Annotated in this window: 54 protein-coding genes and 1 riboswitch (1 of these 55 only partly in view); of the genes, 25 read left to right on the top strand and 29 right to left on the bottom strand. The window is 68.8% G+C overall.

Translation table 11 applies throughout. From position 1 onward, the window contains the following. Positions 1-237: the 3' end of a TRAP transporter large permease gene (locus tag DMO17_RS18485; protein WP_110683950.1), read on the top strand. Its footprint begins 1089 nt before the window's first position; only the last 237 of its 1326 coding nucleotides appear in the window; its start codon lies off the left edge, out of view; the stop codon is at positions 235-237. A gap of 112 nt (positions 238-349) precedes the next feature. Then, a complete protein-coding gene (locus tag DMO17_RS18480; RefSeq protein ID WP_110683949.1) occupies positions 350-1393 on the top strand; it encodes a TRAP transporter substrate-binding protein in 1044 nt (347 codons plus the stop codon). A 7-nt stretch (positions 1394-1400) separates the two neighbouring features. Here DMO17_RS18480 and DMO17_RS18475 read toward each other — a convergent pair whose 3' ends face one another. The 6 genes from DMO17_RS18475 to DMO17_RS18450 form a co-directional block, all read right to left on the bottom strand. Next, the gene (locus DMO17_RS18475; RefSeq protein ID WP_110683948.1) at positions 1401-1874 is read right to left on the bottom strand and encodes a YbaK/EbsC family protein; all 474 of its coding nucleotides are present in this window, start codon (positions 1872-1874) and stop codon (positions 1401-1403) included. A gap of 55 nt (positions 1875-1929) precedes the next feature. Then, a complete protein-coding gene (locus DMO17_RS18470) occupies positions 1930-4542 on the bottom strand; it encodes an EAL domain-containing protein (RefSeq protein WP_220034087.1) in 2613 nt (870 codons plus the stop codon). Between the two features lie 58 nt (positions 4543-4600). Continuing rightward, positions 4601-5212, bottom strand: coding sequence for a class I SAM-dependent methyltransferase (locus tag DMO17_RS18465; protein WP_110683946.1), 612 nt, complete (start codon positions 5210-5212; stop codon positions 4601-4603). Beyond that, entirely contained in the window at positions 5212-5853 is a 642-nt protein-coding gene (locus tag DMO17_RS18460) for an oxidoreductase (RefSeq protein ID WP_110683945.1), read from the bottom strand. The genes DMO17_RS18465 and DMO17_RS18460 overlap by 1 nt, the downstream gene beginning before the upstream one ends. A gap of 69 nt (positions 5854-5922) precedes the next feature. Then, a complete protein-coding gene (locus DMO17_RS18455; RefSeq protein WP_110683944.1) occupies positions 5923-7626 on the bottom strand; it encodes a C13 family peptidase in 1704 nt (567 codons plus the stop codon). Positions 7627-7731: 105 nt separating this feature from the next. Next, positions 7732-8187 (bottom strand): MaoC family dehydratase, encoded by a 456-nt coding sequence (locus DMO17_RS18450; protein WP_110683943.1) that lies wholly within the window; start codon positions 8185-8187, stop codon positions 7732-7734. 165 nt (positions 8188-8352) lie between these two features. On the opposite strand from DMO17_RS18450, the gene DMO17_RS18445 reads away from it, so the two are divergent. The 3 genes from DMO17_RS18445 to DMO17_RS18435 are packed head-to-tail and all read left to right on the top strand — an operon-like array spanning position 8353 to position 10030. Continuing rightward, positions 8353-8715 carry a CidA/LrgA family protein gene (locus DMO17_RS18445; RefSeq protein WP_110683942.1) on the top strand — a complete coding sequence of 121 codons (363 nt, stop codon included), beginning with the start codon at positions 8353-8355 and terminating at the stop codon, positions 8713-8715. Beyond that, positions 8712-9428: an LrgB family protein gene (locus DMO17_RS18440; RefSeq protein WP_110683941.1), complete on the top strand. Its 717-nt coding sequence runs from the start codon at positions 8712-8714 to the stop codon at positions 9426-9428. The genes DMO17_RS18445 and DMO17_RS18440 overlap by 4 nt, the downstream gene beginning before the upstream one ends. A gap of 11 nt (positions 9429-9439) precedes the next feature. Further along, positions 9440-10030 (top strand): LON peptidase substrate-binding domain-containing protein, encoded by a 591-nt coding sequence (locus DMO17_RS18435; protein ID WP_110683940.1) that lies wholly within the window; start codon positions 9440-9442, stop codon positions 10028-10030. 6 nt (positions 10031-10036) lie between these two features. Here the strand turns inward: DMO17_RS18435 and DMO17_RS18430 are convergent, their stop codons facing one another. Both DMO17_RS18430 and DMO17_RS18425 read right to left on the bottom strand, forming a co-directional pair. Beyond that, positions 10037-11353 carry a bifunctional DedA family/phosphatase PAP2 family protein gene (locus tag DMO17_RS18430; protein WP_110683939.1) on the bottom strand — a complete coding sequence of 439 codons (1317 nt, stop codon included), beginning with the start codon at positions 11351-11353 and terminating at the stop codon, positions 10037-10039. Beyond that, complete coding sequence (locus DMO17_RS18425) at positions 11350-12057, bottom strand: DNA-3-methyladenine glycosylase (protein WP_110683938.1); 708 nt, start codon at positions 12055-12057, stop codon at positions 11350-11352. The genes DMO17_RS18430 and DMO17_RS18425 overlap by 4 nt, the downstream gene beginning before the upstream one ends. Positions 12058-12217: 160 nt before the next feature. Between DMO17_RS18425 and DMO17_RS18420 the strand changes: the two genes are divergently transcribed. The 11 genes from DMO17_RS18420 to lipB all read left to right on the top strand — a co-directional run bounded on the left by DMO17_RS18420 (position 12218) and on the right by lipB (position 22403). Then, entirely contained in the window at positions 12218-13483 is a 1266-nt protein-coding gene (locus tag DMO17_RS18420) for a glutamate-5-semialdehyde dehydrogenase (protein ID WP_110683937.1), read from the top strand. Then, positions 13483-14148, top strand: coding sequence for a nicotinate-nucleotide adenylyltransferase (gene nadD, locus DMO17_RS18415; protein ID WP_110683936.1), 666 nt, complete (start codon positions 13483-13485; stop codon positions 14146-14148). The genes DMO17_RS18420 and nadD overlap by 1 nt, the downstream gene beginning before the upstream one ends. 7 nt (positions 14149-14155) lie before the next feature. Continuing rightward, a complete protein-coding gene (gene rsfS, locus DMO17_RS18410; RefSeq protein ID WP_110683935.1) occupies positions 14156-14515 on the top strand; it encodes a ribosome silencing factor in 360 nt (119 codons plus the stop codon). 9 nt (positions 14516-14524) lie between these two features. Beyond that, on the top strand, positions 14525-14992 hold the full coding sequence (rlmH, locus tag DMO17_RS18405; protein ID WP_110683934.1) for a 23S rRNA (pseudouridine(1915)-N(3))-methyltransferase RlmH: 468 nt from the start codon (positions 14525-14527) through the stop codon (positions 14990-14992). 10 nt (positions 14993-15002) lie between these two features. Continuing rightward, complete coding sequence (gene mrdA, locus DMO17_RS18400; RefSeq protein WP_110683933.1) at positions 15003-16928, top strand: penicillin-binding protein 2; 1926 nt, start codon at positions 15003-15005, stop codon at positions 16926-16928. Further along, on the top strand, positions 16925-18073 hold the full coding sequence (gene rodA, locus DMO17_RS18395; protein ID WP_110683932.1) for a rod shape-determining protein RodA: 1149 nt from the start codon (positions 16925-16927) through the stop codon (positions 18071-18073). Before mrdA ends, rodA begins: the two co-directional genes overlap by 4 nt. Then, positions 18070-19086, top strand: coding sequence for a lytic murein transglycosylase B (mltB, locus tag DMO17_RS18390; RefSeq protein ID WP_375538033.1), 1017 nt, complete (start codon positions 18070-18072; stop codon positions 19084-19086). Before rodA ends, mltB begins: the two co-directional genes overlap by 4 nt. 5 nt (positions 19087-19091) lie before the next feature. Further along, entirely contained in the window at positions 19092-20093 is a 1002-nt protein-coding gene (locus DMO17_RS18385; RefSeq protein WP_110683930.1) for a septal ring lytic transglycosylase RlpA family protein, read from the top strand. Positions 20094-20185: 92 nt separating this feature from the next. After that, positions 20186-21361: a D-alanyl-D-alanine carboxypeptidase family protein gene (locus tag DMO17_RS18380; protein WP_110683929.1), complete on the top strand. Its 1176-nt coding sequence runs from the start codon at positions 20186-20188 to the stop codon at positions 21359-21361. A 146-nt stretch (positions 21362-21507) separates the two neighbouring features. After that, positions 21508-21786 carry a DUF493 domain-containing protein gene (locus DMO17_RS18375; protein ID WP_110683928.1) on the top strand — a complete coding sequence of 93 codons (279 nt, stop codon included), beginning with the start codon at positions 21508-21510 and terminating at the stop codon, positions 21784-21786. Next, entirely contained in the window at positions 21786-22403 is a 618-nt protein-coding gene (gene lipB, locus DMO17_RS18370) for a lipoyl(octanoyl) transferase LipB (RefSeq protein WP_110683927.1), read from the top strand. The genes DMO17_RS18375 and lipB overlap by 1 nt, the downstream gene beginning before the upstream one ends. Positions 22404-22472: 69 nt before the next feature. On the opposite strand, the gene lipA is transcribed toward lipB, so the two are convergent. Both lipA and DMO17_RS20255 read right to left on the bottom strand, forming a co-directional pair. Further along, positions 22473-23525 carry a lipoyl synthase gene (lipA, locus tag DMO17_RS18365; RefSeq protein WP_110683926.1) on the bottom strand — a complete coding sequence of 351 codons (1053 nt, stop codon included), beginning with the start codon at positions 23523-23525 and terminating at the stop codon, positions 22473-22475. A 122-nt stretch (positions 23526-23647) separates the two neighbouring features. Beyond that, positions 23648-24964 (bottom strand): methyl-accepting chemotaxis protein, encoded by a 1317-nt coding sequence (locus tag DMO17_RS20255; protein WP_110683925.1) that lies wholly within the window; start codon positions 24962-24964, stop codon positions 23648-23650. A 136-nt stretch (positions 24965-25100) separates the two neighbouring features. Here DMO17_RS20255 and DMO17_RS18355 point away from each other — a divergent pair, with 136 nt between their 5' ends. Next, a complete protein-coding gene (locus DMO17_RS18355; RefSeq protein WP_110683924.1) occupies positions 25101-25982 on the top strand; it encodes a DNA-3-methyladenine glycosylase family protein in 882 nt (293 codons plus the stop codon). 107 nt (positions 25983-26089) lie between these two features. Here DMO17_RS18355 and DMO17_RS18350 read toward each other — a convergent pair whose 3' ends face one another. The 5 genes from DMO17_RS18350 to leuS all read right to left on the bottom strand — a co-directional run bounded on the left by DMO17_RS18350 (position 26090) and on the right by leuS (position 32046). Continuing rightward, positions 26090-27385 carry a lytic murein transglycosylase gene (locus DMO17_RS18350; protein ID WP_110683923.1) on the bottom strand — a complete coding sequence of 432 codons (1296 nt, stop codon included), beginning with the start codon at positions 27383-27385 and terminating at the stop codon, positions 26090-26092. A gap of 76 nt (positions 27386-27461) precedes the next feature. Further along, a complete protein-coding gene (arfA, locus tag DMO17_RS18345) occupies positions 27462-27629 on the bottom strand; it encodes an alternative ribosome rescue factor ArfA (protein ID WP_110683922.1) in 168 nt (55 codons plus the stop codon). Positions 27630-27706: 77 nt separating this feature from the next. Next, positions 27707-28741 (bottom strand): DNA polymerase III subunit delta, encoded by a 1035-nt coding sequence (gene holA, locus DMO17_RS18340; protein ID WP_110683921.1) that lies wholly within the window; start codon positions 28739-28741, stop codon positions 27707-27709. A gap of 34 nt (positions 28742-28775) precedes the next feature. After that, positions 28776-29387 (bottom strand): LPS-assembly lipoprotein LptE, encoded by a 612-nt coding sequence (locus DMO17_RS18335; RefSeq protein WP_110683920.1) that lies wholly within the window; start codon positions 29385-29387, stop codon positions 28776-28778. A 46-nt stretch (positions 29388-29433) separates the two neighbouring features. After that, positions 29434-32046 (bottom strand): leucine--tRNA ligase, encoded by a 2613-nt coding sequence (leuS, locus tag DMO17_RS18330; protein ID WP_110683919.1) that lies wholly within the window; start codon positions 32044-32046, stop codon positions 29434-29436. 180 nt (positions 32047-32226) lie between these two features. Here leuS and DMO17_RS18325 point away from each other — a divergent pair, with 180 nt between their 5' ends. Both DMO17_RS18325 and DMO17_RS18320 read left to right on the top strand, forming a co-directional pair. After that, positions 32227-32676, top strand: coding sequence for a hypothetical protein (locus DMO17_RS18325; protein ID WP_110683918.1), 450 nt, complete (start codon positions 32227-32229; stop codon positions 32674-32676). Positions 32677-32740: 64 nt separating this feature from the next. Next, positions 32741-33508 (top strand): YdcF family protein, encoded by a 768-nt coding sequence (locus DMO17_RS18320; protein ID WP_110683917.1) that lies wholly within the window; start codon positions 32741-32743, stop codon positions 33506-33508. 24 nt (positions 33509-33532) lie between these two features. Here DMO17_RS18320 and lnt read toward each other — a convergent pair whose 3' ends face one another. The 5 genes from lnt to miaB form a co-directional block, all read right to left on the bottom strand. Further along, positions 33533-35071 (bottom strand): apolipoprotein N-acyltransferase, encoded by a 1539-nt coding sequence (gene lnt / locus DMO17_RS18315; protein ID WP_110683916.1) that lies wholly within the window; start codon positions 35069-35071, stop codon positions 33533-33535. Positions 35072-35190: 119 nt separating this feature from the next. Continuing rightward, positions 35191-36027, bottom strand: a complete 837-nt coding sequence (locus tag DMO17_RS18310) for an HlyC/CorC family transporter (RefSeq protein WP_110683915.1) — start codon at positions 36025-36027, stop codon at positions 35191-35193. A gap of 19 nt (positions 36028-36046) precedes the next feature. Beyond that, positions 36047-36502 (bottom strand): rRNA maturation RNase YbeY, encoded by a 456-nt coding sequence (ybeY, locus tag DMO17_RS18305; protein ID WP_110683914.1) that lies wholly within the window; start codon positions 36500-36502, stop codon positions 36047-36049. After that, positions 36495-37487, bottom strand: coding sequence for a PhoH family protein (locus DMO17_RS18300; protein ID WP_110683913.1), 993 nt, complete (start codon positions 37485-37487; stop codon positions 36495-36497). The genes ybeY and DMO17_RS18300 overlap by 8 nt, the downstream gene beginning before the upstream one ends. A 97-nt stretch (positions 37488-37584) precedes the next feature. After that, positions 37585-38913: a tRNA (N6-isopentenyl adenosine(37)-C2)-methylthiotransferase MiaB gene (miaB, locus tag DMO17_RS18295; RefSeq protein ID WP_110683912.1), complete on the bottom strand. Its 1329-nt coding sequence runs from the start codon at positions 38911-38913 to the stop codon at positions 37585-37587. Between the two features lie 131 nt (positions 38914-39044). Between miaB and DMO17_RS18290 the strand changes: the two genes are divergently transcribed. Further along, positions 39045-39368: a DUF1820 family protein gene (locus DMO17_RS18290; RefSeq protein ID WP_110683911.1), complete on the top strand. Its 324-nt coding sequence runs from the start codon at positions 39045-39047 to the stop codon at positions 39366-39368. Positions 39369-39371: 3 nt separating this feature from the next. Here DMO17_RS18290 and DMO17_RS18285 read toward each other — a convergent pair whose 3' ends face one another. The 4 genes from DMO17_RS18285 to DMO17_RS18270 all read right to left on the bottom strand — a co-directional run bounded on the left by DMO17_RS18285 (position 39372) and on the right by DMO17_RS18270 (position 42856). Next, positions 39372-39980, bottom strand: coding sequence for a tetratricopeptide repeat protein (locus DMO17_RS18285; protein ID WP_110683910.1), 609 nt, complete (start codon positions 39978-39980; stop codon positions 39372-39374). Between the two features lie 134 nt (positions 39981-40114). Next, positions 40115-41398, bottom strand: a complete 1284-nt coding sequence (gene hemL, locus DMO17_RS18280; RefSeq protein ID WP_110683909.1) for a glutamate-1-semialdehyde 2,1-aminomutase — start codon at positions 41396-41398, stop codon at positions 40115-40117. A gap of 28 nt (positions 41399-41426) precedes the next feature. Then, entirely contained in the window at positions 41427-42050 is a 624-nt protein-coding gene (gene thiE / locus DMO17_RS18275; RefSeq protein ID WP_110683908.1) for a thiamine phosphate synthase, read from the bottom strand. An 8-nt stretch (positions 42051-42058) separates the two neighbouring features. Then, positions 42059-42856 carry a hydroxymethylpyrimidine/phosphomethylpyrimidine kinase gene (locus DMO17_RS18270; RefSeq protein ID WP_110683907.1) on the bottom strand — a complete coding sequence of 266 codons (798 nt, stop codon included), beginning with the start codon at positions 42854-42856 and terminating at the stop codon, positions 42059-42061. 192 nt (positions 42857-43048) lie between these two features. Between DMO17_RS18270 and DMO17_RS18265 the strand changes: the two genes are divergently transcribed. The 3 genes from DMO17_RS18265 to DMO17_RS18255 all read left to right on the top strand — a co-directional run bounded on the left by DMO17_RS18265 (position 43049) and on the right by DMO17_RS18255 (position 47837). Then, a complete protein-coding gene (locus DMO17_RS18265; RefSeq protein ID WP_110683906.1) occupies positions 43049-45436 on the top strand; it encodes a hybrid sensor histidine kinase/response regulator in 2388 nt (795 codons plus the stop codon). A 114-nt stretch (positions 45437-45550) separates the two neighbouring features. Further along, positions 45551-46186, top strand: a complete 636-nt coding sequence (locus DMO17_RS18260; RefSeq protein ID WP_110683905.1) for a TetR/AcrR family transcriptional regulator — start codon at positions 45551-45553, stop codon at positions 46184-46186. Between the two features lies 1 nt (position 46187). Next, positions 46188-47837 (top strand): acyl-CoA dehydrogenase family protein, encoded by a 1650-nt coding sequence (locus DMO17_RS18255; protein ID WP_110683904.1) that lies wholly within the window; start codon positions 46188-46190, stop codon positions 47835-47837. Here the strand turns inward: DMO17_RS18255 and DMO17_RS18250 are convergent. Both DMO17_RS18250 and DMO17_RS19745 read right to left on the bottom strand, forming a co-directional pair. Next, positions 47830-48993 carry an MFS transporter gene (locus DMO17_RS18250; protein ID WP_110683903.1) on the bottom strand — a complete coding sequence of 388 codons (1164 nt, stop codon included), beginning with the start codon at positions 48991-48993 and terminating at the stop codon, positions 47830-47832. The genes DMO17_RS18255 and DMO17_RS18250 overlap by 8 nt on opposite strands. Positions 48994-49103: 110 nt before the next feature. Next, on the bottom strand, positions 49104-49241 hold the full coding sequence (locus DMO17_RS19745; RefSeq protein WP_181418818.1) for a hypothetical protein: 138 nt from the start codon (positions 49239-49241) through the stop codon (positions 49104-49106). Positions 49242-49341: 100 nt separating this feature from the next. Then, positions 49342-49539, top strand: a riboswitch (cobalamin riboswitch). Positions 49540-49593: 54 nt separating this feature from the next. Between DMO17_RS19745 and DMO17_RS18245 the strand changes: the two genes are divergently transcribed. Further along, positions 49594-50274: an energy-coupling factor ABC transporter permease gene (locus DMO17_RS18245; RefSeq protein WP_110683902.1), complete on the top strand. Its 681-nt coding sequence runs from the start codon at positions 49594-49596 to the stop codon at positions 50272-50274. A 6-nt stretch (positions 50275-50280) separates the two neighbouring features. Here DMO17_RS18245 and DMO17_RS18240 read toward each other — a convergent pair whose 3' ends face one another. Continuing rightward, a complete protein-coding gene (locus DMO17_RS18240; RefSeq protein WP_110683901.1) occupies positions 50281-50979 on the bottom strand; it encodes a hypothetical protein in 699 nt (232 codons plus the stop codon). Positions 50980-51091: 112 nt separating this feature from the next. On the opposite strand from DMO17_RS18240, the gene amn reads away from it, so the two are divergent. Continuing rightward, entirely contained in the window at positions 51092-52558 is a 1467-nt protein-coding gene (gene amn, locus DMO17_RS18235; protein WP_375538032.1) for an AMP nucleosidase, read from the top strand. Between the two features lie 69 nt (positions 52559-52627). Here the strand turns inward: amn and DMO17_RS18230 are convergent, their stop codons facing one another. Then, on the bottom strand, positions 52628-53104 hold the full coding sequence (locus DMO17_RS18230; protein ID WP_110683899.1) for a GNAT family N-acetyltransferase: 477 nt from the start codon (positions 53102-53104) through the stop codon (positions 52628-52630). Next, entirely contained in the window at positions 53101-54126 is a 1026-nt protein-coding gene (gene ahr, locus DMO17_RS18225; protein WP_110683898.1) for an NADPH-dependent aldehyde reductase Ahr, read from the bottom strand. The genes DMO17_RS18230 and ahr overlap by 4 nt, the downstream gene beginning before the upstream one ends. Between the last annotated feature and the right edge of the window lie 147 nt (positions 54127-54273).

The raw sequence follows: 54273 nt of genomic DNA, 5'->3' as shown, positions 1-54273 counted from the left end.
TTCGACCTGGTGTGGTACGGCGTGCTCTACACCATCACCTGCCAGATGGCCTACATGACCCCGCCGTTCGGCTACAACCTGTTCCTGATGCGCGCCATGGCCCCGCCCGAGGTGAGCCTGGGCGACATCTACCGCTCGGTCACGCCCTTCGTGGCGATCATGGCGCTGACCCTGGCCCTGGTGATGATCTATCCGCAGATCGCCCTGTGGCTGCCGCAGTGGCACTACGGCGGCTGAGGCAAATTGGATTTCAGGGCGGCGTCCCGGGAGTGTCTGTTGTGCGAGCGCCGGTCTGGGAGAGAGGGGAGACGCAATGGTGCGGCTCCATTCAACGCTTGGAGACGACAGCATGAGTACGAGACGCAAGTTCCTGCAGGGCGCGGCGCTGGCCGGCGGCACTGCAGCCCTGGGCTCGGCGCACATCTATGCCGCGGAGCCGAAGAAGATCACCTGGCGCCTGCAGACCTACGCCGGCCCGGCGCTGGCCGAGCACGTGATCAAGCCTTCGATCGAGGCCTTCAACAAGGTGGCCGAGGGGCAGATGGAGATCCAGCTGTATTTCGCCGACCAGCTGGTGCCCACCGGCGAGCTGTTCCGCGCCATGCAGAAGGGCACCATCGACGCGGTACAGAGCGACGACGACTCGATCGCTGCGCCGGTCGACGTGGCCGTGTTCGGCGGCTACTTTCCCTTCGCCACCCGCTACAGCCTGGATGTGCCGGTGCTGTTCGAGCAGTTCGGCCTGCGGCAGATCTGGGAGGAGGCCTACGCCGAGGTCAAGGGCGTGACCTGGCTCGGCGCCGGTGCCTGGGACCCCTGCCACTTCGCTACGGTCGAGCCGATCAACTCGCTGGCCGACCTCAAGGGCAAGCGGGTGTTCACCTTCCCCACCGCCGGCAAGTTCCTCGCCCGCTTCGGGGTGATCCCGGTGACCCTGCCCTGGGAAGACGTCGAGGTGGCGATCCAGACCGGCGAGCTGGACGGCATCGCCTGGTCCGGCATCACCGAGGACTACACGGTGGGCTGGGCCAACGTCACCAAGTACTTCCTCACCAACAACATCTCCGGCGCCTGGATCGGCTCCTACTTCGCCAACTCGGAGAAGTGGGCGGAAGTGCCGGACAAGCTCAAGGACCTGTTCCGCCTGTGCATGGACAGCTCGCACTACTACCGCCAGCACTGGTACTGGGGCGGCGAGGCCAAGCTGCGGGTCGAAGGCGACAAGCTCAAGCTGACCACCATTCCTGCGGCGGAGTGGAAGACGGTGGAAGACGAGGCGCGCAAGTTCTGGGAGGAGATCGCCAAGACCAGCCCACGCTGTGCCAAGGTGGTGGAGATCTTCAAGCAGTACAACGCGCTGATGGACAAGGCGGGGCCGCCCTACCGCTACTGAGCCGGCGTCAGGCCGGCACCGGCGCCTGGCAGACGTCCACCCACTCGGCGCCGACCAGCTCGGCCATGCGCCGCGGGCAGATGCGCACGGCGCTATGGATGGCGCCGGCCGCCGGCAGCACCACGGCATAGTCCAGCAGCGAGCGGTCGCAGTACACCGGCAGCGGCGTGGCCAGGCCGAAGGGGCAGACGCCGCCGACCGGGTGCCCGGTCAGCGCCACCACCGTCTCGGCATCGAGCATCTTCGCCTTGCTGCCGAAGGCCTCCTTCAGCTTGCGATTGTCCAGGCGCGCATCGCCGCGGGCGACCACCAGCAGTTCGCGCTCGCCCACGCGAAAGGCCAGGGTCTTGGCGATCTGCCCCGGCTCCACGCCGTGCGCTTCGGCGGCCAGGGCGACCGTGGCGGTGCTGGTGGCGAGCTCGATGATGGCGATTTCGGGAGCCTTGGCGGCGAAGAAGGCGCGTACCGATTGCAGACTCATGCGACTGACTTCCTGGGCGGCAAAAGCCGCATCCTTGTCGCCGCGGCTGCCGTCGTCAAGCGCCGGCGGCGCGCTCGTCGCCCTGTGGCACGGGCCACAGCTCCAGCAGGCGCGCCGGGCCGGGCGCGGCGAACAGGTAGCCCTGGAACAGCTGGCAGCCGGCACTCAGCAGTGCCTCGCGTTGCTCGGCGCTCTCCACGCCCTCGGCGATCACCTCCAGCTCCAGAGTCTGCCCCAGCGCCACTATGGTGCGGATGATGGCCGCGTCGTTGGCGTCCTCGAGCAGGTCGCGGACGAAGCAGCGGTCGATCTTCAGGCGCGACAGTGGCAGGCGCTTGAGGTAGCCGAGCGAGGAGTAGCCGGTGCCGAAGTCGTCCAGGGAAAAGCTCACGCCGCGTGCGCGCAGCTCGTTCATGCGCAGGATCAGCGCCTCGGTGTCCATCGCCAGCTGGCTCTCGGTCAGCTCCAGTTCCAGGCGGCGCGGATCGGCGCCGCTCTGTTGGAGGGTCGCCAGTACCTCGTCGGCGAACTCCGGATGGTGCAACTGGCGGGCGCTGACGTTGACCGCCAGGGGCAGGCGGCCGAGTTGCGGGTGGCCGGCCCAGGCCACCAGCTGGCGGCAGGCCTCGCGCAGGATCCAGCGGCCAAGTGGGAAGATCAGGTCGGTACTTTCCGCCAGCGGGATGAACTCGCCGGGCGGGATCAGCCCGCGCTGCGGGTGCTGCCAGCGCACCAGGGCCTCGGCGCCGATCAGGCGGCCATGCCTATCCACCTGTGGCTGGTAGTGCAGCAGCAGTCCCTGGCCATCGTTCAGGCACTGGCGCAGGTCGTTCTCCAGGCGCATGCGCGCCAGGGCCTCGGCCTGCATCTGCGGGTCGAAGAAGCGCACCGCGTTGCGCCCGGCGGCCTTGGCCTGGTACATCGCCAGGTCGGCGCGCTTGAGCAGCTCCTCCACCGTGCCCTGGGCGTCGGAGAACAGGGTCACGCCGATGCTGGCCGTGCTGGTGTGCAACTGCCCCTGCAGCTCGTAGGGTTGCGCCAGGCTGCCCAGCAGCTTGCCGGCTACCGCCTCCAGCTCGGCGAACAGCTCGTTGCCGCGCGCCGACAGGTCCTCCAGCATCAGCACGAACTCGTCGCCGCCGAGGCGCGCCAGGGTGTCTTCCTGGCGTACCTGGCTGCGCAGGCGCTGGGCCACCTGCTGCAGGAAACGATCACCCATGGCATGGCCGAGGGTGTCGTTGAGGTTCTTGAAGTTGTCCAGGTCGATGAACAGCAGGGCGCCTTCCTGGTGGCTGCGCTGGTGGCGGTCGAGGGCGTGTTGCAGGCGCTCGAGCAGCAGGCGGCGGTTGGGCAGGCCGGTGAGCGGGTCGTAGAAGGCCAGCTGGTGGATCTGCTCCAGGTTGCGCTTGTGCTCGGTGATGTCGGTGGAAATGCCGCACAGGGCATAGATGCTGCCGTCCGGGCGGCGCAGCGGCAGCTTCACCGAGAGGTAGGCCTGCTCGCAGTTGCCATCCAGGCTGCGGTTGACCTCCTCCAGCTGCACCCGCTCGCCCTGCTGCAGCACGCGCCGGTCGTTGTTGCGCAGGTTGGCCACCGTGGTGGCGTCGAAGAAGGCCTCGTCGGTCTGCCCCAGCACGTCCTCGCGCGGCCGGCCGAACAGTTCGCAGACCTTGTGGTTGACGTACTGGTAACGGAACTGCGGGTCCTTGATGTAGATGTAGGCCTCGACGCTGTCGAGGATGGTGTTCAGGCGCAGCTCGCTGTTGCTCAGGTGGCGGGTCTGCTCGGCCACCTTGCGGCGCAGCAGCAGGGCGCCGGCCAGGGCCAGCAGGAGCAGGCCGGCCAGGGTCGCCAGGCCCCACCAGAGGCTGGCCGGGATCGCCAGTTCGGGTGTCCGGCCGCCCCAGCGCTGGATGATGCGGTAGTAGGGCGAGTCCTGCTGAGTCTGCCAGTCCTGCAGGTGGCGGTCGATGCTGGCCAGCAGCTCGGCGTTGCCGCCCTTGCGGGTGGCGAAGAACAGCCGGGCCGGCTGGAACACGATTGGCGTGTCGCGCAGGCCGAAGCGCTCGGCGTGGTAGTCGCCGAAGCGCTGGTTGGCCACTGCCGCATCGGCGTCACCCCTGGCGACCAGGCGAAAGCCCTGTTCCAGGCTGTCTACCGCCAGCAGGCTGGCCTGCAGGCCGAAACTGTCGAGCAGGTTGCGCAGGTACGTCTCCTGCACCGAGCCGCGCAGCACGGCCAGGCGGCGCTCCTTGAGGTTGAGGATGGAGTCCAGGCGCAGGTCGCTGCGGCTGTACAGCTGCGACCAGCTGAACAGGGCAGGGGTCTGGTGGAAGTCCAGGTAGGTGGCGCGCTCCTCGTTCCAGGCCACGTCGGGCAGCAGATCGATCTGGCCGTCGCGGGCCAGTTCCAGGCAGCGTTGCCATTCGCAGGGCACGGCGATCAGGCGCCAGTCCTCGCGGCTGGCGATCTCGCCGAGCAGGTCGCCGAAGATGCCGCTCAGACGCCCGTCCTCGGCCAGCAGCAGCTTGGGCTCGTTGGCATAGGTGCCGACTTTCACCGCGTGCGAGGCTTCGCCCAGAAGCGGCCAGGCGGCCAGCAGCAAGCACGGCAGCAGCGCGCGCCGCAGGGAGCGTGGAGTGAGGCGCGAGGCTGTCATCCTGGCCATGACTTCCATGAGGGTAGACGCCTAAACCATAGGTGCAAAAAGCCCGCTTGGCGCGCGCTCATTCGGCCCAGCCACGCCAGACCCAGGTCATCGGGCGCGGCCCCGGCAGGTAGCTGCTGTACAGCTCGCGGATCGTGAAACCACCGGCCTTGAGCAGGGCGGGGATGTCGCGGTCGAGATGGCAGCCGCCGGCCAGCGGTTTCCACAGCGGGGTCAGGCGCTGCTGCCAGCGGCGCACGCCGGGGTCGGGCGCGCGCCCGTGCTCGCTGAACAACAGCTTGCCGCCGGGCTTGAGCACGCGGCGCATCTCGCTCAGGGCGGCCAGCGGTTCGGGGATGGTGCACAGGGTGAAGGTGCAGACGATGCTGTCGAAGCTGGCATCGGCGGCCTGGATCTGCCCTAGCTCCAGGGCGACCATCTCCAGCGGGATAGCGATCCGTTCGGAGCGCCGCCGCGCCAGGGCCTGCATCTGCGCGGCCGGATCGACGCCGACGATGGCGCTGACCTTATCGGCGTCGTAGAAAGCCAGGTTGAGGCCGGTGCCGATGCCGATCTCCAGTACCCGGCCGCTGGCCAGCGGCACCACCTGGGCGCGGGTCTTCATCACCTGGCCCATGCCGCAGGCGAAGTCGATCAGGTGCGGCAGGATCTTCTCGTCGTAGAACCTCATCAGCGGCCCAGCCGGCGCAGCTCGTCGGACTCCACGACCCGCACGCCGTCGCCTTCCTCCAGGGCCAGGCGCCACAGCGCGCGGGCCAGCACGGCGGCCTCGATGCCGCGGTACTTGCCGGGAATCCAGCGCAGCAGCGGCGCGGCCAGGCGCTCACCGAGGCGGAACTCGCGGCGCGGGCCGAGCAGCAGGGAGGGGCGGACTATGGTCAGCTGCGGCCAGTCCATGGCCTGCAGGGCGGCTTCCATTTCACCCTTGACCCGGTTGTAGAACACCGCGGAGCGCGGATCGGCGCCCAGGGCGCTGATCACCAGCAGGTGCCGGGCGCCCAGCTCGCGGGCGCGGCGGGCGAAGGCCAGGACCAGGTCGTGATCGACGGCGCGGAACGCCTCCTGCGAGCCGGCCTGCTTGATGGTGGTGCCCAGGCAGCAGAAGGCGGCGTCGACCCGGCCGCCAAGCTGCGGCAGCAGCGCCGCCAGCTCGCCCACCGGGTTGTCCAGGTGCGGGTGTTCGGCCAGCGGGCTGCGGCTGGGCGCCAGCACGCGGCTGATGGTCGGCTCGCTGAGCAGGCGGTCGAGCAGGTGCTCGCCGGTGAGGCCGGTGGCGCCGGCGAGCAGGATGTGCTGGGGCGTCAGATACATGCTGTTTCTCCGCTGATTAACCGTCAGCTTAGAACGAAACGGCAGAACAGGCGCGGAACTGATCGCAAATCACTGCGCTTTGGTGGCGGCGGTCAGGGCCTGCTCGGCCTGCTCCCGGCGCAGCCGCTGCCAATGCTGCAGCACCGTCTCCGGCGCCCACAGCTGCGGCTCCGAGGCCTCGAAGTCCTGGGCCCGCTCGCGCTCGGCGACCTTGGCCTTGGCCAGCTCGAAGGCGCGGCCGAGTTCGTCGGTCTCGTTGAGGGCCTCGGCGAACAGGGCGCGGCCGAAGTAGGTGAAGTCGTTCTCCTCGGAGCAGCCGAAGGACACCCGGTCGGCGCGCGCGGCGGTCATCACCAGGGTCTTGTCGTCCTTCAGCGGCGGAATGAAGCCACCGGAGTAGCAGGCCGAGATCACCACCACCTTGTGGCGGTCCTTGAGCGGGGCGAGCAGGGCGGCCAGCTCCGTGGCCGGCAGGTCGGCCAGCTGCAGGCGCGGCTGGTCGATGCTCAGCTCGTGGCGCCGCGAGCCGTGGCTGGTCAGGTAGAGGAACACCAGGTCCTCCGGGCCGCTGCGCTCGGCCAGGGCCTGCACGGCGCGGGTCAGGCTCTCGCGGGTGGCCAGCGGGCGATCGGCCAGGTGGTCGCGGTGGTTGGTCAGGCTGACATGGCCGCGGGCGCCGAAGCGCTCGCGCAGCAGCTTGCCGACGTAGTCGGCCTCGCGCAGGAACACACTCTGCTTGCCGTCGCCGGCCAGGGTCAGGCTGTACAGCTCGAGCGCCGGGGTGGAAGCGGGCAGGGCGTCCAGCGTCTGCTGCAGGAGCTGGCCCTGTTGCAGCAGGCCGAGCTCCAGCGGATCGGGACGGGCCTGGCCGCCGGCCTCGCGCAGCAGCGTGCCGTCGCGCCAGATGCCCTCGGTGCGGCTGCCGTCGCTGGCGGTCAGGGTGCCGTTGCCGGCGTATTCGCCATCGACGAACTGGCCCTGGTAGACGCTGCCGTCGGCCAGGCTCAGTTTGCCCTGGCCGTGGAAGCGCCAGTAGCGGAATTCGCCTGCGTAGTGGCGCCCGTCGGCGCCGCGGAATTCACCCTTGCCGTTGAGGGCGCCGTGGCTGAAGCGACCGCTCCAGACATCGCCCGCGCCATCCTGGTAACGCCCCTGGCCGTGGAACTGGTCGTCGCGGAAGCCGCCGCTGTAGCTCTCGCCGTCGCTGCCCTGGTAACTGCCCTCACCCTGCAGCAGGCCGCCCTTGAAGGTGCCGCTGAAACTGCCCTGGGCATTGCTGCGGCGGCCTTCGCCTTGCGGCTCGCCGCGCTCGAACTGGCCCTGGAAACGGGTGCCGTCCGGCCACTCGAGGGTGCCCAGGCCATGGTAGCGGTCGGCGCGGAACTGCCCGCGATAGCTCACGCCGCCCTGCTGCAGGTGGCCCTCGCCATGCAGGCGGCCCTGCTTGAAGCCGCCCTCGTAGACGCTGCCGTCGGCGTAGACCAGCTTGCCCTGGCCATCGAACAGGCCCTGGCGGAATTCGCCCTGGTAGTGCTCGCCGCCGGCGCCGTGCCACTCGCCGCGACCGTCGAACAGGCCGTCCTTGAACTGGCCCCGGTAGTACATGCCGTTGGCGTAGTCGATGCGCCCCTCGCCCTGCAGCAGGCCGTCGACCAGCTCGCCGCGGTAGCGGCCGCCATCGGGCAGCACGGCGTCCGGCGGCAGCAGCGGCTCGCCGTCACCGCAGGCGGCGAGCAGCAGGGCGAGGGTCAGCGGGGCGAGGTGGCGGTGCATGGCGGACGTCCTGGTCGGGGGATGTCCCGAGTATGCCGCAGGCCGGTGGCGGCTCCAATGCAAACGGGGCGCCTGAGCGCCCCGTTGCCGCGAAGTGGCCTGCCTTCAGACGAAGCAGAGGGTCAGCGGCTCGGCGATGTAGGCGGGCTTCTCCTCGCCTTCGATCTCCAGGGTGGCCTGGGCCTTGATCAGCCACTGGCCGGGGCGCTTCTCGGTGACTTCGAGGATGCTCACCGCCAGGCGCACGCGCGAGTCGACCTTGACCGGCTGGATGAAGCGCACGCTGTCCAGGCCGTAGTTGACCGCCATCTTCAGGCCTTCCGGCATGATCATCAGGCTTTCCATCAGCATGGGGATCAGCGACAGGCTGAGGAAACCGTGGGCGATGGTGGAGCCGAAAGGCGTGTGCTTGGCCTTGACCGGGTCGACGTGGATGAACTGGTGGTCGCCGGTGCATTCGGCGAACTGGTTGATGCGCTGCTGATCGATGGTCAGCCATTGCGAGCGTCCGAGCTCTTTGCCTACGTAGGATTGCAGTTGCGATACGGGTACAAACGGCATAGATCCTCCTTGAGGATGCAGGTTACTTGTTGTTCTTGGCGATGAACCTAGCTGGCCCTAGATCAGCATGAGTCGGCGCCCGGGGTCAAGCCGAACGTCGCGGTTTATGGCGGCCCCTCAGGCATGCCTATAATGGCCGCGCCATCCCCGCCGGAGACCTCTGCCATGCTGCTTCGCGGCCTGACCTGGCTGGTGCTGTTCCAGTTGCTCGGTACCGCCCTCAACGTCCTGTTCCTGTCCATGCTGCCCGGGCCGATCATCGGCATGTTGCTGCTGTTCGCCTTCCTGCTGCTGCGGGGCGAGGTGGGCGAGCCGCTCAGCGATGCCGCCGGCGGCCTGCTGCGCTACCTGCCGCTGCTGCTGGTGCCGCCGGCGGTGGGGGTGATGGTCTATGCCGAGCAGATCGCCGCCGACTTCTGGGCCCTGGCCGGTGCCCTGGGCCTGTCGCTGCTGGTGTCCCTGCTGTTCGCCGGCTGGCTGATGCAGAAGCTGATCGACCGCCAGGCGCGGCGCGGGGAGCAGTCATGAGTCCGCCCTGGCAGGCTGCCATGCAGGCGGTGATCCACCACCCGCTGTTCGGCGTTGGCATCACCCTGGCGGTCTACCAGCTGGCGCTGGCCGCCTACGAGCGCACCCGCTGGGTGTTCCTGCAGCCGGTGCTGGTGTCCATGACCGTGCTGATCGGCGTGCTGCTGGCCGCCGGGCTGAGCTACCAGGAATACCGCGACAGCACCTTCCTGCTCAGCGTGCTGCTGGGGCCGACCACGGTGGCTCTGGCCGTGCCGCTGTTCCTCAACCTCAAGCGCATCCGCCAGCTGTTCTGGCCGACCCTGATCACTCTGCTGGTGGCCGGCCTGCTCGCCACCGTGCTGGGCGTGGCGCTGGCCTGGGCCTTCGGCGCCGAGCGGATGATGCTGATGACCCTGGCGCCCAAGTCGGTGACTTCGCCCATCGCCATGCTGGTGGCCGAGCAGATCGGCGGGGTGGCGGCGCTGGCGGCGGTGTTCGTGCTGATCACCGGGGTGCTCGGCGCCATCTGCGGGCCGGAGCTGCTGCGTGGCATCGGCGTGCGCCACCCGGCGGCCCAGGGCATGGCGCTAGGCATCACCGCCCACGCGGTGGGCACGGCGCGGGCGCTGCAGGAAGGCGAGGAGAGCGGCGCCTTCGCCGCCCTGGCCATGAGTCTGATGGGCGTGCTGACCGCCGTGCTGTTGCCCTTGGCGGTTGCGCTGATCGCATGAGGGTGCTGGCGATGGACTATCCGCTGTTTCCGCTCAACACCGTGCTGTTTCCCGGTTGCGTACTCGACCTGCAGATCTTCGAGGCGCGCTACCTGGATATGGTCAGCGCCTGCATGCGCCGCGGCGAGGGCTTCGGCGTGGTCGGCATCCTCGAAGGCCAGGAGGCCGGCGAGGCGGCCAGGCGTTTCTCGGCGCTGGGCTGCGAGGCGCTGATCCGCGACTTCCAGCAGCGTCCCAACGGCCTGCTGGGCATTCGCGTCGAAGGTGGTCGGCGTTTTCGTGTCGGTCGTGTCGAGGTGCAGCCCAACCAGCTGACCCTGGCCGAGGTGGACTGGCTGGACGAGGCCGCGGACGCGCCGCTGCTGGCCGAGCACGCCGACCTGGCGGCCCTGCTCGGCGCCCTGGCCGAACATCCGCTGGTGGCCGGGCTGGGCATGGGCGGGGTGGTCGCGGGCCAGCAGGCGCTGGCCAACCAGCTGGCCTACCTGCTGCCGTTCGCCGTCGAGCAGAAGCTGCAGGTGCTGCTGCAGGACGAACCCCTGCGCCGCCTGGAGCTGATCCAGTCCTTCCTCGATCAGCTGCAGGGCGAGATGACCGCCTGAGTCAGCTCAGTACTGGTATTTCTGGATCGCCTCGGGCAGCGCCCAGAGGCTCGCCGTGCCGAGCAGGGCCAGGGTCGCCGGCAGGATCAGCCACCAGGTCCGCGCGCCCAGCGGCTGCATCGGCTGGCGCCGTTGCAGCCAGGCCAGGCAGGCGGCGCAGACGCTGCCGGCGAGCAGGGCGCCGGCGAGGATGTCGGTCGGCCAGTGCACCCCCAGGTAGACCCGCGACAGGGCGATGGCCACCGCCGGCAGGCTGGCCAGCAGCAGCCAGGTCAGGCGCGAGCGGGCCGGCGCGCCACGGCCGGCCAGCACGCCGAGGGCGAGGAAGCAGGCGAAGGCGGCCGAGCTGTGGCCGCTGGGCAGGCTGAAGGTGTCCAGCGGCTGCAGCAGTACGTCCGGGCGGGCGCGGGCGAAAAGGTGCTTGAGGCCCGTGTTGGCCAGCGCCGTCAGCAGCATGCAGCCACCCACGAACAGGGCGGCCTGGATGCGTCGGGCCAGCAGCAGGAGCAGGGTCAGCAGGACGCCGGCGGCCACCTGGGTGCTGAAGTCACCCATGCGCGTGACCAGTACGGCCAGGCTGTCCAGGCTGGCACTGCGCTGCTCCTGGACCAGTGCCAGCAGGCCCTGGTCCAGCGCCTGCAGCTGCTCCACGCCGAGCAGCAGGGCGAGCAGCAGGCTGCCGCTGAGGCCCGCAGCCACGGCGGTGGCCCAGCGCTGTTCGCGCAGGCTGCTGTGGATCACTACCAGCAGCATCAGGCCGATGCCGGCGGCGACCACCCCGGTGGCGCTCCAGAAGCCTTCCGGCAGCGGCAGGCGCAGTGCCGCGCCGGTGGCCCAGCCGGGCAGCATGTAGGCCAGCGCCCAGCCGGCGGCGGCCAGCAGGCTGACCAGGGCGAAACGCACCACGGGCATGTCGAGCATACCGGCCACCAGCGGCAGCATCGGCCGCAGCGGGCCGATGTAGCGGCCGACCAGCAGGCTTACAACGCCGTAGCGCTGGAAGTAGCTCTCCGCGCCTTCCAGCCATTCGGGATGCTCGCGCAGCACCGGCAGGCGCCGGATGCCCTGGTGGAAGCGCCGGCCTATGGCATAGGACAGCGCATCGCCAAGCAGACCGCCGGCATAGGCCAGCAGCAGCGTTTCCCCCAGGCTGAGGGCGCCGCTGCCGGCCAGCATGGCCAGGGTGAACAGCACCACTGTGCCGGGGATCAGGATGCCGGCCACCGCCAGGCATTCCAGGCAGGCGACCAGGAAAATGGCCAGTCCCAGCCATTCCGGATTGCCCTCCAGCCAGCTCGACAGGTTGGCGAACCATGCGCTCATGTGTATTCCTCGGCAGTCAATAGAAAGTAGTCGCGACCTTCGACCTGGCCGCGGCGCAACGGGTTGCGGGTGCAGTGGCGGGCGTGGGCGGCGTCGACGAAGCGGTAGGGCAGGTGTTCGTCACGCCCGGTCGGTATGCCCAGGCGGGTGGTCTGGATGATCTGCGCGGGGCGCTCGCCGACATCCTCGACGAATAGCCGCAGCGGATCGAAGCGCTGGCTGTCCCAGTCCGGCACCTTCAGGCCCAGCGCTCGGCACAGCAGGGTCTGCCCGGCGCACAGGCGCTCCGGTGGGCGTGGGGCGCCGCTGGCCGAGGGGTTGTTGGCCTGCATGCGCTGCAGGGCGTCCGCCGCGCAGTGCGCATCCAGCCAGGGCAGGGCCGACTTGATCAGCACGGCATTGCCCGGCCCCTGGGCGCTGAAGTTCAGCGAGTCGCCGCCGCGGGCGTAGTACATGTAGATGTGGCCGCCGTCCATGAACAGGGCGCGGCGCTTCTCGGTGTAGCCGAGCGAGGCGTGGCTGCCCTTTTCCGCCAGGTAGTAGGCCTCGGTCTCGATGATGCGGGCGGCCAGCCAGTGGCCCTGCTGGCGATGGCGGATGACCTTGCCCAGCAGGGCCCGGGCGAGGCTCTGCGCGTCGCGGTCGAAGAAGCCGTCGGGCAGGGCCCGGGCTTCGGGCCAGGGTGGGGTGGGGCGCGCGCTCATGGGCTGTCCGGGTAGGGAGACGGCGGCGATCTTAGCAATCCCCGGCTTAAATGAGGCTGAATCCTGCTGTTATGGCGCCGTCCGCCTGGCAATGCTGGGCGTGGAGGGGTACGCCGGCTATAATCAGCCACTTTTTCCAACCGTCAGACCTTCGCCGACCATGACCGAGTCCGTGCTCGACTATATGACCCGCCTGGGCCGCGCCGCGCGCGCCGCCTCGCGGGTGCTCGCCCGGGCCAGCACCGCGCAGAAGAACCATGCGCTGCAGGCCGCCGCCAATGCCCTCGACGCTGCCCGCGCCGAGCTGACCGCCGCCAACGAGCTGGACCTGGCCGCCGCCCGCGCCAATGGCCTGGAGCCGGCCATGGTCGACCGCCTGGCGCTGACGCCGAAAGTGATCGACAGCATGATCGAGGGCCTGCGCCAGGTCGCCACCCTGCCGGACCCGATCGGCGAGATCCAGGGCATGCGCTACCTGCCGTCCGGTATCCAGGTCGGCAAGATGCGCGTGCCGCTGGGCGTGATCGGCATCATCTACGAGTCGCGCCCCAACGTGACCATCGATGCCGCCAGCCTATGCCTGAAGTCCGGCAACGCCACCATCCTGCGCGGTGGCTCCGAGGCCATCCATTCCAACCAGGCGATCGCCCGCTGCATCCAGGTCGGCCTGGCCGAGGCCGGCCTGCCGGCCAGCGCCGTGCAGGTGGTGGAGACTACCGACCGCGCCGCCGTCGGCGCGCTGATCAGCATGCCGGAGTTCGTCGACGTCATCGTGCCGCGCGGCGGCAAGGGCCTGATCGAGCGCATCAGCCGCGACGCCAAGGTGCCGGTGATCAAGCACCTGGATGGCGTGTGCCATGTCTACGTGGACAGCGCCGCCGATCTGGATAAGGCCATCCGCGTCTGCGACAACGCCAAGACCCAGCGCTACTCGCCGTGCAACACCATGGAGACGCTGCTGGTGCATGCCAGCATCGCCGCGCGCGTGCTGCCGCCGCTGGCCGCCATCTACCGCGACAAGGGCGTGGAACTGCGTGGCGATGCCGCCACCCGCACGCTGCTCGGCAGCGACGTGCTGGAAGCGACCGAGGATGACTGGTACGCCGAGTACAACGCGCCGATCCTGGCCATTCGCATCGTCGACTCGCTGGAGGCGGCCATCGAGCACATCAACGCCTACGGCTCGCACCATACCGACGCGATCATCACCGAGAACTTCAGCGATGCCCGGCGCTTCCTCACCGAGGTGGATTCCGCCTCGGTGATGGTCAATGCCTCGACCCGCTTCGCCGACGGCTTCGAGTACGGCCTGGGCGCGGAGATCGGCATCTCCACCGACAAGCTGCACGCCCGTGGCCCGGTCGGCCTGGAAGGCCTGACCAGCGAGAAGTACGTGGTGTTCGGCGACGGGCACATCCGCACCTGATGGCCCGACGCGACGGCGCGCGGCGCATCGGTCTGCTCGGCGGCACCTTCAACCCGGTGCACATCGGCCACCTGCGCGGCGCCCTGGAAGTGAGCGAGCTGCTGGACCTGGATGAGCTGCGGCTGATTCCCAGCGCCCGTCCGCCGCACCGCGAGGCGCCGCAGGCCACGGCCGAGCAGCGCCTGGCCATGGCCCGCCTGGCGGTGGCCGGCGAGCCGCGGCTGACGGTCGATGACCGCGAGCTGCGCCGCGACAAGCCGTCGTTCACCTTCGACACCCTGGCGTCGCTGCGTGACGAGCTGGCGGCTGACGACCAGTTGTTCCTCCTGCTGGGCTGGGATGCCTTCTGCGGGTTGCCGACCTGGCATCGCTGGCAGGAGCTGCTGGGGCATTGCCATATCCTCGTGCTGCAGCGGCCGGATGCCGACAGCGAGCCGTCCGAGGCGCTGCGCGACCTGCTCGCCGCGCGCAGCGTGACCGATCCGCGGAGCCTCTCGGGGCCGAGCGGGCAGATCAGTTTCATCTGGCAGGCGCCGCTCGCGGTGTCCGCCACCCAGATACGCCAGTTGCTGGCGCAGGGCCGTTCGGCACGTTTTCTGCTGCCCGACGCCGTGCTGGCCTATATCCATGCGCACGACCTGTACCGTGCGACAACCGTTTCATGAGGTAACGATGCAAAACGAAGAACTGGTCCGGGTCGCGGTAGACGCCCTGGAAGAACTCAAAGGCAAGGACATCACCACCATCGATGTACGCGGCAAGACCAGCGTCACCGATTTCATGGTGATCGCCAGCGGTACCTCCAGCCGCCACGTCAAGTCGCTGGCCGAGAACGTGCTGGAGAAGGTCAAGGAGCAGGGCGTGCGTCCGCTCGGCAACGAAGGCCTGGATGGCGGCGAATGGGCCCTGCTCGACCTGGGCGATGTGGTGGTCCACGTGATGCAGGTCGCCACCCGCCAGTTCTATGATCTGGAGCGCCTGTGGCAGGGTGCCGAGCAGAGCCGCGCGCACCATCAGGACGCGGCGGAGTAAGCCTGCGCCGTGCGTATCAAGCTGATCGCCGTCGGCTCGCGCATGCCGCGCTGGGTGGAGGAGGGCTGGCAGGAGTACGTCAAGCGCCTGCCGCCCGAGTTGCCGCTGGAGCTGGTGGAGATCCCGCTGACCACCCGCGGCAAGAATGCCGACGTCGCCCGCCTGATCCGTCAGGAGGGCGAGGCCATGCTGAGCAAGGTGCAGCCCGGTGAACGCATCGTGACCCTGGAGGTCACAGGCAAGCCGTGGAGCACCGAGCAGCTGGCGGCCGAGCTGGAACGCTGGCGCCTGGATGCGCGCACCGTCAACCTGATGGTCGGCGGCCCCGAGGGGCTGGCGCCGGAGGTGTGTGCGCGCAGCGAGCAGCGCTGGTCGCTGTCGCCGCTGACCCTGCCGCATCCGCTGGTGCGCATCCTGCTCGGCGAACAGATATATCGCGCCTGGACCGTGCTGTCCGGCCATCCGTACCACAAGTAAGCAGTAGTCGATGCCACAGCCCATTCGCCTCAAGGACCACGAGAAGGACGCCCGCCTGGTGCGTCGTCGCGTCGTCGTCGGCGGTGTCGCGGTGCTGTTGCTGACCTGCGTGCTGGTCGCGCGCATGTACTACCTGCAGGTGATCCAGTACGAGCACCACACCACTCTGGCGGAGAACAACCGCATCCACGTGCAGCCGATCCCGCCGACCCGCGGCCTGATCTTCGACCGCAACGGGGTGATCATCGCCGACAACCGTCCCAGCTTCAGTCTGACCGTGACCCGCGAACGCGCCGGCGACTGGCAGCAGGTGCTGGACGCGCTGGTCGAGGTGCTGGAGCTGACCCCGGACGACCGCGCCCTGTTCGAAAGGCGCATGCGCCAGGGGCGCCGGCCGTTCGAGCCGGTGCCGGTGCTGTTCGAGCTGTCCGAGGAGCAGATCGCCCGCATCGCGGTCAACCAGTTCCGCCTGCCCGGCGTCGATGTGGTGGCCCAGCTGGTGCGTCACTACCCGCAGAAGGCGCGTTTCGCCCATTCGGTCGGCTACGTCGGGCGGATCAACGAAAAGGAGCTCAAGGAGCTCGATCCCACCGACTACGCCGGCACCCACCACATCGGCAAGACCGGCGTCGAACGCTTCTACGAGGACCTGCTGCACGGCCAGGTGGGTTACGAGGAAGTCGAGACCAACGCCCGTGGCCGCGTGCTGCGGGTGCTCAAGCGTACCGATCCGACGCCGGGCATGGACCTGACCCTGACCCTCGACGTCAAGCTGCAGGAGGCCGCCGAACAGGCCCTGGGGGATCGGCGCGGCGCCGTGGTGGCGATCGAGCCGGCCAGCGGCGATGTGCTGGCCATGGTCAGCATGCCCAGTTTCGATCCCAACCCCTTCGTCACCGGCATCGGCTTCAAGGCCTATGCCGAGCTGCGCGACTCCATCGACCGGCCGCTGTACAACCGCGTGCTGCGCGGCCTCTACCCGCCGGGCTCGACGATCAAGCCGATGGTCGCGGTGGCCGGCCTGGATGCCGGGGTGATCACCCCGCAGACCCGGGTGTTCGACCCCGGCTACTACCAGCTGCCCGGCCACAGCCACAAGTACCGCAACTGGAACCGCCTGGGCGATGGCTCGGTGAACATGGAGTTCGCCATCATGCGTTCCAACGACACCTACTTCTACGACCTGGCGCGCAAGATGGGGGTCGATCGCCTGCACGACTACATGACCCGCTTCGGCCTGGGCCAGCGGGTATCGCTGGACATGTTCGAGGAAACCGCTGGGCTGATGCCGTCGCGCGAGTGGAAGCGCGCACGCTATCGCCAGGCCTGGTACCCCGGTGAGACCCTGATCCTCGGTATCGGCCAGGGCTACATGCAGACCACGCCCCTGCAACTGGCGCAGGCCACCGTGCTGATGGCCACCCATGGCAAGTGGATCCGCCCGCACCTGCTCAAGGAGGCCGAGGGGCAGACGCCGCAGCAGCTGATGGCCGACGGCGCCATGGAGGGCATGCAGACGCCGCCGGACATCGTCCTGCGCGACGACAAGTTCTGGGACTACGGGCGCCAGGGCATGGAGGCGGTGATGCACGGCCCGCGCGGTACCGCGGCCAAGGTCGGTGCCGCGTCCGTCTATCGCATCGCCGGCAAGAGCGGCACGGCGCAGGTGGTGGCGATCAAGCAGGGCGAGAAGTACGACCGCAACAAGGTCCACGAGCGCCATCGCGACCACGCCCTGTTCGTCGCCTTCGCCCCGGCCGAGGCGCCGAAGATCGCCGTGGCGGTGATGGTGGAGAACGGCGAGTCCGGCTCCGGCGTCGCCGCGCCGGTGGTCAAGCAGGTGATGGACGCCTGGCTGCTCGGCCCGGACGGCCAGCTCAAGCCGGAATATCGCCCGCCGGCCCCGCTCACCGAAGAGGTTCGCGCGCAGCGATGAAACGCCAGGAGTTCGACCGCACCATCTCCGACGAGGACGTGTTCAAGCGCCGCGCCAGCCTGCTGCAGCGCCTGCACATCGATGGCTGGCTGCTGCTGATCCTGCTGGCGCTGTGTGCCGGCGGCCTGTTCGTGCTGTATTCGGCCAGCGGCAAGAACTGGGACCTGGTGATCAAGCAGGGCACCTCGTTCGGCATCGGCCTGGTCGCCGCCATCGTCATCGCCCAGTTCGAGCCGCGCTTCATGGCGCGCTGGGTGCCGCTGGCCTACCTGGCCGGCGTCGGCCTGCTGATGGCGGTGGAAGTCATGGGCCATACGGCCATGGGCGCCACCCGCTGGATCAACATTCCCGGGGTGATCCGCTTCCAGCCCTCGGAGTTCATGAAGATCATCATGCCGGCGACCATCGCCTGGTACCTGGCGCGGCACAACCTGCCGCCCAAGCTCAAGCACATTGTCGTCAGCCTGGTGCTGATTCTGATTCCCTTCGTGCTGATCCTGAAACAGCCCGATCTGGGCACGGCTCTGCTGATCCTCGCCTCCGGCGCCTTCGTGCTGTTCATGGCCGGCCTGCAGTGGCGCTGGATTCTCGGCGCGGCGGCGGCCGTGGTGCCGATCGCCATCGCCATGTGGTTCTTCGTGCTGCACCAGTACCAGAAGCAGCGGGTGCTGACCTTCCTTAACCCGGAGAGCGACCCGCTGGGCACCGGCTGGAACATCATCCAGTCCAAAGCGGCCATCGGTTCCGGCGGCGTATTCGGCAAGGGCTGGCTGCTCGGCACCCAGTCGCACCTGGATTTTTTGCCGGAAAGCCACACGGACTTTATCATTGCCGTGCTGAGCGAAGAGTTCGGCATGGTCGGGGTGTGCATCCTGCTGTTGGTCTACCTGCTGCTGATCGGACGTGGCCTGGTGATCACCGCCAATGCACAGACCCTGTTCGGCAAGCTGCTGGCTGGTAGCCTGACCATGACCTTCTTCGTCTACGTATTCGTGAATATCGGCATGGTCAGCGGACTGTTGCCGGTGGTGGGGGTGCCCCTGCCCTTCATTAGCTATGGCGGAACCCATCTGGTGACGCTGTTGTCTGGGTTTGGGGTTTTGATGGCGATCCAGACGCACCGCAAGTGGATCGCTCAGGCATGACAAGAGTGCAGAATTTGAAACAGGCAATGCGCAGCTGGGGTGTCGCCATGATGGCGCTGCTCGGCACGCTCGGGCAGGCTCAGGCCGCCGGGGAATACCAGGGGTCGGCCAAGGTGGCCGAGTTCGTCGGCGAGATGACCCGTGACCACGGCTTCGCCGCCGAGCAGCTGACCGCGCTGTTCGACCAGGTTGAACGCAAGCAGGCGATCCTCGACGCCATCTCCCGTCCGGCCGAGAAGGTCAAGCCGTGGAAGGAGTACCGGCCGATCTTCATCACCGAGGCGCGCATCAGCAAGGGCGTGGACTTCTGGAACCAGCACGCCGAGGCCCTGGCCCGCGCCGAACGGGAATACGGCGTCCCGGCCGAGGTGATCGTCTCGATCATCGGCGTGGAGACCTTCTACGGCGGCAACACCGGCAGCTGGCGCGTGCTCGATGCGCTGTCGACCCTGTGCTTCGACTACCCGCCGCGCGCCGAATTCTTCTGCCAGCAGCTGCGCGAGTTCCTCATCCTGGCCCGCGAGCAGCAGGTCGAGCCGCTCAGCCTCAAGGGCTCCTACGCCGGCGCCATGGGCCTGCCGCAGTTCATGCCGAGCAGCTTTCGCGCCTATGCCGTGGACTTCGACGGCGACGGCCACATCGACATCTGGACCAACCCGGTGGATGCCATCGGCAGCGTTGCCAGCTACTTCAAGCGCCATGGCTGGGTCACCGGCGAGCCGGTGGTCAGCCGCGCCCAGGTCAAGGGCGAGCAGGCCGACAGCGGCCTGACCGTGGGCCTCGACCCGGTGAAGAAGGTCGGCGAGCTGCGCGCCCTGGGCTGGACCAGCGGCGACGTGTTGCGCGATGACATCCCGGTCACCGCCTTCCGCTTCGACGGCGCCGAAGGTCAGGAATACTGGATGGGCCTGCCCAACTTCTACGTGATCACCCGCTACAATCGCAGCGCCATGTACGCCATGGCCGTCCATCAACTGTCCGGCGAGCTGCTCGCCAAGCGGGGCCGTCCGTGAAACCAATGCTGCGCACCCTGGCCGTCGGCGCCTTCGGCCTGGTCCTGGTCAGTTGCTCCAGCAACCGTGCGCCGCAGCCGGTGGAGCCGGGCAGCCAGCCGATCTCCGGCCCGGCGCAATACAGCCGCCCGCACCGCGACGGCGCGCCCTGGTGGGACGTCGACGTGTCGCGCATCCCCGATGCCGTGCCGATGCCGCACTATGGCAACTTCAAGGCCAATCCCTACACGGTGATGGGCAAGACCTACTACCCGATCCGCGACAGCCGGCGCTATGTCGCCACCGGCATCGCCTCCTGGTACGGCACCAAGTTCCACGGCCAGGCCACCGCCAACGGCGAGGCCTACGACCTGTACGGCATGACCGCGGCGCACAAGACCCTGCCGCTGCCCAGCTACGTGCGGGTGACCAACCTGGACAACGGCAAGAGCGTGATCCTGCGGGTCAACGACCGCGGTCCCTTCTACTCCGACCGCATCATCGACCTGTCTTTCGCCGCGGCGAAGAAGCTCGGCTATGCCGAGAGCGGTACCGCGCGGGTCAAGGTCGAGGGCATCGACCCGCACGAGTGGTGGGCCGCCCAGGGTCGCCCGGTACCCATGGTGCTGGCGCAGCCGAAGATGGCCAGCCAGGGCGCGCCGGCCGTCGCCGAGCCGGTGGCGGTGGCCGCCAGCCAGCCGATCGAGCAGTACACGCCGCCGCCCGCGCAGCACGCCGCGGCCGTGCTGCCGGTGCAGATCGACGTAAAAAAAAACGCTACGCCCGCAGCCTCTGGCCTGTATCTCCAAGTGGCCGCCTTCGCCAATCCGGACGCTGCGGAACTTCTCAAGGCCAAGCTGAGCCAAACGGTGCCTGCCAAGGTGTTTATCAGCTCGGTGGTGCGCAACCAGCAGATCTTGCACCGGGTCCGGCTGGGGCCGGTCGAAACCCAGGCTGAGGCCCAGCAGCTGCAGGACAGCGTGCGCCTGGCCAACCTGGGCGACCCCGCCCTGGTCAAGCCGGACTAGCGTCTTCGTGCGTCACCCCGCGGGGCGGCGCTGAATGCAGGCGGACTCCGGTCCGCCTGTTCCATTGTTGAACAGCCACTTCAGAGAGACGGATGAACATCGCCCGCTTTGCCCAACGCCTTTCCCTGCTCGTCACGCTGCTGGCCGCGCCTTTGCTCGCGTCCGCCGAATCGGCGATTCCCTCGCCGCCGCAACTGGCCGCCAAGTCCTATGTGCTGATGGACGCTGCCAGTGGCAAGGTGCTGGTGGAGAACAACGGCGACCAGCGCCTGCCCCCGGCCAGCCTGACCAAGCTGATGACCGCCTACATCGCCACCCTGGAGATCCGCAAGGGCAAGATCGGCGAGCAGGACCTGGTCACCGTCAGCGAGCACGCCTGGCGCACCGGCGGCGCGGCCTCCGGCGGCTCCACCATGTTCCTGCCGCTGAACAGCCAGGTGACGGTGGATGACCTGCTGCACGGCATCATCATCCAGTCCGGCAACGATGCCAGCATCGCCATCGCCGAGTACATCGCCGGCAGCGAAGACGCCTTCGCCGACATGATGAACGAGACCGCCGAGAAGCTCGGCATGAAGAACTCGCACTTCATGAACGCCACCGGCCTGCCGCATCCGGAGCACTACTCCAGCGCCCACGACATGGCCATCCTGGCCCGCGCCATCATCAACGAGGACCAGGAGCACTACGCGATCTACTCGCAGAAGGAGTTCCACTGGAACAACATCAAGCAGGGCAACCGCAACCTGCTGCTGTGGCGCGACAGCACCGTCGATGGCCTGAAGACCGGCCACACCGAGGAAGCCGGCTACTGCCTGGTGGCCTCCGCCGTGCGCGACGGCGCGCGCATGATCACCTCGGTGTTCGGTACCGACAGCGAGAAGACCCGCGCCGCCGAGACCCAGAAGCTGCTGACCTACGGCTTCCGCTTCTTCGAGACCCAGACCTTCTACAAGCAGGGTCAGGAGCTGGCCCAGGCCCAGGTGTGGAAGGGCGTCAGCCGTCAGGTCAAGGCCGGCCTGGCCGAGGACCTCAGCCTGACCCTGCCCAAGGGCCAGATCAAGCAGCTGCAGGCCGCCATGGTGCTGGAGCCGCAGCTGGTGGCGCCGCTCAAGCAGGGCGACGTGATCGGCAAGGTCGAGGTCAAGCTCGGCGAGCAGGTGATCCACACCGCCGACCTGATCGCCCTGGAGCCGGTGGAGGAGGGTGGTTTCTTCCGCCGCCTGTGGGATAGCATCCGCCTGTTCTTCTTCGGCCTGTTCAACTGACCGACCGGCGTGCCTTGAAAAGCGCGGGGCGCGCGCCCATCTTGCCGACAGGCCGGCGCGCCGCGGAGCCGGCCCGATCATGATCATGGACGCCCCCTCGCGGGGCGTTCTGTCTTTCTCGCGGGTCATGAACCCGGAGTAGTGCGATGACCGATACCGAAGTACCAGCCCCGAAAATCGAATTTCCCTGCGAGCGCTACCCGATCAAGGTGATCGGCGAGGCCGGCGACGACTTCGCCGACCTGGTGGTGGAAGTGATCCAGCGCCATGCGCCGGGCTTCGACTCCACCAGCCTGGTGGTGCGCGACAGCCGCAACGGCCGCTTCCTCTCCGTGCAGGTGCTGATCACCGCCACCGGCGTGGAGCAGCTGCAGGCGATCCATGTCGACCTGAAAGCCACCGGCCGCGTACACATGGTGCTCTGATGGCCGAACTGGTCGTGCGTCACCTGGGCCTGGCGGAGTACCTGCCGACCCTGGAAGCCATGCGCCGCTTCACCGCCGAGCGCGATGAGTCGACTCCCGACGAGATCTGGCTGCTACAGCATCCACGGGTGTTCACCCAGGGCCAGGCCGGCAAGGCCGAGCACCTGCTGGCACCTGGCGATATACCGGTGATCCAGGTCGAGCGCGGTGGCCAGGTCACCTACCACGGCCCCGGCCAGCTGGTGGCCTACCTGATGCTCAATCTGCGCCGGCAGAAGCTGGGCGTGCGCGAGCTGGTCACGGCGATGGAGAACGCGCTGGTCGACGTGCTGGCCAGCTATGGCATCGAGGCGGCGCCCAAGGCCGACGCCCCGGGCGTCTACGTCGCCGGTGACAAGATCGCCTCGCTGGGCCTGCGGGTGCGCAATGGCTGCTCGTTCCACGGCCTGGCGCTGAACGTCGACATGGACATGGCGCCGTTCCAGCGCATCAACCCCTGCGGTTACGCCGGCCTGAAGATGGTCCAGCTCAGGGACCTGCTGGAAACCCCGCCCGCGCTGGACGAGGTGAGCGAGCGCCTGGAGCGCGCCCTGCGCGAGCGTCTGGGTTATCGCTGAGGTTGAGATAGGCACCAAGCAAAAGGCCCTGGGGCGGATGCCACAGGGCCTTTTCTGTTACTAGGCTGATCAGTTCAGGTTGAGCGCCGGAATCAGGCTGTCGTCCTGCTGCTGGCCCGGCACCGGTGCGGGGGCGGCCAGGCCCAGGTTGTTCTTCTCGAACACCCGGTCGGCACGGTAGCTGGAACGCACCAGCGGGCCGGCGGCGACTTCCATGAAGCCCTTCTCCAGGCCGATGTCGCGCAGGCGGTTGAACTCCTCGGGGCTGACCCAGCGCTGCACCTTGAGGTGGTTGCGCGTCGGCTGCAGGTACTGGCCGAGGGTGAGGATGTCCACGCCGATGGCGCGCAGGTCATCCATGGTCTGCAGGATTTCCTCGTCGGTCTCGCCCAGGCCGAGCATCAGGCTGGTCTTGGTGATGACCGAGGGGCGGTGCTGCTTGGCGAACTCCAGCACGTTGAGCGTTTTCTCATAGCCGGCGCGCGGATCGCGCACCACATGGGTCAGGCGCTTGACCGTCTCGACGTTCTGGGCGAACACCTCGAGGCCGGAATCCACCACGCGGGCGATGGCCTCGCGGTCGCCATCGAAGTCCGGGGTCAGGGCCTCCACCACCACCTGCGGGGTGTTGGCCTTGATCGCCTGCACGCAGGCGGCGTAGTGCGCGGCGCCGCCGTCGGGCAGATCGTCGCGGTCCACCGAGGTCAGCACGATGTAGCGCAGGCCCATCAGCTCCACCGACTTGGCGGTGTTCTGCGGCTCCTCCTGGTCCAGCCAGCCATTGGGGTTGCCGGTATCGACCGCGCAGAAACGGCAGGCGCGGGTGCACACCGAACCCATCAGCATGATGGTGGCGGTGCCGTTGGACCAGCATTCGCCCATGTTCGGGCAGTGGGATTCCTGGCACACGGTGCTCAGGCGGTGCTCGCCGACATTGCGCTTGACCGCATCGAAGCGGCTGCCGCTCGGTGCCTTGACCCGCAGCCAGCTCGGCTTGGGCTCGACGACCTGGGGCTCGGCCGAGGCGCGGCGCTTCTGGCCATCCTTGATCGCGGTGATGCCCTGCGGCGTACGGAATTTTTCTCCGCTGGCGACGGGCTTGGGCGGGGCTGTGTCGGACATCTTGAGCTCGGCTCCGGTAGGGGCTTCGTTGGCGGGGCTTGTGGCCGGCGCCCAGTCTACCATAGGGCACCGCCAGCGGCTGCCAGCGCCGGTCGGCGGGGCTCTGCACCGTTGCGCGTGCCTCAGGGCTTGAGCTGGTTGGCGAACTGCTCCACCGCCTGCACCACCTGCTTGGCGCCCTCCTGGATCTCGACGATGACGGCGCCGGCCTGGTTGGCCAGGTCCAGTCCCTGTTCGGCCTGCTCGCGGCTACTGGCCATGCTGTCCACCGCGTTCTGCGCCAGGGTCTGGTTCTTCTGCACCACCTCGACGATCTCCTCGGTGGCCTGGCTGGTGCGCCCGGCCAGCTGGCGTACCTCATCGGCTACCACGGCGAAGCCACGGCCCTGGTCGCCGGCGCGGGCCGCTTCGATAGCGGCGTTGAGGGCGAGCAGGTTGGTCTGGTCGGCGATGCCGCGGATGGTCTGCATGATGGTGCTGATCAGCTGCGACTGTCTGCCCAGGGCCGCGATGCCATCGCTGGCCTCCTGCAGCTGGCGGGCAATGCGCTGCATCACCTCGACCGTCTGGCGCACCACGGCGGCGCCCTTGTCGGCGCTGCCGTCGGTCTGCTGGGAGATGCCGTAGGCGATGCTCGCCGCCTCGGCCACGGCCTGCTCCTGGTTGATCTGGTCGGTGATCACGGTGGCGAACTTGACCACCTTGTACAGCTTGCCGTGGGGATCGAGGATCGGGTTGTAGGAGGCCTCCAGCCACACCACCCGGCCGTGGCTGTCGACCCGCTTGAAGCGCCCGCCGACGAATTCGCCGCGGTTCAGTCGGGCCCAGAAGTCGCGGTAGGCCTGCGAGTTGTACTCCTCCGGCTCGCAGAACATGCGGTGGTGCTTGCCCTTTATCTGTTCCAGGCGATAGCCCATGCCGTCGAGGAAGCGCTGGTTGGCGCTCAGCACCTCGCCGGCCAGGTTGAACTCGATCACCGCCGTGGAGCGCAGCAGGGCATCGATCAGGCCTTCGTGCTCGCGGGAGGTGCTGATGGTACGGGTCAGGTCGGTCGCGCAGAGGGTGAAGTAGGCCAGTTCGCCGTGCGCGTTCAGCACTGGTTGCCAGATGGCGCGCAGCCAGGCTTCCTCGCCGTTGCCGCGCAGCAGGCGATAGGCGCCGCAGAGGTGCTCGCGCTGGCGCAGCGCCTGCTGCAGTTTCTGGTAGTTGGGCTCGCGGCGAAAGGATTCGGGAATCAGCGAGTCCAGTGGGCGGCCGAGCAGCGCGTCGCCGGAATAGAGCATTTCGTCGAGGAAGTTGTCGTTGGCGTAGCGCACCCGGCCGTCGGCCTCGATCTCCAGCACCAGCATCTCGCTGTACAGCGAGTCCTTGATCTGACGCATGCTGGCCAGTTCGTTACGCAGCTGGGCCAGTTCATCCTTAAGCTTGTTGTTGAACATCGGCAAAGCACCTCTGGGCATGTGACCGTGCAGCTCCGAGGAAACAGCCTCGCTGGCTGATCGACCGCTGGCGGAAAAAGCACAGTCCCTGCAGTGTAGCCTTCATCCCATAGCCCTCTGCCGCAGCCAGGAATTCATGACCTACCTCGAACTTGAAATGCGCTTGCCTGCCGATTACCGGGCGGCCGACCTGCTGTCTTTCCATGCTCGAGATGCCCAGGCCCTGGCCGAACGCGTCACGGCCGCGGGCCTGGACAAGGGCATCCTCTGGCAGGGACAGCCGGCCTGCCTGAGCCTGGCTTTCGCCGGCGGGCAGGTGCGCGCGGCGCTGCAGCTGGATGGCCAGGCAGGCGATGACCTGCCATCGCTGCGGGCGCTGGTCGAGCACATGCTGGGCCTGACCCAGCCGGTGACGGCGTTCGAGTCGGCGCTGGGTGATCACCCGCTGCTGGGGCGCCTGATCGCCGCCAACCGGGGCTTGCGCGTGCCGCAATCGGCTTCGCCGTTCGAGGCCCTGAGCTGGGCCATCAGCGGCCAGCAGATCAGTTTGCAAGTGGCCATCGCGCTGCGCCGTCGACTGATCCAGCTAGCCGGGCGGCGCCATTCCAGCGGCCTGCTGTGCTATCCGGACGCCGCGGCGGTGGCACGGCTGGACGCCGATGCCCTGGGCCGCGCCGGCTTTTCCCGGGCCAAGGCGCAGACCCTGCTGCTGCTGGCGCGCGAGGTGGCGGAGGGGCGGCTGCCGCTGGATCAGTGGGTGCAGGACGAGCCGGCCGAGGCCATTGGCCGGCGCCTGCTGGCGCTCAAGGGCATAGGCCCCTGGACGGTGGACTATGCACTGCTGCGCGGCTTCGCCCGCCTGGACGGCTCGCTGCACGGCGATGCCGCGGTACGTCGCCAGCTGCAGCGGCTGCTGGGCGCCGAGGAGAGGCTCGAGCAAGCCTTCGTGCGCGACTGGCTGGCGCCCTTCGCCCCCTGGCGGGCACTGGTGGCGGCGCATCTCTGGGCGATGCCCTGAGGCCGCGGAGCGCGCGCAGCCGGGCCAGGCGGGGAAGGGGTGAGGCGCGGGCGCACGCACCCGGGCCGCTCTCCAGCAACGCCAGGCCGATGCACTGCGGCCCTTGCTCAGCGCAGCTGTTGCAGCAGCGCCGGGGTCGGGTAGCCGTCAGCCGGCAGGCCCAGGCTCTGCTGGAAGGCACGCACCGCGCGGCGGGTGTTGGCGCCGATGATGCCGTCCGCCGGGCCCGGGTTGTAGCCTCTGGCGGCCAGGCCTTCCTGCAGGGCGATGCGCTCGCTGCGCCCCAGCGGGCGCTCGTCCTTCGGCCAGCTGCCGCTGATCTGCCCGCCACCGACGAAGCGCTGGCCGAGCAGGCCCACGGCCAGGGCGTAGGAGCTGGAGTTGTTGTAGCGCAGGATGGCGTTGAAGTTGCGGAACACCAGGAAGGCCGGGCCGCGGTGACCGGCCGGCAGCAGCAGGTAGCCGGTATCGTCCGGCGCCAGGCCGGCCGGGGTGCCTTTCACGCCGAGCGCGTGCCACTGGGCATAGGTCTTGCGGATCTCGCTGTCGGCCAGGGCATGGTCGAAGCCGTCCGGCAGGGCGACCTGGAAGCCCCAGGGCTTGCCCTGCTGCCAGCCGGAGGCCTGCAGGTAGTGGGCGGCCGAGGCCAGGGCGTCGGCGCTGGAGTTCCAGATGTCGCGCCGGCCATCGCCGTCGAAGTCCACCGCGTGGCTCAGGTAGGTGGTGGGAATGAACTGGGTCTGGCCCATGGCTCCGGCCCAGGAACCGCGCAGGCCGCTTATCCCGATGTCGCCGCTCTGCAGGATCTGCAGGGCCGCCAGCAGCTGTTCCTCGGCCCAGCGTGGGCGGCGCCCCTCGTAGGCCAGGGTGGCCAGGGAGCGGATGACCGAGTTGTCGCCCATGAACTGGCCGAAGCTGCTCTCTATGCCCCAGATGGCGACCAGGGTCTCGCGCTCTACGCCGTAGCGCCGCTCGATGGCATCCAGGCTGGCAGCATGCTCGGCGAGCAGGGTCTGGCCCCTGCGCACGCGCACCGGCGAGATGGCGCCGTCCAGGTACTCCCACACCGGGCGGGTGAACTCCGGCTGCGCGCCGTCGGCGCGTACCACGCTCGGGTCGGGGGTCACGCCACTGAAGGCGCGGTCGAACAACTCGGCCTGGATGCCGCTGCGCAGGGCCTTGAGGCGGAACTGGCGCTGCCAGCCGTTGAAGTCGATGGCCGGCGCGGGGGCCACGGCCACCTGCACCGTGTCGTTGCCCGGTGCCACGCGTTGCGGCTGGGCTGCCGGCTGGCTGGAAACCAGTTCGGGGGCGGTGTCCGGGGTTTCGGCGCAGGCGCCGAGGAGCAGGGTGGCGCCGACGAGCAGGCCGCTCAGGCGGGCGGTAGGAAAGCGGTGGGGCATTGCGCGGTGTCTCGGTCTTGCCAATCAGACCGCGACCTTAGCATGCCGGATATGCCGGTGGCGCCCCGCCGGCGGCTCAGGCGGCGAATTTCGCCAGGGCCAGAAAGCAGGAAGCCTCCCAGTGGGAGGCTTCGCGGCGGTAGCTGCCTTTGCCCTTCTTCGGCTGTTCCTGGCGGCTGCGGAACAGCGGTTGGGCGATGATGGATTTGGCCTTGTTCGGCCGCTTGCGGGCTTTCTTGCTCATCTCGATGGTCCTCGCGCACCCGCGACGCTGCGGGCGGCGCGGACTATGCGCCGCTGTACGAAAAATGTCCAGTGGCGCTATTCGCTCAGCGCCAGGCGCTGGCCGGCCATCAGCAGGGCCAGGCGCGCCAGGCTGCTCCAGGCGTCGCCGGCGGCCTGGCCCTTGACCTGCGCGTCGATGCGCTGGGCGTCGATCAGCAGCTGGTTCCAGCGCGCCGCGGTGTGCCGCTGCAAGGCACGGCTGTAGAGCGGGCGGCGCTTGTCCCAGACCGGCGGGCGGGCGCTGGCGAAGGCCTTCTCCAGCGGCACGCCCTGGCTGAACTGCTGGGCCAGGCCGGCCAGCTGGCGCAGCTCGCGGGCCAGCATGACGACGATGAACAGCGGCTCCACACCCTCGCCGCGCAGGCCTTCGAGCATGCGCAGGGCATGCGCCGCCTCGCCGCCCAGCACGGCGTCGATCAGGCCGAACACGTCGTAGCGGGCGCTGTCGGCCACCGCCGCCTGCACCGTGCCGACATCGACCTGGTTGCCTTCGGCCAGCAGCTTGAGCTTCTCGATCTCCTGGGCGGCGGCCAGCAGGTTGCCCTCGACCCGCGCGGCGATGAGTTCCACCGCTTCCTGGGTGGCCGCCAGGCCGGCCTGTGACAGGCGCTGGCGAATCCAGTTGGGCAGCTGCGCGACCTCGATCGGCCAGATCTGCAGGAACTGGCTGTGCGGCCCCTCGATCAGCGCCTTGGCCCACTTGGTCTTCTGCGTGGCGCCGTCCAGCTTGGGCAGGCTGATCAGCAGCACGGTGTCTTCCGGCGGCCGCCCCAGGTATTCGAGGAGGGCGGCGGTGCCCTTGTCGCCGGGCTTGCCACCCGGGATGCGCAGCTCGATCAGGCGCTTCTCGGCGAACAGCGAGAGGCTGGCGCCGGCCTCGTAGAGCAGGCCCCAGTCGAAGCTGGCTTCGGCATGGAACACCTGGCGTTCGCTGAAACCCTGCTGGCGGGTGGCGGCGCGGATGGCGTCCTCGGCTTCCTGGCACAGCAGCGGCTCGTCGCCACTGACCACGTAGACAGGCGCGAGCGAGCCCTGCAGGTGTTTGCCGAGTTGCGCGGGATTGAGCTTCATAGACAGCTGGGGCCGCAGAAGCGGCCCCTGGGTCTTACTGGCTGATCGGCAGCTGGATCGGCGACTGCAGCGGCGCCGATTCCTGCTCGGCGCGGCGCGCGGCGGCAGCGGCTTCCGCTTCCGCGGCGGCACGCGCCTCGGCCTCCTGCTGCAGCTGCTCCAGCTGGGCCGGGCTCAGCAGCTGCAGGCGCAGGGACATCTGCTGGACCAGTTCGCGGCGCATTTCCTGGCGCAACTGGCCGGACTCCTGGCTGGAGCCGATCAGGTTGTTCTCGTCGTGCACATACACGCTCTGCACTTCCAGCTTGTCTCGGAGCAGCAGCAGGTTCTTCTCGCCGCGGATCTCGTAGTCCAGGCGGGTGGTCAGCTCGTACTCGGCGCTGCGTGCGCTGCTGGTGACGCTGGCGGTGCGCTGGGTTTCCTGCTCGTTGGCCAGGAACAGGCGGTAGGGCGCGCCGCTGTGCACCTTGACGCCGCTGTTTTCCAGCAGCTGCTGCAGTTGCTTGGCGGTGTCGCCATAGGCGTTGCGTGCCTGCAGGTCGATTTCCTTGATGGCGAACTCGGCGCTGCCGGTACCGCGCAGCTGGAAGCCGCAGGCGCTGAGCAGGACGGCGAGGCCGATGACCAGCATGTTCCGTTTCATCATTGTTTTCTTCCCCTTGAGACTCCCGGCGCCGCGGCGCCGGGCTTGATCAGTTGGCGACTATGTTGACCAGCTTGCCCGGCACGACGATGACCTTGCGGATGGTCACGCCCTCGGTGAAGCGCTGCACGTTCTCGTTGGCGCGGGCGGCGGCCTCGACTTCCTCGCGGGAGGCCGAGGCGGGCACCTCGATCTGGCCGCGCAGCTTGCCGTTGACCTGGATGACCAGGGTCAGGCTGTCCTGCACCAGGGCCGACTCGTCCACCTGCGGCCACTGCGCGTCGATGATCGCGCCGGCCTTGCCCAGGCGCTGCCATAGTTCGTGGCATATGTGCGGGGTGATCGGCGCCAGCAGCAGGGCCACGGTCTCCAGGCCTTCCTGCAGCAGGGCGCGGTCCTGTTCGCTGGCAGTGGCGGCCTTCTCCAGCACGTTCATCAGGGTCATCACCTGGGCGATGGCGGTGTTGAACTTGTGGTGCTGGCCCACGTCGTTGCTGGCCTGCTTGATGGCCAGGTGGATGGCGCGGCGCACGGCCTTCTGCTCGTCAGTCAGGCTGGCGACGTCCAGCTGGCCCGGCAGACCTGCACTGACGTGGCTGTGGGCCAGGCGCCAGACGCGACGGAGGAAGCGGTTGGCGCCCTCGATGCCGGCATCCGACCATTCGCAGCTCATGTCGGGCGGCGAGGCGAACATCATGAACAGGCGGCAGGTGTCGGCGCCGTAGGCGTCGATCATGGCCTGCGGGTCCACGCCGTTGTTCTTCGACTTGGACATCTTCTCGGTGCCGCCGATTTCCACCGGCAGGCCGTCGCTCTTCAGCTTGGCGCCGATGACCTTGGCCTTGGCGTCACGCTCGACTTCCACGTCGGCCGGGTTGAACCAGTCCTTGCCGCCGTTTTCCAGTGTGCGGTAGTAGGTCTCGGCGACCACCATGCCCTGGGTCAGCAGGTTCTTGAACGGCTCGTTGGAGGTGACCAGGCCTTCGTCGCGCATCAGCTTGTGGAAGAAGCGCGCGTACAGCAGGTGCAGGATGGCGTGCTCGATGCCGCCGATGTACTGGTCCACCGGCAGCCAGTGGTTGGCGGCCTGCGGGTCGACCATGCCGCCGGTGTAGTTCGGCGAGGCGTAGCGCGCGTAGTACCAGGACGACTCGACGAAGGTGTCCATGGTGTCGGTTTCGCGCTTGGCCGGGCTGCCGCATTTCGGGCAGCTGCACTCGTAGAACTCGGGCATCTTGGCCAGCGGGCTGCCGGCGCCGTCCGGCACCACGTCTTCGGGCAGCACCACCGGCAGCTGGTCTTCCGGCACCGGCACGTCGCCGCAGCTCGGGCAGTGGATGATCGGGATCGGGCAACCCCAGTAGCGCTGGCGGCTGATGCCCCAGTCGCGCAGGCGGAACTGGGTCTTGCGCGCGCCATGGGCGCTGGCTTCGAGGTCGCCGACTATGGCGTCGAAGGCGGCGCTGAAGTCCAGGCCGTCGTACTTGCCGGAGTTGATGGTGGTGAGGCCGGCCTTGTCGCCATACCAGTCCTGCCAGGTGCTGGTGTCGTAGTCCTTGTCCGCCGCGACATACACCTGCTTGATCGGCAGGTCGTACTTGTTGGCGAACTCGAAGTCGCGCTCGTCGTGCGCCGGCACGGCCATCACAGCGCCTTCGCCGTAGCCCCACAGCACGTAGTTGGCGACGAATACCGGCAGCTTGTCGCCGGTCAGCGGATGGATGACGAACTGGCCGGTGGCCAGGCCCTTCTTCTCCATGGTGGCCATATCGGCCTCGGCCACGGAGCCGGATTTGCACTCGGCGATGAAGGCGGCAATGGCCGGGTTGGATTCGGCGGCGCGCTGGGCCAGCGGGTGCTCGGCGGCCACTGCGACGTAGGTGGCGCCCATCAGGGTGTCCGGGCGGGTCGAGTAGACCTTCAGCTGGCCTTCCACGCCGATGCTGGCGACGTCGTAGTCGAACACGATGTCGGCACCGAAGCTCTTGCCGATCCAGTTGCGCTGCATGGTCTTGACCTGCTCGGGCCAGCCTTCCAGCTCGTCCAGGCTGCTCAGCAGCTCTTCGGCGTAAGCGGTGATCTTGAAGTAGTACATCGGGATTTCGCGCTTCTCGATCAGCGCGCCCGAACGCCAGCCACGGCCGTCGATGACCTGCTCGTTGGCCAGCACGGTCTGGTCCACCGGGTCCCAGTTCACGGTGCCGTTCTTGCGGTAGATCACGCCCTTCTCGAACAGGCGGGTGAACAGCCACTGCTCCCAGCGGTAGTAGTCCGGCTTGCAGGTGGTGACTTCGCGGGTCCAGTCGATGGCCAGGCCCAGCGATTTCAGCTGGGACTTCATGTAGGCGATGTTCTCGTAGGTCCACTTGGCCGGCGCGACCTTGTTCTTCATCGCCGCGTTCTCGGCCGGCATGCCGAAGGCGTCCCAGCCCATCGGCTGCAGTACGTTCTTGCCCTGCATGCGCTGGTAGCGGGCGATCACGTCGCCGATGGTGTAGTTGCGCACGTGGCCCATGTGCAGCTTGCCGCTCGGGTAGGGGAACATCGACAGGCAGTAGAAGGTGTCCTTGCCCGGCTGTTCGGTCACGACAAAGGACTTCTGCGCGTCCCAATGGGCTTGGGCGGCGGCTTCGATTTCACGGGGCGAATACTGTTCGTGCATGGGCTTCGGCGCTGAAAAATGGGGCTTGCGAGAAACGCCGTAGCATACATGACCCCCTTGGATTCAGGGAAACCCTGATTGTGCCGCGCCCGCCGTTTGTCGCGGCGCCCGGCCGCGCTCCGGCCCGGCGCTAAGCTTGCCTGTAGGGGCGCGCAGGTCGGCGCCCGGTCGAGGTGGTGGATGGCTGAGTTGCGGCGAAGGGAAGAGGCAGGTGGGCTCTACGAGCGGCTGTTGCAGCGCCTGGCCCTGGCCCTGGAGGAAGCGGACAGCGCTTCCCGCCTGCACCAGGCCGCACCGCTAGAGCTGGAGCTGAGCGGTCTGACCCCGGCGGAGATGCAGCTGATCCGCGCCTACCTGGACCGTGATCTCAACTGGCTGCGTGGCTGGCATGCCGCCGCCGAGGAACTGGCGGTGATCGAGCAGGCGCCGGCGGTCGTGACGCGGGCGGCGGGCAAGTTGCCGCCCAGGGCGGCCGGCAAGGCGCCGGTGCGCGGCAAGTCGACGCTCAAGAAACGCCAGCCGCTGTGCTGTGCCCTGTGCGGTGCGGCGGCGCAGATCCAGCGTGGCGAAGGGGTGTTGCCGTGCGTCTCCTGCGGCTCCAAGCTGTTCCGCGCCGGTCAGCCGCGCTAGCCCCTGCAGATCGGGCTCGACTCCCCAAGGCGTAGCTCATAACCTCCGGGCACTGGAGGTGCCCATGGAACTGCGCTTCATCCTCAAACAGCTGCTCCTGCCGCCCGGCGGCCTGCTCCTGCTGATCCTACTGGCCTGGCTGCTGTGGGCCTGGCTGGGACGGCCGCGTCTGGCGTCCGTCTGCCTGCTGCTCGGCCTGGGCGGCTTGTGGTTGCTCAGCCTGCCGGCCGTGGTGGAGTGGTCGGCGCGTCTGCTCGAACGCGAGCCGGCGCTGGCCGAGGCGCAATGGCCGGCACTGGCGCAGCGCGCCGAGGCGATCGTGGTGCTCGGCTCCGGGCGCGAGGAGGCCGATCCTGCCTGGGGCAGCGACCAGCCCAGCGTCACTGCCGTCGAACGCCTGCGCTATGCGGCGCGCCTACAGCGCGCCGCCCAGCTGCCGGTGCTGATCAGCGGCGGCCTGCACTACGGCCAGCCGCCCAGCGAGGCGGCACTGATGGCTGAGGCGCTGCAGCGCGACTTCGGCGTGGCAACCCGCTGGCGCGAGGAGCGTAGCCGTACCACCTGGGAGAACGCGCTGTTTACTGCCGAGCTGCTCAAGGCAGAGGGCGTGAGCCGCGTGGTGCTGGTCACCCAGGCGGCGCACATGCCGCGGGCGCGCTGGTGCTTCGAGCGCGCCGGGCTGCAGGTGGTGGCGGCGCCGCTGGGTTTTCTCGGCGTGCCCAACGAGCGCCCGCTGGGCGGCTGGCTGCCGGAGGGCAAGGCTCTGTGGCAGAGCACCCGGCTGCTCAACGAGGCCCTCGGGCTGCTCCTCTATCCGCTTCTGTATCGCTGAGTCGGTGCGCCGCGCGGCCGTTGTTCAGGCCGCCTGCAGGGCGACGCCGCGTGCCGCGCGGCGGCGGGCGACGAAGGCCCAGCCCAGCAGCAGGCTGCACAGCACGACCAGCGGCCAGGCGCGCCACAGCAGGTAGGGCGTCAGGCCCTGCATCGGCTGCACCTCGCCGTACAGGACGGCCTGCTGGAACTGCGGGATCTGCACGCTGATGCGGCCCTGCGGGTCGATCAGCGCGGTGACGCCGTTGTTGGTGGCGCGGATCATCCAGCGCCCGGCCTCGAGGGCGCGCATCTGCGCCATCTGCAGGTGCTGCAGCGGGCCGATCGAGGTGCCGAACCAGGTGTCGTTGCTCACCGTCAGCAGCAGGTCGCTGCGGGCGGCCAGGCCGGCGGCGAATTCCGGGTAGACCACCTCATAGCAGATGAACGGCGCGATTTTCAGGCCCTTGGCCTGCAGCGGAGCCTGGTCGGCGGGGCCGCGGGCGAAGTCGGACATCGGCAGGTCGAAGAAGGCGATCAGCCCGCGCAGCACTTCCTGCAGCGGCACGTACTCGCCGAAGGGCACCAGCTTCTGCTTGAGGTAGGTGCCCTCGCCCCAGCCGGTGACGGTGATCGCGTTGTAGTAGCGCTTCTCGCCGTGCTCGTTGGCCTGGCGCAGCGGCACGCCGGTGATCAGTGCGGCATCGCGCTCGGCGGCCACCCGGCCCATCACATTGAGGTAGCCCTCGGCGTATTCCTTGAGCACCGGCACGGCGGTTTCCGGCCAGACGATCAGGTCGGCAGCTTGGCTGCTCAAGGTCATGTCGCGGTACAGCGCCAGCTGGGCGTCCAGCTGCTCCGGGTCCCACTTGAGGTTCTGCTCGATATTGCCCTGCAGGGCGGCGACCTTGAGTGGCTCACCCTTGCGTTCGGTCCAGGCATGGCCATTCAGTGCCAGACCGGCGATCCAGGGGGCCAGCAGCAGGAGCAGGGCGGCGGCCAGGCGCGGCTTGTCGCCCAGCAGGCGCGGCAGGTTGACCAGCAGGGCGGCGGACAGGGCCAGCACCAGCGAGATCAGCCACATGCCGCCGACTGGTGCCAGTCCGGCCAGCGGGCCGTGCAGCTGGCTGTAGCCGGCGTAGAGCCAGGGGAAACCGGTGAGGAACCAGCCGCGGAAGGCCTCCTGGGCCAGCCACAGGGCGGCGAAGGCCAGGGCGTCGCCGATCGGCGCGTCGTTGCGGCGCAGCCAGCGCGCCCACAGCCAGGCCGCCAGGGCGAAGAACAGTGCGATCCCGGCACAGAATCCGAAGGTGAGGAAGGCGGCCAGGGCCGGCGAGGCGGCACCATAGTCATGGATGCTGACATAGACCCAGCTGGTGCCGGCGAGGAACAGGCCGATGCCGTAGAGCCAGCCGCGCAGCAGGGCCTGGCGCGGGTTCAGCCCACGCAGGCCGAGGTAGAACAGGGCGATGGCCAGCAGGGCCAGCGGCCAGATATCGAAGGGGGCCAGGGCCAGGGTGGTGCAGGCGCCGCCGGCGATGGCCAGCAGGTTGCCCGGCCAGCCGGGTTGGGTGATCCAGCGCATCGTGCGTCCTTGATCGGGAATCAGGCGGGCAAGGGTACTGGAAGGTCGGGAGGCGGGGTAGGGTGCGCGGCACGCACCCTGTATCGGCGAGTGACCGGGGGCGCTCGGCGCCCCATGGGTCAACGTTCCAGCGGGGTCAGGCGCAGCAGGTGCACGCGGCGGCTGTCGGCGTTGAGCACGCGGAAGCGATACTCGCCGATCTCGGTCACTTCGTTGCGCTTGGGCAGGTGGCCGAAGGCGTTCATCACCAGGCCGCCGACGGTGTCGAACTCGTCGTCGGGGAACTCGGTGTCGAAGGCCTGGTTGAAGTTGTCGATCGGGGTCAGCGCCTTGATCAGGAAGTCGCCGGAGGGCAGCGGCTTGATGTAGCTGTCCTCCTCGACGTCGTGCTCGTCCTCGATGTCGCCGACGATCTGCTCCAGCACGTCCTCGATGGTCACCAGGCCGGCCACGCCGCCGTACTCGTCGATGACCACGGCCATGTGGTTGTGGTTAGCGCGGAACTCGCGCAGCAGCACGTTGAGGCGCTTGGACTCCGGCACGAAGGTGGCCGGGCGCAGCAGTTGCTTGATGTCGAACGGCTTGTCGCCGCCCAGGATCAGCGGCAGCAGGTCCTTGGCCAGGAGGATGCCGATGACTTCATCCAGGCTCTCGCCGATCACCGGGTAGCGCGAGTGGGCGGAATCGATTATCGCCGGGAGGAACTCCTGCGGCGACTGGCTGGCCTTGATGCTGACCATCTGCGAGCGCGGCACCATGATGTCGCGCACCTGCAGGTCGGCGACCTGGATGGCGCCCTCGACTATGGCCAGCGCCTCGCTGTCGAGCAGCTTGTTCTGGTGGGCTTCGCGCAGGACTTCCAGCAGTTCCTGGCGGTTTCTCGGCTCATGAGCAAAAGCCTGGGTCAGCTTGTTGAACCAGGACTTCTGCTCGTTGCTCGATCGGTCTTCGCTCATGGTGTTTCTCGGTGCCTTCTTATTCTTCGGCGTAGGGGTCGGGATGCCCCAGTTCGGCCAGCAATTCTCGTTCCAGCGCCTCCATCTCCTCGGCTTCCTCGTCCTCGAGGTGGTCGTAGCCGAGCAGGTGCAGGCAGCCATGGATGACCAGATGGGCCCAGTGGGCCTCCAGGGCCTTGCCCTGTTCGCGGGCCTCGCGCTCGACCACCGGCACGCAGATCACCAGGTCGCCGAGCAGCGGGATGTCGAGGATGCCTTCGGGGATTTCGGTGGGGAAGGACAGCACGTTGGTGGCGTAGTCCTTGTGCCGCCAGGTGCGGTTCAGTTCGCGGCCCTCGTCCTCGTCGACCAGGCGGATGGTCAGCTCGGAGTCGGCCGTGCGCTGGCGCAGGGCCAGCTCGCACCAGCGCCGCAGCTGCGCCTCAGCGGGCAGGGTGGTGGCGCTGGAAGCATTCTGCAGGTCCAGTTCAAGCATCGCGCGGGCTGTCCTTGCCGGGCTGGCGCTCCTCGAAGCGCTCGTAGGCCTCGACGATGCGCTGCACCAGGGGGTGGCGCACCACGTCCTTGGGCTTGAAATGGGTGAAGCTGATGCCCGGCACGTCCTTCAGCACTTCCATCACGTGGCCGAGGCCGGACTTGGTGCCGCGCGGCAGGTCGACCTGGGTGATGTCGCCGGTGATCACGGCGGTGGAGCCGAAGCCGATACGGGTGAGGAACATCTTCATCTGCTCGAGGGTGGTGTTCTGACTCTCGTCGAGAATGATGAAGCTGTTGTTAAGGGTACGGCCGCGCATGTAGGCCAGCGGGGCGATCTCGATCACCTGCTTCTCGATCAGCTTGGCCACCGTCTCGAAGCCGAGCATCTCGTACAGCGCGTCATACAGCGGGCGCAGGTAGGGGTCGATCTTCTGCGCCAGGTCGCCGGGGAGGAAGCCGAGCTTCTCGCCGGCCTCGACCGCCGGTCGTACCAGCAGGATGCGCCGCACCTGTTCGCGCTCCAGCGCGTCCACCGCGCAGGCCACCGCCAGGTAGGTCTTGCCGGTGCCAGCCGGGCCGATGCCGAAGTTGATGTCGTTGTCGAGGATCGCCTTGACGTAGCGCTGCTGGTTGGCGCCGCGCGGCTTGATCACGCCCTTCTTGGTGCGTAGGGCGATGCCGGCGTCGGCCTTGCCGCTGTCCAGCGCTTCCAGACCGGATTCCTGCAGGTACAGGTGGACCAGGTCGGGCGACAGCTCGGCGCTCTTGGTCTCGCGGTAAAGGCGGCGCAGCAGGTTCTCGGCGGACTGGGTGTGGCGGGGCTCGCCGACCAGTTCGAACTGGTTGCCGCGGTTGCGGATTTCGATGGCCAGGCGTTGTTCGATCAGGCGCAGGTGCTCGTCGAATTGCCCGCAGAGGTTGGCGAAGCGGCGTGCTTCGAAGGGTTCGAGGATGAAGCGATGGGGTTCTATGGGCGCGTTCAATGTGGTCCGGTTGCCGCTGTGCGGCGGGAATGATGGTCGAAGGATAACCCCAGGCGCCCGAGGGCGAAAGTTCGGGCGCCTGTCCGCGGGCTAGCCGTTAGTCGATAAGGGTGCCGCGCAGCGAGTGGGGCAGGGCGTCGTCGATGTGCACCAGGGCGAACTGGCCGATCAGGCGCGGGTTGCTGGCGCGGAAGTTGACGATGCGGTTGTTCTCGGTACGGCCCTGGAGCATGCCCGGGTCCTTCTTCGAGTAGTCGCTGACCAGGATGCGCTGGGTGCTGCCGACCATCCGTCGGCTGATCTCGAAGCCCTGTTGGTGGATGCGCGTCTGGAGGATCTGCAGGCGCTGCTTCTTCACCTCTTCCGGGGTGTCGTCGACCAGGTCCGCCGCCGGGGTGCCGGGGCGCGAGCTGTAGATGAAGGAGAAGGAGAAGTCGAAGCCGACGTCCTCGATCAGCTTCATGGTCTGTTCGAAGTCCTTGTCGGTCTCGCCGGGGAAGCCGACGATGAAGTCCGAGCTGATGCAGATGTCCGGCACCGCCGCGCGCAGCTTGCGGATGCGCGACTTGTATTCCAGCGCCGTATGGTTGCGCTTCATCGCTGCCAGGATGCGGTCCGAGCCGGACTGTACCGGCAGGTGGAGGAACTTCACCAGCTGCGGGATCTCGGCGTGGGCCTGGATGATGGCGTCGGAGAACTCCAGCGGATGGCTGGTGGTGTAGCGGATGCGCTCGATGCCGTCGATGGCGGCCACCGCATAGAGCAGTTCGGCAAAGTCGGCGATGCGCCCGTCCGGGGTCTCGCCGCGGAAGCCGTTGACGTTCTGGCCGAGCAGGGTGACTTCCTTGACGCCTTTCTCGGCGAGCTGGGTGATCTCCAGCAGCACGTCGGCCAGCGGGCGGCTGACTTCTTCGCCGCGGGTGTAGGGCACCACGCAGAAGGTGCAGTACTTGCTGCAGCCTTCCATCACCGAGACGAAGGCGCTGGGGCCGTCGACGCGCGGCTCGGGCAGGCGGTCGAACTTCTCGATCTCGGGGAAGCTGATGTCGACCTGGGCCTTCCTGGTGGTGCGCGCGGCGTCGATCATCTCCGGCAGGCGGTGCAGGGTCTGCGGGCCGAATACCACGTCGACATAGGGCGCGCGGTCGCGGATGGCGGCGCCTTCCTGGCTGGCCACGCAGCCGCCGACACCGATCACCAGGTCGGGGTTGTCCTGCTTCAGCTCGCGCCAGCGGCCCAGCTGGGAGAACACCTTCTCCTGGGCTTTTTCGCGGATCGAGCAGGTATTGAGGAGGATCACGTCGGCTTCCGCCGGGTTCTCCGTGACTTCCAGGGCCTGGTGTTCGCCCAGCAGGTCGACCATGCGCGAGCTGTCGTACTCGTTCATCTGGCAACCGTGGGTCTCGATATAAAGCTTCTTGGCCATCTGTCTTCGTCGGGGTGGTTCGGATGAACCGCGCATTATAGGCGGCGACCACCCGGCTTCCTAGGCTTGCCGGCCCGGTGGCTGTGCTAACATGCGCGCCCCGATTTGCAGCCGTCCTCTATTCTTCCCCCATGAGCAAGCGCGAACCCATCTACAAGGTGATCTTCCTCAACCAGGGCCAGGTGTACGAGATGTACGCCAAGCAGATCTATCAAAGCGATCTGTGGGGCTTCCTGGAGGTGGAAGAGTTCGTCTTCGGCGAGCGCACCCAGGTGGTGGTCGACCCCAGCGAGGAGAAGCTCAAGGCGCAGTTCGAGGGTGTGGTGCGCAGCTTCGTGCCGATGCACGCGATCATCCGCATCGACGAGGTGGAGCGCCTGGGCACGCCGAAGATCAGCGAGGCCAGGGGCGGCGGCAACGTGATGCCGTTCCCCATGCCGATGCCGGAGAAGTGAGGCTCAGTTCGGCGCGAAGGCCGGCACCTGCGGGCTGCCAAGGGTGTTGCCCGGCGCCGGGGTGAAGCCCGAGCCGGGCGCGGCCGGGGCGCTGTCGATGTTCTGCAGCTCCAGCAGGTAGCTGCGGAAGATCTGCCCCAGCACCTGGCTGGCGGCCTGCAGCTCTTCGCGTTGCATGCGCTCGGCGACCTGGTCGGCGCTGTCCATGGCCTCGTCCGAGCCATTCACCGCCGCCATCTTCAGCACTATGTAGGCCTGCACGTTGTTGGCCGGCACCCCTTCGCCGCGGAAGAACATGGTGCCCAGGCGCAGCTGGGCCTGGGCGTTGCCCTGCAGCGAGGCCTGCTCGAACCAGTGCAGGGCCTGGGGCAGGTCGCGCGGGGCGCGCTGGCCGTCGTAGAAGAATTCGCCGAGTTCGTACTGGGCCTGGGCATCGCCCTGGCGGGCCTGCTCCTGGCAGGCCGCCACGGCCTGGGGCAGGTCCTCGGCGGCGCTGTCCAGCGAGCAGCGGCCCGTGGCCGGCACCAGCAACGAGTTGTCGCCTGCGTGGGCCAGCAGGGGGGGAACAAGCAACAGGCAACCGAGGAGCAGGTTGCGGCCGGTGCGGCTCATGGAAATCGGAACGCCTCGCGAACGGTCGGGCCTCATGCCCAGCCGGCTGAATGCGCCGGCCATCACATTATGTGATAAGCCGGTGCGTCCTTACAAAGTCTTTGCCGGATTTCTCGCAGCGCCCTTCCAGGCCCTCACTTGAGCCTGGCGAAGGCGCGCTCGGCGGCGGCGAAGGTGATCTCCAGTTCCTTGTCGCCGTGGGCGATGGAGGTGAAGCCGGCCTCGAAGGCGCTCGGCGCCAGGTAGACGCCGCCTTCCAGCATCAGGTGGAAGAACTGGTTGAAGCGTGCCGCGTCGCTGGCCATCACATCATTGAAGGTGACGATGTCGTCGGCTCCGCTGAAGTACAGGCCGAACATGGCGCCAGCCTGGGTGGTGACGAAGGGGATGCCGGCGGCATCGGCGCGCTCCTGCAGGCCGGCCAGCATGCGGCTGGTGAAGTCGGACAGCTCGGCGTGGAAGCCCGGGCGGCTGATCAGCTTGAGGGTGGTCAGGCCGGCGGCCATGGCCAGCGGGTTACCGGACAGGGTACCGGCCTGGTAGACCGGGCCTAGCGGGGCGATGCACTCCATGATCGCGCGCTTGCCGCCGAAGCAGCCGACCGGCATGCCGCCGCCGACGATCTTGCCGAAGGTCGACAGGTCCGGGGTGACGCCGTAGTGCGCCTGGGCGCCGCCGAGGGCGACGCGGAAGCCGGTCATCACCTCGTCGAAGATCAGCACCACGCCGTGCTTGTCGCACTGCTCGCGCAGGCCTTCGAGGAAACCCGGTGCCGGCGGCACGCAGTTCATGTTGCCGGCCACCGGCTCGACGATGATGCAGGCGACGGTCGAACCGACTTCGGCGAGGGTCTTCTCGACGGCAGCGATGTCGTTGTAGGGCAGGGTCAGGGTGTGCTTGGCGAAGTCCGCCGGCACACCGGCCGAGCTGGGCACGCCCTGGGTCAGCAGGCCGGAGCCGGCCTTGACCAGCAGGCTGTCGGAGTGGCCGTGGTAGCAGCCTTCGAACTTGATGATGGCGTCGCGGCCGGTGTAGCCGCGGGCCAGGCGGATGGCGCTCATGGTCGCCTCGGTGCCGGAGCTGACCATGCGCACCAGCTCCATGGACGGCACGATGGCGCAGACCAGGTCGGCCATCTCCACTTCCAGCGCGGTCGGCGCGCCATAGGACAGGCCGTGTTCCAGCTGCTTGCGCACCGCGTCCAGCACCTGCGGGTGGGCGTGGCCGAGGATCATCGGGCCCCAGGAGCCGACGTAGTCGACGTAGCGCTTGTCGTCCTCGTCGATCACATAGGCGCCTTCGGCGTGCTTGAAGAACAGCGGGGTGCCACCGACGCTGCGGAAGGCGCGCACCGGCGAGTTGACGCCGCCGGGGATGTGTTTCTGGGCGTTGGCGAACAGGACTTCGGAACGGGACATGGCGGCTCTCTTTCTAAAGGGGCTCGAATCAGGAAGCAGTGAACAGCGCGCCGAAGGCACGCGCGCGGGCCTCCACCTCGGTGGCGGAGGGCGCGGAGAACAGGGCATGGACTACTGCCAGCAGGTCGGCGCCACGGCTGATCAGCCCGGCGCCGTTGTCCAGGCCGACGCCGCCGATGGCGGTAATCGGCAGGGCGAAGCGCGCGCGCGCCTGCTCCAGCAGTTCAGGCGTGGCGCTCGGCGCGCCGGGCTTGGTCTGCGAGGTGAAGAAGCGGCCGAAGGCGATGTAGCTGGCGCCTTCGCCGGCGGCCTGCTCGGCCAGCTGCAGGCTGGCGTGGCAGGTGGCGCCGATGATCGCCTTGCGCCCGAGCAGGGCGCGGGCGGCGGACAGCGAGCCGTCGCCCTGGCCCAGGTGCAGGCCGACGCCCAGGCGCGCGGCCAGTTCGGCGTCGTCGTTGATGATCAGCTCGGCGCCGTGGCGCGCACAGAGTTCGGCCAGGGCCGAGGCTTCGCGCAGGCGACGGGCCTGGTCGGCGGACTTGTCGCGGTACTGCAGCAGGCGCGCGCCGCCTTTCAGGGCCGCTTCCACATAGGGCAGCAGGCGACCCTCGGCCAGCAGCTGGCTGTCGGTGATGGCGTAGAGGCCGCGCAACGGGCCACTCACGAGCAGAAGTCCAGCGGCAGGCGGCGCGGCACGAACTGGCCGTGGCCGGGCTGTTCGGCGTCGCGCAGGGTGCGCCAGGTGTAGTCGAGGGCGCTGCGCACGGCGCTGACCACTTCCTCGCCCAGGGCCAGGCGGCCGGCCAGGGTGCTGGCCAGGGTGCAGCCGGAGCCGTGGTAGCTGCCTGGCAGGCGGGCGCAGGTGAAGGTGTGGCAGTCGCCGCCGCGCACGTAGAGGCGGTTGTGCACCTCGGCCTCATCGCCGTGGCCGCCGGTGATCAGCAGGTGCTGGCAGTAGGCCGAGAGCTTCGCCGCGCATTCGTCCGCCGTGCCCTCGGGCAGCTCGGCGAGGATGCGCGCTTCCGGCAGGTTGGGTGTGGCCACGGCAGCGATCGGCAGCAGGCGCTCGCGCATGGCGTAGCCGACGTCGTCCTTGCCCAGCGAGCCGCCGCCGCCGGCGCGCAGCACCGGGTCGCAGACCAGCGGCACGCCAGGCAGCGCCTGCATGATCTCGACCACGGTATCGACCATTTCGACCGAGCCGAGCATGCCCAGCTTGACGGCGGCCACCGGTAGGTCGGCGATGATGGCGCGGGCCTGGGCCAGCACCCAGTCGCGGTCGAGCACGCGGAAGTCGCTGACGTTGACTGTGTCCTGCACGGTCAGCGCGGTGACCGCCGGGGCGGCGTGGCAGCCCTGGGCGAGCAGGGCTTCGATGTCCGCCTGCAGGCCGGCACCCCCGGAGGGATCATGACCGGACAGGCAGAGGACGACGGGGCGGGAGTTGTGTCTGTTCATGGCCGGCGAGCTTACCACCTGGCGGCCGGACCACCCAATTGCCGGGGCGCGACAACTTGTCCGGGCGGCCGGATTTTTCCGCAAGCCCCTGTGATAGAGTGCCGGCATACCAAATACAGAAGGATTCTGTGCGCCGTCCCCGTGGGAGATGAGGGCTCCCGGACGGCTGCGCACGAATTCGGGCGGGCCTGCATGCGTTTCCTAGTCTTTGTTGTTCTGTTCAGTCTTTCCTGGCTGGCCCGCGCCGTCGAATTCGACGAGCATGCCGGCTACCTGCCGCTCGGCCCGCACATGCAGGTGTTCGAGGACGTGCGCGGTGATGCGACCATCGACCAGGTCAGCTCGGCGGCGCTGGACGGCAGCTTCCGTACCAACGGCAAGCCGGTGCTCAACGCCGGCTACTCGCGCTCGGTGTTCTGGCTGCGGGTCGACTTGCTGTACAAGCCCCGGCAGCTCGACGAGCACAAGCACTGGCTGCTGGAGCTGGCCTATCCGCCACTCGACCACCTGGAGCTGTACCTGCCGGATGGCGCCGGCGGCTACCGCCTGGCCGGCCGTACCGGCGACGCCTTGCCCTTCTCCAGCCGGCAGATCAAGCAGAACAACTACCTGTTCAACCTGGAACTGCCGCCGGGGCAGAGCCAGCGCATCTACCTGCGCGCGCAGAGCCAGGGCTCGATGCAGATGCCACTGGGGCTGTGGGCGCCGGAGGCCTTCATCGAGGCGCAGCCGACGCGCATCTACGTGCTCGGCATCATCTACGGCGTGCTGCTGGTGATGCTGATCTACAACCTGTTCATCTACCTAAGCGTCCGCGACACCAGCTACCTCTACTACATCCTCTACATCGCCTCCTTCGGCCTGTACCAGGTGTCGGTCAACGGCGCCGGCATCCAGTACTTCTGGCCCGACGACCCCTGGTGGGCCAATGCCTCCACGCCCTTCCTGATCGGCTCGGCGGCGCTGTTCGGCTGCCAGTTCGCGCGCAGCTTCCTGCACACCGGCGAGCACAGCCCCTGGGTCGACCGCGCCCTGCTCGTGCTGATGGCGCTCGGCGCGCTGGTGATGCTGCTGGCCCTGACCAGCAGCTACGCCACCGCCCTGCGCCTGGCCACTTCCCTGGCGCTGGCCTTCACCGTGGTGATCTTCAGCGCCGGCGTGCTGGCCTGGCTGCGCGGCATGCGCGTGGCGCGCTACTTCATCTTCGCCTGGACCGCCTTCCTGGTCGGCGGGGTGATCAACACCCTGATGGTGCTGGGCTACCTGCCCTATAGCTTCTTCACCATGTACGCCAGCCAGTTCGGTTCGGCGCTGGAGGTCGGCCTGCTGTCGCTGGCCCTGGCCGACCGCATCAACGCGATGAAGGAAGAGCGCACGCGCATCCTGCAGCAGGCCGGTCGCGAGCTGGAGGCGCTGAACCGCGAGCTGGCCGACAGCAACCGGCTCAAGGACGAGTTCCTCGCCACCGTCACCCACGAGCTGCGCACGCCGATGAACGGGGTGATCGGCTCCCTGGAGCTGATGCAGACGGTGAAGATGGACGTCGAGCTGGAGCAGTACCAGAAGACCGCCGCCGCCTCGGCGCGCGACATGATGCGCATGGTCAACGACATCCTCGCCCTCACCGAGCTGCAGGCCGGCAAGCTGTACCCGCGGCGCGAGCCGTTCAGCCTGCGCGGCCTGGTCGACGGCCTGCGCGCGCAGTACTGCCCGCGCGCCACCGACAAGGGCCTGGAGTTCGTCGTCGAGCTGGAGGACAGCCTGCCCGACACCCTCGAGGGCGACGCCGCCAAACTGGCGCAGGCGCTGGGCTACCTGCTCGACAACGCCATCAAGTTCACCCACCAGGGTCGCGTGGTGCTGCGCGTGGCCGCCGCCGGGCCGCTGGCCGGCAGCATGCCGCTGCGCATCGAGGTGCTGGACAGCGGCATCGGCTTCGTCACCCCCGAGGGCGGCAAGCTGTACCAGCGCTTCCGCCAGCTGGACGGCTCCATGACCCGCCAGTACGGCGGCCTGGGCATCGGCCTGGCGATCTGCCGGCAGCTGGTCGAGCTGCTCGGCGGCAGCCTGCAGCACCAGTCGCAGCCAGGGCAGGGCAGCGCCTTCGCCGTCACCCTGCAGCTCAGCCTGCCGGCCCAGCGCCAGGCCACGCCGCTCAGCCCGCGGCGCATCGGTGGGGTGCCGCAGCGCCGGCCGGAACAGTGCACCGTGCTGATCGTCGAGGACAACGCGATCAACCAGCTGGTCACCCGCGGCATGCTGCTCAAGCTCGGCTACCGGGTGCGTACCGCCGACAACGGTGCCGAGGCCCTGGAGATGCTGCGTGGCGAGCCGATCGACGCGGTGCTGCTGGACTGCCAGATGCCGGTAATGGACGGCTTCGCCACCTGCCGCGCGCTGCGCCACCTGCCCGGCTGCGCCGATCTGCCGGTGCTGGCCATCACCGCCCACAGCCACAGCGGCGACCGCGAGCGCTGCCTGGCCGCCGGCATGAGCGACTACCTGGCCAAGCCGGTGAAGTTCCTCGAGCTGCAGACCCTGCTGCACGACTGGGTGCTGTGCCAGCCGGCCAGCCACTGAGGCGCCGGTCTGTCGAAAGGCAATGATTCGGCCGCGATTTGGCCGGATCGTCCGCTTCACTGAAGAAGTGAATCGTGATTCACTGAGATGGACTCATGAACAGGGATCCAGCTCATGGCCTATCGCACCACCCCCGAACGCCTCGATCGCGCCCAGGAACTGCGCGAACGCATCCTTGCCTGCGCCCATGCGCGGGTCGCCGAGGGCGGCTTCGCCAGCCTGACCATGCAGGCCCTGGCCGAGGATGTGGGCATCGCCACCGGCAGCCTGTACCGCCACTTCAGCGGCAAGGGTGAGCTGGCCGCGGAAGTCTTCAGCAACGCCTGCCGCATCGAGGTGGACGCCCTGGCCGCGATTCTGCGTGCGCCCGGCCGCCCTGCCCGGCGCCTGGCCGCCGGCCTCGAGCAGTTCGCCGCGCGTGCCTGGCACAGTCGGCGCCTGGCCTTCGCCCTGATCGCCGAGCCGGTCGACCCGGAAGTGGACGAGCAGCGCCTGCTGTTCCGCGAGGCCTACGCCGAGCTGTTCGTCGAGCTGCTCGAAGAGGGCGTGCGCGCCGGCGAATTCCGCGTCGAGCAGGTCAACCTGGTGGCCGCCTGCCTGGTCGGCGCCATCGCCGAGGCCCTGGTCGGCCCGCTCTCGCCGGCGGCCCGCGCGGCCCGCGACGCCGGCCAGCCGGCGGCGGACCTGGCCGGCGTCAGTCAAACCCTGATCACCTTCTGCCTGCGCGCCGTCGGCGCCCCGGAGTCCTGACATGTCCCTGCAGCAGTACGCGGAAACCCACGAAGTGTTCAACCAGGTGCCGAGCCTCGATGGCGCCAACCTGTACCGCCTCGACCTGCCGCTGCAGGAGTGGACCCGGCGCTTCGGCGGCGGCTGGGCCGAGGACCAGCTGCAGGCCTACGGCGCCCTGGCCGGGGGGCCGCTGATGCAGGCCGGCTTCCTGGCCAACGAGAACAAGCCGGTGTTCAAGAGCCATGACCGCTACGGCAACCGCGTCGACCTGGTGGAGTTCCACCCGGCCTACCACGAGCTGATGCGCACGGCCATCGAACACGGCATCCCCTCGCTGCCCTGGCGTGACCCGCGCGAAGGCGCCCAGGTGGCCCGCGCCGCGCTGAACTACCTGCACAACCAGCCGGAGGCCGGCAACGCCTGCCCGCTGACCATGACCTACGCCGCCGTGCCGGCGCTCAAGCTGCAGCCGAACCTGGCCGAGATCTGGCTGCCGAAGATCCTCGCCACCCAGTACGACCCACGCAACGTCGGCATCGAACAGAAGGCCGGGGTTACCATCGGCATGGCCATGACCGAGAAGCAGGGCGGCACCGATGTGCGTGCCAATACCACCAGGGCCCATGCGGTCGGCATCCCCGGCCCGGGCCAGGCCTACGAGCTGGTCGGCCACAAGTGGTTCTGCTCGGCGCCGATGTGCGACGCCTTCCTCACCCTGGCCTACACCGACAAGGGCCTGAGCTGCTTCCTGCTGCCGCGCCATCGCCCGGACGGCACGCGCAACCAGTTCTACATCCAGCGCCTGAAGAACAAGCTGGGCAACTGGGCCAACGCCTCCAGCGAGGTGGAGTTCCGCGGTGCCCTGGCCTGGATGGTCGGCGAAGAAGGCCGCGGCGTGCCGACCATCATCGAGATGGTCGCGCTGACCCGCTTCGACTGCATGATCGGCTCCAGCAGCCTGATGCGTCAGGCCCTGACCCAGGCCGCGCACCACTGCGCGCATCGCAAGGTCGGCGGACGCGTGCTGGCCGAGCAGCCGCTGATGCAGAACGTGCTGGCCGACCTGGCCCTGGAGAGCGAGGCGGCGCTGGCCCTGACCATGCGCATGGGCAAGGCGCTGGACAACCCGCACATTGATCAGGAAGACAAGTTCGCCCGCCTGGTCACCGCCATCGGCAAGTACTGGATCTGCAAGCGCGCGCCCGCGATGATCAACGAGGCCCAGGAGTGCATGGGCGGCGCCGGCTATGTCGAGGAAACCATACTGCCGCGTCTGTACCGCGAGGCGCCGGTCAACTCGATCTGGGAAGGCTCGGGCAACGTGCAGTGCCTGGACGTGCTGCGCGCCCTGTCCAAGGAGGCCGGGGTGCTCGACGCGCTGTTCGCCGAGCTGGGCGACGGCCACGGCGACGCGCGCCTGAAGGCGCACATCGGCAAGCTGCAGGCCGACTTCCGCGACACCGCCGACATCCAGTACCGCGCCCGCCAGCTCACCGAAGACGTGGCCGTGGCCCTGCAGGCCAAGCTGCTGCTGGAGGCCGGCAACGCCACGGTGTCCGACGCCTTTATCGCCAGCCGCCTGGGCGAGGGCGGCCGCGTCTACGGCACCCTGCCGCGTTGCGTCGACGCCGAGGCGCTGCTGGCGCGCAGCACCCCGCACCTCACCTGAGCCGGGGCAGCGCCCGCCGCGCCAGCGGCAGGGCGCCCAGGGCCGCCACCACGAACAGGCTGGCGGCCAGGCACAGGGCCAGCGGCAGGCCCTGCGGGCCGACGTCCATCAGCGCACCGCTGAGCAGCGGGCCGAGCAGGCTGCCGACACCCCAGAGCAGGCCGACGCAGGCATTGGCGGTGACCAGGTCGGGGCCACGAAAGTGCTGGCCGATCAGCACCAGGGCCAGGGTGTAGATGCCGCCGGCCGCCGCGCCGAGCAGCACCAGCGCCGGCCATAGCAACTCACGCTGGACGATCAGCCAGGGCAGGGCCAGGCCCAGGGCTAGCGTCAGCACCCCGCAGCCCAGGTGCAGGGCGCGCCGGTCGAGGCGGTCGGACAGCCAGCCCAGCGGCACCTGGAACAGCATGTCGCCGGCCAGGATCACGCTGGCCATCAGCGCCGCCACGCCCACCGCCCAGCCGTGGCCGCTGGCGTACACCGGGAACAGCGACAGCACCACCGCATCGAAGAAGGCGAAGAACAGCACGCCCAGGCACAGCGCCGGGGCCACGCGGATGATGCCGAGCAGGGAAAAGCGCCGCGGCCCCGCTTCGGTCGGCTCCGACCAGGCGGCCGGCAGGCTGTGCCAGACCAGCGTCAGGGCCAGCAGGTTGGCCAGCACCACCAGCAGCACCGGCCAGGCGCTCTGCGCGCCGAACAGGCCGATCATCGCCGGGCCGCCCAGCTGGCAGCCGGTGAAGCAGGCGGCGTAGAGCGCGACGACCTGGCCGCGCCGGCGTTCGTCGCAGAGCTCGTTGACCCAGGATTCGCCGAGGATCACCAGCACGCCCATGCCGATGCCCAGCAGCAGGCGCGCGCCGGCCAGCAGCGCCAGCGGCGGTTCGGTCGGCAGCAGCGCGGCAGTGCCCAGCAGGCACAGGGTGAAACAGGCCAGGTACAGCCGGCGCCCGCTGTAGCGCCGGCTCAGGCGGCCGACCAGCAGGGCGGCGAGGATCATGCCGGCCGCCGGCAGCGCCGAGAAAAGGCCGATCAGCAGGCTGCCGGAGCCGCTCGCGTGCAGGCGCAGGGCCACCAGCGGCAGACTGGTGCCCATGCTCAGGCCGACCACGGACACGGCGAAGATCAGAACGGCGAGAAGCCAGGAAGAACGCATCGAATACTCCCACCCGCCAGCACCTGGCGGGTCTTGCAAGCATGAAAGACGGCTGCCCGCGAGTGCGCGGGCGAGACGGGGTCGGGACTCTGCGCGGGGCAGAGGCGCGTTCAGGCGGCGGGGGGAGAGAAGGTGAAGGCGAACAGTACGCTGCGCCGGCGGCGTTGCAGGGCGTCACGCGGCCAGGTGCGCGCCAGCAGCCGCGGGTCGGGCTGGGCGGAGCAGGGCAGGTGGGCGAGCGACGACATGGCGGCGGTGGACGGCGTGATCTGTAGGGCGCGCAGTCTAGGACGGGGCCTGGCCGGGGTCAATGCGTGGCGGACGGGCTGTCTTTTGCCGGCGCATGGCGCTAAGGTGGCCGCCGATGGTTCCGCCCCTCGGGCGGATGAAAAGGGAACAGGGTGCGGCGCGTGTCGCCAATGCCCTGGCTGCCCCCGCAACTGTAAGCGGCGAACGACGCCCACACGCCACTGGCCCGAACGGCTGGGAAGGCGGGCGAAGTGCCAAGCCGCGAGCCAGGAGACCTGCCATCGCCTGCGGGCGTTCGCGCCCATTCCTCCATCCGAACCGTCGCGCGGTGGGCGCGACCAAGGAACCCTCATGCACATCGAACCCGACGTCGTTGCCGGCGCCAAGCTCTTCCTCAGTTATGCCACCGCCGCAGGCGCCTTCGCGCTCACGGCCAAGCTCGCCCGCGACAGCCTGCGCGACAATGGCGGGGCAGCTGCCCTGGCCCTGCGCAGCCTGCTCACCACGGCCCTGGTGTTCTGCTTCTTCGAGGTCCTGCCGCACCATCCGGTGGGCGTCTCGGAAGTCCACCTGATCCTCGGCTCGACCCTGCTGCTGCTGTTCGGCGCCGGCGCCGCGGCCATCGGCCTGGCCGCCGGCCTGCTGCTGCAGGGCCTGCTGTTCGCCCCGTTCGACCTGCCGCAGTACGGCATGAACGTCACCACCCTGCTGTTGCCGCTGTGGGGTATCCACCTGCTGGCCCGGCGCATCATCCCGGCGCGCACCGCCTATGTGGACACCAGCTACAGGCAGGCCCTGGCGCTGTCCACCGCCTACCAGGGCGGCATCGTCGCCTGGGTGGCCTTCTGGGCCTTCTACGGCAACGGCTTCTCCGCCGAGAACCTGCTGTCCGTCGGCAGCTTCGGTCTGGCCTACATGAGCGTGATCCTGCTCGAGCCGCTGATCGACCTGGGCGTGCTGGCTGTTGCCAAGACCCTGGCCCGCTACAGCCAGGGGCCGCTGTTCAACGTGCGCCTGCACAAGCCGGCCTGAGGTCGTTCAGCGCCGCTGCCAGAGCATCTCGCCGGTGTTGCTCTCGGTCACCAGGAAGGGCGCGCGGAAGCGGTAGCGCGCCGCCGGCTGGTACTCGCGCGCGCCCTTCAGCTGCACCAGCAACAGGCCCTGCTCGCTGCGCCAGCGCCCGCTGTACTGCAGCTCGCCGGGGCGGTCGTAGCTCCACTCGCTGCCGCCGCTGACGCTGCGGCGCCACTGGTCGATGCTGCCGTCGGCGCGGATGCGCAGGGTGGTCACGCTGCCCGGCCCGCCCAGCGCGGCATCGCCGTCCTGCTCGTAGACCCAGGTACCGACCAGGCTCGGGTCGTGGTCGGGGTCGGCTGGCGGTGGTGGCGGGGCGACCCGCTGGAACAGGCCCTCGCGCACCAGCGTCGCGCCGCTGGCGGGGTCGCGCGCGGCCAGGCTGGCGGCGAGCATGTCGTTGGCGTAGTTGGCGTTCATGTTGGCCAGCACCTGGCCGGAATCCGCATCGCTGATCTGCGCCTGCAGCGCCTGGCCATCGAAGCTGCCGCTGAGGCGGAAGCTGCGGCTGCCCTCGCGGTATTCGCCCTCCACCCGCTGCTCCTGGCTGCGCAGGATCAGCTCGGTCGGCCGCTCGTCCAGCGTGCCCTGGTAGCGACCATCCAGCTCGGCGGCCAGGGCCGGGGCGGCAAGCAGCAGGCAGAGGATCGGCAGACGGTACACGGCGGCTCTCCTTGGCGGCGGTAGAACAAGCCTAGATGGCCCGCGCCGGGTTTGCCGGCGGCGGGCGCCGAGGCGCAAGATAGGGCCATCGCCACAGCCAGGAAGCTGCCCCGTGAGTGCTACCGATTTCGTCGTCGCCCGTACCGCCGAGGAGGCCGTCGAGCGCCTCGCCGAGCTGCATCGTCAGGCCAGCGGTGCGCTGAGCCTGGCGCTCAAGCGCTACCTCAAGGAACGCAGTCAGCCCGGCGAGGACGAGCGCGCGCTGTTCCGCTACCCCGAGCTGCGCCTGACCTACCACTGCCAGGGCGAGGTGCCGAGCAGCGTACGCGCCTACGCCAAGGTGCAGGTGCCAGGCACCTACCGGGTCACCGTGACCCACCCGCAGGACTTTCGCGGCTACCTGCTGGACCAGCTGCGCCCGCTGATGGAGGACTTCACCGTCACCGTCGAGGTCGGCTTCAGCCAGCAGAACATTCCCTACCCCTATGTGGTCGAGCAGGGCGACGAGCTGGCCGGTTCCGGGGTGAGCGCCGCCGAGCTGGCGCGGGTGTTCCCCAGCACCGACCTGTCCGCCGCCACCGACTCGGTGGCCGACGGCCTGTACGACTGGGGCGACAGCGGCGACCTGCCGCTGGCGCTGTTCGACGCTGCGCGCACCGACTTCTCCCTGCGCCGCCTGGTGCACTACACCGGCAGCGACTGGCGCCACGTGCAGCCGTGGATCCTGCTGACCAACTACCACCGCTATGTCGACCAGTTCATCCGCCACGGCCTGGAGCAGCTGCGCGAGAACCCGCGCTTCGTGCGCATGGTGCTGCCGGGCAACGTGATCATCGAGCGCGGCACCTCGGAGGAGGATGCCCAGGCGGTGGCCGACGCGGTGGTCTGGCACCGCTACCAAATGCCGGCCTACCACCTGATCGCCGCCGACGGCCACGGCATCACCCTGGTCAACATCGGCGTCGGCCCGTCCAACGCCAAGAACATCACCGACCACCTGGCCGTGCTGCGCCCGCACTGCTGGCTGATGATCGGCCACTGCGGCGGCCTGCGCCAATCGCAGACCATCGGCGACTACGTGCTGGCCCATGCCTACATGCGCAGGGACGGCATACTGGACCGGGTGCTGCCGCCGCACATTCCCATCCCGGCCCTGGCCGAGGTGCAGCAGGCCCTGCAGGACGCGGCGGCACAGGTCACCGGCGAGCGTGGCGAGACCCTGAAGAAGCGCCTGCGCACCGGCACCGTGCTGACCTACGACGACCGCAACTGGGAGCTGCACTGGGCCCACGAGCGGCCGCTGATCAACCTGGCCCGCGCCGTGGCGGTGGACATGGAGAGCGGCACCATCGCCGCCCAGGGCTACCGCCTGCGCGTGCCCTACGGCACCTTGCTGTGCGTGTCGGACAAGCCGCTGCACAGCGAGATCAAGCTGCCCGGCTCGGCCACCGGCTTCTACCAGCGCGCGGTCAGCCAGCACCTGGCGATCGGCATCGCCGCCCTCGACCGCCTGCGCTGCCAGCTCGACTCGCTGCACTCGCGCAAGCTGAGGAGCTTCGACGAGCCGCCGTTCCGCTAAGGGCCGCGGAGGCGCAAGCCTAGCCCGGATTGCATCCGGGCTACCACAGCGCGATGTAGGTCAGCCGGGTCAGGCGCCGCGCAGGCGCAGGTGCAGCAGCGGATAGGGCTTGTCGGCGCCATCCAGTTCGGAGCGGCCGATCCGCTCGAAGCCTTGGGCCAGGTAGAAGGCCACGGCGCCAGGGTTCTGTTCGTTGACGTCGACCAGGCGCACGCCGTCCTGCGCGATGGCGTGGCGCAGCAGGGCCTTGCCCAGGCCGCGGCCGTGCTGCGCCGGATCGACGAAGAGCATCTCCAGGCGGTCCTCGGCGGTGCCGCAGAAGCCCTGCAGCCGGCCCTGCTCGTCACGCAGGCAGGTCAGGCGCACCAGGTCGAAGTACTGCTCGGCGAGCATGCGCCGGTAGAACTGGATGTCGTCCTCGGCGAGGAAGTGGTGGGTGGCGCGCACCGCCGCCTCCCACACCTGCAGCAGGCGCGGCCGGTCGGTGCCGTCGACCGCGCCCAGGTGCCAGGTTGGGGCGCGGCGCCAGTGCAGCAGATCGCTCATCGGCTGGCGTCCAGCACCACCCGGTAGCGCGCCTTGCCGGCGCGCAGGTGGTCCAGTGCGGCGTTCACCTGGCTCATCGGGAAGTGCTCCACCTGCGGCAGGATCTGGTGGCGGGCGCAGAACTCGAGCATGGTCGCCATGCTCGACGGCGAGCCTACCGGCGAGCCGGACAGGCTCTTCTGCTGCGGAATCAGGCTGAACACGTGGGTGGGGATGGCGCTCGGCACTATGCCGACGAAGTGCAGGCGGCCCTTGCCGCGCAGGGTGGCGAGCAGGGCGTTCCAGTCCAGGTCGGCGCTGGCGGTGACCAGCAGGAAGTCGAGGGTGCCGGCGATGGCCTTGAGCGCCTTGCCGTCGGTGGACGCCACCACCTTGTGCGCGCCCAGGCGCATGGCTTCCTCCTGCTTGCTCAGCGAGGAGGTGAAGGCGGTGACCTCGCAGCCCCAGGCGTTGAGGAAGCGCAGGGCCAGGTGGCCGAGGCCGCCGATGCCGACCACGCCGACCCGGTCGGTGGGCTTGACGTCGAACTCCAGCAGCGGGCTGAACACCGTGGACCCGGCGCAGAACAGCGGGCCGACCAGCGCCGGGTCGAGCCCTGCCGGCAGCGGCACGGCCCAGGCCCAGTGCGCGCGCAGGCGATCGGCGAAGCCGCCGTGGCTGCCGACTATGGTCGGTTTCACCGTGCGACAGAGGTTGTGCGAGCCTTCCATGCACGAGCCGCAGTGCATGCAGCTGCCCTTGTACCAGCCGATGCCGACGCGCTGGCCGAGCTTGAGGCCGCGCACCTGCTCGCCGGCGCGGACGATGGTGCCGACCACCTCGTGGCCGGGGATGAAGGGATAGCGGGCGTTGCCCCACTCGTTGTCGATCATCGACTGGTCGGAGTGGCAGATGCCGCAGTACTCCACGGCCACCTCGACCTCCTCGGCGCCCAGCGGGCCGGGGTCATAGCTGTGGCGTTCGAGCGGCGCGCCCGGTGCGGTGGCGGCCCAGCCGGTGAAGGTGGCGAGTTCGGTACTCATGTGCGGCGTCCTCTGCAGTCGATGCGATGGCAGCAGCTTAGCCGGATGTGCGGCGCTGCGGCACATCATCAACGCGCTTGATGATGCTCGGTTAAACTGCGCGCTTTCCCTCTGTCGCGGAGCCCGCATGGCGCGCCCACCCCATCC

The sequence above is a fragment of the Aquipseudomonas alcaligenes genome (assembly GCF_003205495.1).
GTDB lineage: Bacteria > Pseudomonadota > Gammaproteobacteria > Pseudomonadales > Pseudomonadaceae > Aquipseudomonas > Aquipseudomonas alcaligenes_B.
The sequence above is the reverse complement of the archived record's forward strand: the minus strand, read 5'-3'. Positions and strand labels throughout refer to the sequence as shown.

Excerpts from the sequence above, each read along its gene's own strand:
- DMO17_RS18335 (WP_110683920.1), bottom strand. The coding sequence starts at position 29,387 with ATGATGAAACGGAACATGCTGGTCATCGGCCTCGCCGTCCTGCTCAGC.
- DMO17_RS20255 (WP_110683925.1), bottom strand. The coding sequence starts at position 24,964 with ATGTTCAACAACAAGCTTAAGGATGAACTGGCCCAGCTGCGTAACGAA.
- DMO17_RS18430 (WP_110683939.1), bottom strand. The coding sequence starts at position 11,353 with ATGAGCGCATGGTTCGCCAACCTGTCGAGCTGGCTGGAGGGCAATCCG.
- DMO17_RS18480 (WP_110683949.1), top strand. The coding sequence starts at position 350 with ATGAGTACGAGACGCAAGTTCCTGCAGGGCGCGGCGCTGGCCGGCGGC.
- mrdA (WP_110683933.1), top strand. The coding sequence starts at position 15,003 with ATGCCACAGCCCATTCGCCTCAAGGACCACGAGAAGGACGCCCGCCTG.
- hemL (WP_110683909.1), bottom strand. The coding sequence starts at position 41,398 with ATGTCCCGTTCCGAAGTCCTGTTCGCCAACGCCCAGAAACACATCCCC.
- DMO17_RS18230 (WP_110683899.1), bottom strand. The coding sequence starts at position 53,104 with ATGAGCGATCTGCTGCACTGGCGCCGCGCCCCAACCTGGCACCTGGGC.
- DMO17_RS18470 (WP_220034087.1), bottom strand. The coding sequence starts at position 4,542 with ATGGCCAGGATGACAGCCTCGCGCCTCACTCCACGCTCCCTGCGGCGC.
- DMO17_RS18355 (WP_110683924.1), top strand. The coding sequence starts at position 25,101 with ATGACCTACCTCGAACTTGAAATGCGCTTGCCTGCCGATTACCGGGCG.
- DMO17_RS18260 (WP_110683905.1), top strand. The coding sequence starts at position 45,551 with ATGGCCTATCGCACCACCCCCGAACGCCTCGATCGCGCCCAGGAACTG.
- DMO17_RS18265 (WP_110683906.1), top strand. The coding sequence starts at position 43,049 with ATGCGTTTCCTAGTCTTTGTTGTTCTGTTCAGTCTTTCCTGGCTGGCC.
- lnt (WP_110683916.1), bottom strand. The coding sequence starts at position 35,071 with ATGCGCTGGATCACCCAACCCGGCTGGCCGGGCAACCTGCTGGCCATC.
- rodA (WP_110683932.1), top strand. The coding sequence starts at position 16,925 with ATGAAACGCCAGGAGTTCGACCGCACCATCTCCGACGAGGACGTGTTC.
- DMO17_RS18380 (WP_110683929.1), top strand. The coding sequence starts at position 20,186 with ATGAACATCGCCCGCTTTGCCCAACGCCTTTCCCTGCTCGTCACGCTG.
- DMO17_RS18255 (WP_110683904.1), top strand. The coding sequence starts at position 46,188 with ATGTCCCTGCAGCAGTACGCGGAAACCCACGAAGTGTTCAACCAGGTG.
- DMO17_RS18270 (WP_110683907.1), bottom strand. The coding sequence starts at position 42,856 with ATGAACAGACACAACTCCCGCCCCGTCGTCCTCTGCCTGTCCGGTCAT.
- DMO17_RS18440 (WP_110683941.1), top strand. The coding sequence starts at position 8,712 with ATGAGTCCGCCCTGGCAGGCTGCCATGCAGGCGGTGATCCACCACCCG.
- DMO17_RS18420 (WP_110683937.1), top strand. The coding sequence starts at position 12,218 with ATGACCGAGTCCGTGCTCGACTATATGACCCGCCTGGGCCGCGCCGCG.
- ahr (WP_110683898.1), bottom strand. The coding sequence starts at position 54,126 with ATGAGTACCGAACTCGCCACCTTCACCGGCTGGGCCGCCACCGCACCG.
- leuS (WP_110683919.1), bottom strand. The coding sequence starts at position 32,046 with ATGCACGAACAGTATTCGCCCCGTGAAATCGAAGCCGCCGCCCAAGCC.
- lipA (WP_110683926.1), bottom strand. The coding sequence starts at position 23,525 with ATGTCCGACACAGCCCCGCCCAAGCCCGTCGCCAGCGGAGAAAAATTC.
- DMO17_RS18435 (WP_110683940.1), top strand. The coding sequence starts at position 9,440 with ATGGACTATCCGCTGTTTCCGCTCAACACCGTGCTGTTTCCCGGTTGC.
- DMO17_RS18450 (WP_110683943.1), bottom strand. The coding sequence starts at position 8,187 with ATGCCGTTTGTACCCGTATCGCAACTGCAATCCTACGTAGGCAAAGAG.
- miaB (WP_110683912.1), bottom strand. The coding sequence starts at position 38,913 with ATGGCCAAGAAGCTTTATATCGAGACCCACGGTTGCCAGATGAACGAG.
- DMO17_RS18455 (WP_110683944.1), bottom strand. The coding sequence starts at position 7,626 with ATGCACCGCCACCTCGCCCCGCTGACCCTCGCCCTGCTGCTCGCCGCC.
- ybeY (WP_110683914.1), bottom strand. The coding sequence starts at position 36,502 with ATGCTTGAACTGGACCTGCAGAATGCTTCCAGCGCCACCACCCTGCCC.
- DMO17_RS18320 (WP_110683917.1), top strand. The coding sequence starts at position 32,741 with ATGGAACTGCGCTTCATCCTCAAACAGCTGCTCCTGCCGCCCGGCGGC.
- DMO17_RS18325 (WP_110683918.1), top strand. The coding sequence starts at position 32,227 with ATGGCTGAGTTGCGGCGAAGGGAAGAGGCAGGTGGGCTCTACGAGCGG.
- DMO17_RS18375 (WP_110683928.1), top strand. The coding sequence starts at position 21,508 with ATGACCGATACCGAAGTACCAGCCCCGAAAATCGAATTTCCCTGCGAG.
- holA (WP_110683921.1), bottom strand. The coding sequence starts at position 28,741 with ATGAAGCTCAATCCCGCGCAACTCGGCAAACACCTGCAGGGCTCGCTC.
- lipB (WP_110683927.1), top strand. The coding sequence starts at position 21,786 with ATGGCCGAACTGGTCGTGCGTCACCTGGGCCTGGCGGAGTACCTGCCG.
- DMO17_RS18425 (WP_110683938.1), bottom strand. The coding sequence starts at position 12,057 with ATGAGCGCGCGCCCCACCCCACCCTGGCCCGAAGCCCGGGCCCTGCCC.
- rsfS (WP_110683935.1), top strand. The coding sequence starts at position 14,156 with ATGCAAAACGAAGAACTGGTCCGGGTCGCGGTAGACGCCCTGGAAGAA.
- DMO17_RS18460 (WP_110683945.1), bottom strand. The coding sequence starts at position 5,853 with ATGTATCTGACGCCCCAGCACATCCTGCTCGCCGGCGCCACCGGCCTC.
- DMO17_RS18465 (WP_110683946.1), bottom strand. The coding sequence starts at position 5,212 with ATGAGGTTCTACGACGAGAAGATCCTGCCGCACCTGATCGACTTCGCC.
- DMO17_RS18385 (WP_110683930.1), top strand. The coding sequence starts at position 19,092 with ATGCTGCGCACCCTGGCCGTCGGCGCCTTCGGCCTGGTCCTGGTCAGT.
- DMO17_RS18475 (WP_110683948.1), bottom strand. The coding sequence starts at position 1,874 with ATGAGTCTGCAATCGGTACGCGCCTTCTTCGCCGCCAAGGCTCCCGAA.
- DMO17_RS19745 (WP_181418818.1), bottom strand. The coding sequence starts at position 49,241 with ATGTCGTCGCTCGCCCACCTGCCCTGCTCCGCCCAGCCCGACCCGCGG.
- DMO17_RS18290 (WP_110683911.1), top strand. The coding sequence starts at position 39,045 with ATGAGCAAGCGCGAACCCATCTACAAGGTGATCTTCCTCAACCAGGGC.
- DMO17_RS18310 (WP_110683915.1), bottom strand. The coding sequence starts at position 36,027 with ATGAGCGAAGACCGATCGAGCAACGAGCAGAAGTCCTGGTTCAACAAG.
- DMO17_RS18445 (WP_110683942.1), top strand. The coding sequence starts at position 8,353 with ATGCTGCTTCGCGGCCTGACCTGGCTGGTGCTGTTCCAGTTGCTCGGT.
- mltB (WP_375538033.1), top strand. The coding sequence starts at position 18,070 with ATGACAAGAGTGCAGAATTTGAAACAGGCAATGCGCAGCTGGGGTGTC.
- nadD (WP_110683936.1), top strand. The coding sequence starts at position 13,483 with ATGGCCCGACGCGACGGCGCGCGGCGCATCGGTCTGCTCGGCGGCACC.
- arfA (WP_110683922.1), bottom strand. The coding sequence starts at position 27,629 with ATGAGCAAGAAAGCCCGCAAGCGGCCGAACAAGGCCAAATCCATCATC.
- DMO17_RS18250 (WP_110683903.1), bottom strand. The coding sequence starts at position 48,993 with ATGCGTTCTTCCTGGCTTCTCGCCGTTCTGATCTTCGCCGTGTCCGTG.
- DMO17_RS18245 (WP_110683902.1), top strand. The coding sequence starts at position 49,594 with ATGCACATCGAACCCGACGTCGTTGCCGGCGCCAAGCTCTTCCTCAGT.
- DMO17_RS18350 (WP_110683923.1), bottom strand. The coding sequence starts at position 27,385 with ATGCCCCACCGCTTTCCTACCGCCCGCCTGAGCGGCCTGCTCGTCGGC.
- DMO17_RS18285 (WP_110683910.1), bottom strand. The coding sequence starts at position 39,980 with ATGAGCCGCACCGGCCGCAACCTGCTCCTCGGTTGCCTGTTGCTTGTT.